61 protein-coding genes and 2 tRNA genes (1 of these 63 cut by a window edge) are annotated in these 56,137 nt (G+C 66.8%); 25 read left to right on the forward strand and 38 right to left on the reverse strand.

The features are described 5' to 3' along the window. Nucleotides 1-277, reverse strand: a 277-nt coding sequence (locus tag VKT83_03530) for a hypothetical protein (protein HLY21519.1), incomplete at its 3' end; no start/stop codon positions are given. Nucleotides 278-312: 35 nt separating this feature from the next. Next, on the reverse strand, nucleotides 313-1,425 hold the full coding sequence (locus VKT83_03535; GenBank protein ID HLY21520.1) for a DUF5009 domain-containing protein: 1,113 nt from the start codon (nucleotides 1,423-1,425) through the stop codon (nucleotides 313-315). An 85-nt stretch (nucleotides 1,426-1,510) separates the two neighbouring features. On the opposite strand from VKT83_03535, the gene VKT83_03540 reads away from it, so the two are divergent. Further along, a complete protein-coding gene (locus tag VKT83_03540; protein HLY21521.1) occupies nucleotides 1,511-2,509 on the forward strand; it encodes an amidohydrolase family protein in 999 nt (332 codons plus the stop codon). 1 nt (nucleotide 2,510) lies between these two features. Here VKT83_03540 and VKT83_03545 read toward each other — a convergent pair whose 3' ends face one another. Continuing rightward, nucleotides 2,511-3,764 carry a geranylgeranyl reductase family protein gene (locus tag VKT83_03545; GenBank protein HLY21522.1) on the reverse strand — a complete coding sequence of 418 codons (1,254 nt, stop codon included), beginning with the start codon at nucleotides 3,762-3,764 and terminating at the stop codon, nucleotides 2,511-2,513. Continuing rightward, entirely contained in the window at nucleotides 3,761-4,594 is an 834-nt protein-coding gene (locus VKT83_03550; GenBank protein ID HLY21523.1) for a class I SAM-dependent methyltransferase, read from the reverse strand. Before VKT83_03550 ends, VKT83_03545 begins: the two co-directional genes overlap by 4 nt. 107 nt (nucleotides 4,595-4,701) lie before the next feature. Between VKT83_03550 and hemA the strand changes: the two genes are divergently transcribed. Genes hemA through cofH form a run of 3 tightly spaced genes read left to right on the forward strand, consistent with a single transcriptional unit; the run spans nucleotide 4,702 to nucleotide 8,529 of the window. Then, nucleotides 4,702-5,940 (forward strand): 5-aminolevulinate synthase, encoded by a 1,239-nt coding sequence (gene hemA, locus VKT83_03555; GenBank protein ID HLY21524.1) that lies wholly within the window; start codon nucleotides 4,702-4,704, stop codon nucleotides 5,938-5,940. A 47-nt stretch (nucleotides 5,941-5,987) separates the two neighbouring features. Then, on the forward strand, nucleotides 5,988-7,235 hold the full coding sequence (gene cofG / locus VKT83_03560) for a 7,8-didemethyl-8-hydroxy-5-deazariboflavin synthase CofG (protein ID HLY21525.1): 1,248 nt from the start codon (nucleotides 5,988-5,990) through the stop codon (nucleotides 7,233-7,235). After that, on the forward strand, nucleotides 7,204-8,529 hold the full coding sequence (gene cofH / locus VKT83_03565) for a 5-amino-6-(D-ribitylamino)uracil--L-tyrosine 4-hydroxyphenyl transferase CofH (protein HLY21526.1): 1,326 nt from the start codon (nucleotides 7,204-7,206) through the stop codon (nucleotides 8,527-8,529). Before cofG ends, cofH begins: the two co-directional genes overlap by 32 nt. On the opposite strand, the gene cofC is transcribed toward cofH, so the two are convergent. From cofC to ubiE, 13 genes are all read right to left on the reverse strand, one after another. Continuing rightward, nucleotides 8,478-9,101 carry a 2-phospho-L-lactate guanylyltransferase gene (gene cofC, locus VKT83_03570; GenBank protein HLY21527.1) on the reverse strand — a complete coding sequence of 208 codons (624 nt, stop codon included), beginning with the start codon at nucleotides 9,099-9,101 and terminating at the stop codon, nucleotides 8,478-8,480. The genes cofH and cofC overlap by 52 nt on opposite strands. Beyond that, complete coding sequence (gene cofD / locus VKT83_03575) at nucleotides 9,098-10,096, reverse strand: 2-phospho-L-lactate transferase (protein ID HLY21528.1); 999 nt, start codon at nucleotides 10,094-10,096, stop codon at nucleotides 9,098-9,100. The genes cofC and cofD overlap by 4 nt, the downstream gene beginning before the upstream one ends. 6 nt (nucleotides 10,097-10,102) lie before the next feature. After that, nucleotides 10,103-10,726 carry a nitroreductase family protein gene (locus VKT83_03580; protein HLY21529.1) on the reverse strand — a complete coding sequence of 208 codons (624 nt, stop codon included), beginning with the start codon at nucleotides 10,724-10,726 and terminating at the stop codon, nucleotides 10,103-10,105. Further along, nucleotides 10,723-12,747, reverse strand: a complete 2,025-nt coding sequence (locus VKT83_03585) for an amylo-alpha-1,6-glucosidase (protein HLY21530.1) — start codon at nucleotides 12,745-12,747, stop codon at nucleotides 10,723-10,725. The genes VKT83_03580 and VKT83_03585 overlap by 4 nt, the downstream gene beginning before the upstream one ends. Further along, nucleotides 12,702-15,446, reverse strand: coding sequence for a glucosidase (locus VKT83_03590; GenBank protein ID HLY21531.1), 2,745 nt, complete (start codon nucleotides 15,444-15,446; stop codon nucleotides 12,702-12,704). Before VKT83_03590 ends, VKT83_03585 begins: the two co-directional genes overlap by 46 nt. Continuing rightward, nucleotides 15,443-16,189: an HAD family phosphatase gene (locus tag VKT83_03595; protein ID HLY21532.1), complete on the reverse strand. Its 747-nt coding sequence runs from the start codon at nucleotides 16,187-16,189 to the stop codon at nucleotides 15,443-15,445. The genes VKT83_03590 and VKT83_03595 overlap by 4 nt, the downstream gene beginning before the upstream one ends. Beyond that, the gene (locus VKT83_03600) at nucleotides 16,186-16,641 is read right to left on the reverse strand and encodes a PaaI family thioesterase (protein HLY21533.1); all 456 of its coding nucleotides are present in this window, start codon (nucleotides 16,639-16,641) and stop codon (nucleotides 16,186-16,188) included. The genes VKT83_03595 and VKT83_03600 overlap by 4 nt, the downstream gene beginning before the upstream one ends. Nucleotides 16,642-16,687: 46 nt before the next feature. Beyond that, entirely contained in the window at nucleotides 16,688-17,383 is a 696-nt protein-coding gene (locus tag VKT83_03605; protein HLY21534.1) for a serine protease, read from the reverse strand. 127 nt (nucleotides 17,384-17,510) lie between these two features. Next, nucleotides 17,511-17,774, reverse strand: coding sequence for a hypothetical protein (locus VKT83_03610; GenBank protein HLY21535.1), 264 nt, complete (start codon nucleotides 17,772-17,774; stop codon nucleotides 17,511-17,513). Nucleotides 17,775-18,067: 293 nt separating this feature from the next. Further along, nucleotides 18,068-18,142 (reverse strand) — tRNA-Val (locus VKT83_03615). Between the two features lie 41 nt (nucleotides 18,143-18,183). Next, entirely contained in the window at nucleotides 18,184-19,473 is a 1,290-nt protein-coding gene (gene murA / locus VKT83_03620) for a UDP-N-acetylglucosamine 1-carboxyvinyltransferase (protein ID HLY21536.1), read from the reverse strand. Then, a complete protein-coding gene (locus VKT83_03625) occupies nucleotides 19,460-19,741 on the reverse strand; it encodes an IreB family regulatory phosphoprotein (GenBank protein ID HLY21537.1) in 282 nt (93 codons plus the stop codon). Before VKT83_03625 ends, murA begins: the two co-directional genes overlap by 14 nt. Beyond that, the gene (gene ubiE / locus VKT83_03630; protein HLY21538.1) at nucleotides 19,728-20,534 is read right to left on the reverse strand and encodes a bifunctional demethylmenaquinone methyltransferase/2-methoxy-6-polyprenyl-1,4-benzoquinol methylase UbiE; all 807 of its coding nucleotides are present in this window, start codon (nucleotides 20,532-20,534) and stop codon (nucleotides 19,728-19,730) included. The genes VKT83_03625 and ubiE overlap by 14 nt, the downstream gene beginning before the upstream one ends. Before the next feature lie 174 nt (nucleotides 20,535-20,708). On the opposite strand from ubiE, the gene VKT83_03635 reads away from it, so the two are divergent. The 10 genes from VKT83_03635 to VKT83_03680 all read left to right on the forward strand — a co-directional run bounded on the left by VKT83_03635 (nucleotide 20,709) and on the right by VKT83_03680 (nucleotide 28,407). After that, nucleotides 20,709-22,016, forward strand: a complete 1,308-nt coding sequence (locus tag VKT83_03635; protein ID HLY21539.1) for an ABC transporter substrate-binding protein — start codon at nucleotides 20,709-20,711, stop codon at nucleotides 22,014-22,016. A gap of 75 nt (nucleotides 22,017-22,091) precedes the next feature. Further along, nucleotides 22,092-23,036: a sugar ABC transporter permease gene (locus VKT83_03640; GenBank protein ID HLY21540.1), complete on the forward strand. Its 945-nt coding sequence runs from the start codon at nucleotides 22,092-22,094 to the stop codon at nucleotides 23,034-23,036. Nucleotide 23,037: 1 nt separating this feature from the next. After that, entirely contained in the window at nucleotides 23,038-23,877 is an 840-nt protein-coding gene (locus VKT83_03645; GenBank protein HLY21541.1) for a carbohydrate ABC transporter permease, read from the forward strand. Nucleotides 23,878-23,909: 32 nt separating this feature from the next. Further along, nucleotides 23,910-23,983 (forward strand) — tRNA-Ile (locus VKT83_03650). A 260-nt stretch (nucleotides 23,984-24,243) separates the two neighbouring features. Continuing rightward, complete coding sequence (locus VKT83_03655; protein HLY21542.1) at nucleotides 24,244-24,708, forward strand: hypothetical protein; 465 nt, start codon at nucleotides 24,244-24,246, stop codon at nucleotides 24,706-24,708. Next, on the forward strand, nucleotides 24,686-25,636 hold the full coding sequence (locus tag VKT83_03660; protein ID HLY21543.1) for a terminase family protein: 951 nt from the start codon (nucleotides 24,686-24,688) through the stop codon (nucleotides 25,634-25,636). Before VKT83_03655 ends, VKT83_03660 begins: the two co-directional genes overlap by 23 nt. A gap of 72 nt (nucleotides 25,637-25,708) precedes the next feature. Continuing rightward, nucleotides 25,709-26,662 (forward strand): IS481 family transposase, encoded by a 954-nt coding sequence (locus tag VKT83_03665; protein HLY21544.1) that lies wholly within the window; start codon nucleotides 25,709-25,711, stop codon nucleotides 26,660-26,662. Next, the gene (locus tag VKT83_03670; protein ID HLY21545.1) at nucleotides 26,644-27,492 is read left to right on the forward strand and encodes a hypothetical protein; all 849 of its coding nucleotides are present in this window, start codon (nucleotides 26,644-26,646) and stop codon (nucleotides 27,490-27,492) included. The genes VKT83_03665 and VKT83_03670 overlap by 19 nt, the downstream gene beginning before the upstream one ends. A 63-nt stretch (nucleotides 27,493-27,555) precedes the next feature. Further along, a complete protein-coding gene (locus tag VKT83_03675) occupies nucleotides 27,556-27,732 on the forward strand; it encodes a hypothetical protein (GenBank protein HLY21546.1) in 177 nt (58 codons plus the stop codon). 216 nt (nucleotides 27,733-27,948) lie between these two features. After that, nucleotides 27,949-28,407: a hypothetical protein gene (locus VKT83_03680; protein ID HLY21547.1), complete on the forward strand. Its 459-nt coding sequence runs from the start codon at nucleotides 27,949-27,951 to the stop codon at nucleotides 28,405-28,407. A 192-nt stretch (nucleotides 28,408-28,599) separates the two neighbouring features. Here the strand turns inward: VKT83_03680 and VKT83_03685 are convergent, their stop codons facing one another. Then, entirely contained in the window at nucleotides 28,600-28,938 is a 339-nt protein-coding gene (locus VKT83_03685; protein ID HLY21548.1) for a hypothetical protein, read from the reverse strand. Between the two features lie 127 nt (nucleotides 28,939-29,065). Here VKT83_03685 and VKT83_03690 point away from each other — a divergent pair, with 127 nt between their 5' ends. Further along, nucleotides 29,066-29,374 carry a hypothetical protein gene (locus tag VKT83_03690; protein ID HLY21549.1) on the forward strand — a complete coding sequence of 103 codons (309 nt, stop codon included), beginning with the start codon at nucleotides 29,066-29,068 and terminating at the stop codon, nucleotides 29,372-29,374. Nucleotides 29,375-29,391: 17 nt separating this feature from the next. Here VKT83_03690 and VKT83_03695 read toward each other — a convergent pair whose 3' ends face one another. Beyond that, entirely contained in the window at nucleotides 29,392-30,588 is a 1,197-nt protein-coding gene (locus VKT83_03695) for an acyltransferase (GenBank protein HLY21550.1), read from the reverse strand. A 1,085-nt stretch (nucleotides 30,589-31,673) separates the two neighbouring features. Here VKT83_03695 and VKT83_03700 point away from each other — a divergent pair. Next, nucleotides 31,674-32,783: a hypothetical protein gene (locus VKT83_03700; GenBank protein HLY21551.1), complete on the forward strand. Its 1,110-nt coding sequence runs from the start codon at nucleotides 31,674-31,676 to the stop codon at nucleotides 32,781-32,783. A 193-nt stretch (nucleotides 32,784-32,976) separates the two neighbouring features. Further along, nucleotides 32,977-33,462, forward strand: a complete 486-nt coding sequence (locus tag VKT83_03705) for a hypothetical protein (protein ID HLY21552.1) — start codon at nucleotides 32,977-32,979, stop codon at nucleotides 33,460-33,462. Nucleotides 33,463-33,756: 294 nt separating this feature from the next. Here the strand turns inward: VKT83_03705 and VKT83_03710 are convergent, their stop codons facing one another. After that, nucleotides 33,757-33,966, reverse strand: coding sequence for a hypothetical protein (locus VKT83_03710; GenBank protein HLY21553.1), 210 nt, complete (start codon nucleotides 33,964-33,966; stop codon nucleotides 33,757-33,759). Nucleotides 33,967-34,093: 127 nt separating this feature from the next. Between VKT83_03710 and VKT83_03715 the strand changes: the two genes are divergently transcribed. Next, nucleotides 34,094-34,327 (forward strand): hypothetical protein, encoded by a 234-nt coding sequence (locus VKT83_03715; GenBank protein ID HLY21554.1) that lies wholly within the window; start codon nucleotides 34,094-34,096, stop codon nucleotides 34,325-34,327. A 473-nt stretch (nucleotides 34,328-34,800) separates the two neighbouring features. On the opposite strand, the gene VKT83_03720 is transcribed toward VKT83_03715, so the two are convergent. The 3 genes from VKT83_03720 to VKT83_03730 form a co-directional block, all read right to left on the reverse strand. Next, nucleotides 34,801-35,463 (reverse strand): hypothetical protein, encoded by a 663-nt coding sequence (locus VKT83_03720; protein HLY21555.1) that lies wholly within the window; start codon nucleotides 35,461-35,463, stop codon nucleotides 34,801-34,803. Next, the gene (locus VKT83_03725; GenBank protein HLY21556.1) at nucleotides 35,460-35,699 is read right to left on the reverse strand and encodes a hypothetical protein; all 240 of its coding nucleotides are present in this window, start codon (nucleotides 35,697-35,699) and stop codon (nucleotides 35,460-35,462) included. The genes VKT83_03720 and VKT83_03725 overlap by 4 nt, the downstream gene beginning before the upstream one ends. Before the next feature lie 312 nt (nucleotides 35,700-36,011). After that, on the reverse strand, nucleotides 36,012-36,659 hold the full coding sequence (locus tag VKT83_03730) for a recombinase family protein (protein HLY21557.1): 648 nt from the start codon (nucleotides 36,657-36,659) through the stop codon (nucleotides 36,012-36,014). A 292-nt stretch (nucleotides 36,660-36,951) separates the two neighbouring features. Between VKT83_03730 and VKT83_03735 the strand changes: the two genes are divergently transcribed. Further along, on the forward strand, nucleotides 36,952-37,860 hold the full coding sequence (locus VKT83_03735; GenBank protein HLY21558.1) for a site-specific integrase: 909 nt from the start codon (nucleotides 36,952-36,954) through the stop codon (nucleotides 37,858-37,860). Nucleotides 37,861-38,003: 143 nt separating this feature from the next. Here VKT83_03735 and VKT83_03740 read toward each other — a convergent pair whose 3' ends face one another. Then, the gene (locus VKT83_03740; GenBank protein ID HLY21559.1) at nucleotides 38,004-38,519 is read right to left on the reverse strand and encodes a YqhA family protein; all 516 of its coding nucleotides are present in this window, start codon (nucleotides 38,517-38,519) and stop codon (nucleotides 38,004-38,006) included. A 274-nt stretch (nucleotides 38,520-38,793) separates the two neighbouring features. On the opposite strand from VKT83_03740, the gene VKT83_03745 reads away from it, so the two are divergent. After that, nucleotides 38,794-39,027: a hypothetical protein gene (locus VKT83_03745; protein HLY21560.1), complete on the forward strand. Its 234-nt coding sequence runs from the start codon at nucleotides 38,794-38,796 to the stop codon at nucleotides 39,025-39,027. Nucleotides 39,028-39,037: 10 nt separating this feature from the next. On the opposite strand, the gene VKT83_03750 is transcribed toward VKT83_03745, so the two are convergent. Genes VKT83_03750 through VKT83_03780 form a run of 7 tightly spaced genes read right to left on the reverse strand, consistent with a single transcriptional unit; the run spans nucleotide 39,038 to nucleotide 45,027 of the window. Then, the gene (locus VKT83_03750) at nucleotides 39,038-39,967 is read right to left on the reverse strand and encodes an ABC transporter permease (protein HLY21561.1); all 930 of its coding nucleotides are present in this window, start codon (nucleotides 39,965-39,967) and stop codon (nucleotides 39,038-39,040) included. A gap of 5 nt (nucleotides 39,968-39,972) precedes the next feature. Next, nucleotides 39,973-40,941 carry an ABC transporter permease gene (locus VKT83_03755; protein ID HLY21562.1) on the reverse strand — a complete coding sequence of 323 codons (969 nt, stop codon included), beginning with the start codon at nucleotides 40,939-40,941 and terminating at the stop codon, nucleotides 39,973-39,975. Between the two features lie 29 nt (nucleotides 40,942-40,970). Beyond that, a complete protein-coding gene (locus VKT83_03760) occupies nucleotides 40,971-41,645 on the reverse strand; it encodes a cysteine hydrolase (protein HLY21563.1) in 675 nt (224 codons plus the stop codon). A gap of 13 nt (nucleotides 41,646-41,658) precedes the next feature. Next, nucleotides 41,659-43,278: an ABC transporter substrate-binding protein gene (locus VKT83_03765; protein HLY21564.1), complete on the reverse strand. Its 1,620-nt coding sequence runs from the start codon at nucleotides 43,276-43,278 to the stop codon at nucleotides 41,659-41,661. A gap of 49 nt (nucleotides 43,279-43,327) precedes the next feature. Next, nucleotides 43,328-43,756 (reverse strand): cupin domain-containing protein, encoded by a 429-nt coding sequence (locus VKT83_03770; protein HLY21565.1) that lies wholly within the window; start codon nucleotides 43,754-43,756, stop codon nucleotides 43,328-43,330. A 31-nt stretch (nucleotides 43,757-43,787) separates the two neighbouring features. Beyond that, complete coding sequence (locus VKT83_03775; GenBank protein ID HLY21566.1) at nucleotides 43,788-43,988, reverse strand: 2-hydroxymuconate tautomerase; 201 nt, start codon at nucleotides 43,986-43,988, stop codon at nucleotides 43,788-43,790. Nucleotides 43,989-44,001: 13 nt separating this feature from the next. After that, the gene (locus VKT83_03780; GenBank protein ID HLY21567.1) at nucleotides 44,002-45,027 is read right to left on the reverse strand and encodes an LLM class flavin-dependent oxidoreductase; all 1,026 of its coding nucleotides are present in this window, start codon (nucleotides 45,025-45,027) and stop codon (nucleotides 44,002-44,004) included. 290 nt (nucleotides 45,028-45,317) lie between these two features. On the opposite strand from VKT83_03780, the gene VKT83_03785 reads away from it, so the two are divergent. Next, on the forward strand, nucleotides 45,318-45,998 hold the full coding sequence (locus VKT83_03785; protein HLY21568.1) for a hypothetical protein: 681 nt from the start codon (nucleotides 45,318-45,320) through the stop codon (nucleotides 45,996-45,998). Between the two features lie 35 nt (nucleotides 45,999-46,033). On the opposite strand, the gene VKT83_03790 is transcribed toward VKT83_03785, so the two are convergent. The 5 genes from VKT83_03790 to VKT83_03810 form a co-directional block, all read right to left on the reverse strand. After that, nucleotides 46,034-46,192: a hypothetical protein gene (locus VKT83_03790; protein ID HLY21569.1), complete on the reverse strand. Its 159-nt coding sequence runs from the start codon at nucleotides 46,190-46,192 to the stop codon at nucleotides 46,034-46,036. Between the two features lie 84 nt (nucleotides 46,193-46,276). Next, nucleotides 46,277-47,089, reverse strand: coding sequence for a GGDEF domain-containing protein (locus VKT83_03795; protein ID HLY21570.1), 813 nt, complete (start codon nucleotides 47,087-47,089; stop codon nucleotides 46,277-46,279). A gap of 979 nt (nucleotides 47,090-48,068) precedes the next feature. Then, nucleotides 48,069-49,391 (reverse strand): DCC1-like thiol-disulfide oxidoreductase family protein, encoded by a 1,323-nt coding sequence (locus VKT83_03800; protein HLY21571.1) that lies wholly within the window; start codon nucleotides 49,389-49,391, stop codon nucleotides 48,069-48,071. Next, nucleotides 49,391-50,098: a DUF5819 family protein gene (locus tag VKT83_03805; protein ID HLY21572.1), complete on the reverse strand. Its 708-nt coding sequence runs from the start codon at nucleotides 50,096-50,098 to the stop codon at nucleotides 49,391-49,393. Before VKT83_03805 ends, VKT83_03800 begins: the two co-directional genes overlap by 1 nt. A 110-nt stretch (nucleotides 50,099-50,208) precedes the next feature. Continuing rightward, complete coding sequence (locus tag VKT83_03810; protein ID HLY21573.1) at nucleotides 50,209-50,802, reverse strand: hypothetical protein; 594 nt, start codon at nucleotides 50,800-50,802, stop codon at nucleotides 50,209-50,211. 334 nt (nucleotides 50,803-51,136) lie between these two features. On the opposite strand from VKT83_03810, the gene VKT83_03815 reads away from it, so the two are divergent. The 3 genes from VKT83_03815 to VKT83_03825 are packed head-to-tail and all read left to right on the forward strand — an operon-like array spanning nucleotide 51,137 to nucleotide 53,832. Beyond that, nucleotides 51,137-53,059 carry a PAS domain S-box protein gene (locus VKT83_03815; GenBank protein ID HLY21574.1) on the forward strand — a complete coding sequence of 641 codons (1,923 nt, stop codon included), beginning with the start codon at nucleotides 51,137-51,139 and terminating at the stop codon, nucleotides 53,057-53,059. Continuing rightward, the gene (locus VKT83_03820) at nucleotides 53,022-53,408 is read left to right on the forward strand and encodes a response regulator (protein HLY21575.1); all 387 of its coding nucleotides are present in this window, start codon (nucleotides 53,022-53,024) and stop codon (nucleotides 53,406-53,408) included. The genes VKT83_03815 and VKT83_03820 overlap by 38 nt, the downstream gene beginning before the upstream one ends. Nucleotide 53,409: 1 nt before the next feature. Beyond that, nucleotides 53,410-53,832, forward strand: coding sequence for a response regulator (locus tag VKT83_03825; GenBank protein ID HLY21576.1), 423 nt, complete (start codon nucleotides 53,410-53,412; stop codon nucleotides 53,830-53,832). Here VKT83_03825 and VKT83_03830 read toward each other — a convergent pair. Beyond that, complete coding sequence (locus VKT83_03830) at nucleotides 53,804-54,475, reverse strand: response regulator transcription factor (GenBank protein HLY21577.1); 672 nt, start codon at nucleotides 54,473-54,475, stop codon at nucleotides 53,804-53,806. The genes VKT83_03825 and VKT83_03830 overlap by 29 nt on opposite strands. Before the next feature lie 392 nt (nucleotides 54,476-54,867). On the opposite strand from VKT83_03830, the gene VKT83_03835 reads away from it, so the two are divergent. Next, nucleotides 54,868-55,695, forward strand: a complete 828-nt coding sequence (locus tag VKT83_03835; protein ID HLY21578.1) for a hypothetical protein — start codon at nucleotides 54,868-54,870, stop codon at nucleotides 55,693-55,695. Here VKT83_03835 and VKT83_03840 read toward each other — a convergent pair. Next, nucleotides 55,673-56,137, reverse strand: partial view of a CAP domain-containing protein gene (locus VKT83_03840; protein HLY21579.1) — the 3' portion only. 69 nt of this gene lie beyond the right edge of the window; only the last 465 of its 534 coding nucleotides appear in the window; its start codon lies beyond the right edge, outside the window — the gene reads right to left on this strand; it ends in the stop codon at nucleotides 55,673-55,675. The two genes, VKT83_03835 and VKT83_03840, sit on opposite strands and share 23 nt — an antisense overlap.

A 56,137-nucleotide genomic window follows, 5' to 3' on the forward strand; every position in this document is an offset into this window, starting at 1 on the left:
CGGCGCCGAAGGCGATGTCCCCCCGGTCGTCGAGCGCGGGATCGGCGAGCACCGTGAACGTCCCGCCGTCCGGGGCGCGGTCGCCGGTGCGGACGAGCAGCCGGAGCGAGGCGACCGGACTCCCCGGACCGGAGGTCCGCGGCGCGGCGGGCGCGGCGGCGCTGCCGGAATCGACCGCCGGGGTCGCACCGCGCAGCGCGGCGACCGGCGCCGCGAGCAGTGCGACGAGCAGCGCCGCCGGCGCGGCCGTGCGCAGCGGAGATCGGCGCGGTCGCATAGTTATTCTATTTTATCCTATCGCCGGAGGCGCCGTCAGACGCGAACGAAAATCCGGGCCCGGTACAGCGGAACCAGGACGAGCCACCACACCGCGACGTACGCGCCGGTATAGAGCCACAGCGCCGGCACCGTGCCGACCCGGGCGACGAGCGAGGCGATAATCGCCGATTCCAGCGAGACGAAGGCGCCGGCGGCAGTGCGCGCCTGCCAGGCGTCCAGCACGAGCAGCTTGAAGAGAATCGGCACCACGTAGGCTACGATCGCGTTCACGCCGAGCACGGCGAGCGGCGCGGCGACGGGACGCCAGCCGGCGACGTCGGCCAGCGCGTAGAACGCCGCCAGCAGCGCGAGCCCAAAGCCGCCGGCGAGCAGCGCGTACGACGGCGTCCAGAGCGGTTTGCTGAGCGGCAGGACGGCGCCCCAGACCCCGCCGCCGGCCGCGAGCGCGAGCCCTCCGAGCCCGACGGCCGCCACCGCCAATGCGGGATGGAGGGCCCGGCGCTCGTCCGGCACGCCCCACAGGACGCCGCGGCGGAGCACCTCGCCGGCCGCTCCGCCGATCAATGCGAGCGCGGAGGCGGGCGCGACGGAGAGCAGGCCCGCGACGTGATAGCGCGTCAGGTACGTGTCGTTGAGATACCGCACGATGTTGTGACTCTCGCTCAGCACGCCGGGCGCGGCGCCCGGAACCGGCACGAACGCGAGGAGCCCGGCGTAGCCGCCCAAGAGGCCCGCCGCGGCGGCGAGGCGCGCGAGGACCGGCAGTCCGCCGAGCGCGGCGGCTGCAAGATACGAAAGACCGAGCAGCTGGAGCACGTCGATGTTGAGCGCGAGCTGGCGCGCTTCGAGGGAATCGATCAGGACGCCGAGCGCGACGAGCAACACGGCCCGCCGCGCGATGCGCCATATCCGGAGCCAGACGGACCCGTGCGCCGCGTGGCTCTGCGGGATGGCGACGCCCATCGCGAGCACGAACCACGGCAGGATCATGTCCGTGAAGGTCACGCCCTGCCCCCACGGCGCGTGCATCAGCTGCCGGGGGGTGGCATTGGTCCACGGCACGTTGTTGACGACGAGCATGCCGGCGATGACGGCGCCGCGGAAGGCATCCAGCGATACAAGCCGGCGGGCTTTCGAAGTATCCATAAGAAGTCGGCCCCCGTTGCCATCTCGCAATGGCGCCCGAGCTAATTATGCCCAGGCCGTGTGAAGGCATCGTGAAGACCGCGTGATGCCTCGGCGCGGGGCCCCACGGATTTCGCGTATATTATGGAAGCGCCGGCGCATCGCCGGACGTTCTACACTGCGAACCACACTCGCCGCCCGGGAGGGACCCGCCACGTCCATCGTCGACGCGCACCTTCATCTCGCGACCGCCTCGATGTTCCAAAAGCTGCGCGCGCGGCCGTGGCCGCTGCGCTCAAAGGCCCGTGAAGTCCTGATGGGCGACACCGGCCGCGTGGCCCGCCGGTTCGCCGGCCTCGAAGGCCTCACGATCGCCGATCACGCGGCCCGCTGGAAGGCGGCGTTCGACCGGGCCGGCATCGCGACGGGCGCGTTCATCGCGATCGGCGAAGGCAACGAGGAGCTCGCCGAGTTCGTCCGGCAGGCGCCGGACCGGTTTCAGGCGTGGGGCAGCGTCATGGATCCGACGGCCGCGGACGCGGCCGCGACGGTCAGGCGCTTCGGCGCGTGGGGCCTGCGCGGCCTCAAGCTGTATCCGCCGGTGCAGCGCTTTCACGCGAACGACCGCGCCATCTACCCGGTGTACGAAGCGGCCGCCGAGCAGGGGCTCCCCGTCCTATACCATTTCGGGATCACGGTCGCCCCGATCTACGACCTGACATATGCGAACCCGCTGCCGCTCTCGAGCGTCGCGCGGGATTTCCCGGAGATCACCTTCGGCATCGCGCACTGCGGCGCCGGGTTCCTGCGCGAAGCGCTCTTCCTCGCGTATCACACGGAGAATATCTGGACCGACACGTCGGGGACCAACAACTGGCGGGAGTTCACGCCGGGCGCGCCCGGGCTCGATCAGGTCTTCCGCGATCTGCTCCGCGCCTACGGAGCGGGACGCATTCTCTTCGGGACGGACTCCACCGCGCCCGACGAGTACCGCGAGAAGATCCTGCGCGAGCAGCAGCAGATCTTCAAGAGCCTCGAGGTCTCCGACGCGGATTTCGCCGCGATCTTCGAAGGCAACGCGCGGCGGGTGCTGCGCCTGGTGTAGCTTACCGCGCGAGCAGCACCCGTCCGAGCGCCGCCCTGATCGACGCCGCCGGGCGCGGCTCCCGGTTGCCCAGCACGATGTCGACGAGGGCCCTCGTGAGGTCGTCGCGGCGCCCGGCGATCCGCACGAGCCGGTTGAGCAGCGCGGGACGCGCGGAGACGTCGCGCAGCAGGCGGGAGACCGAAAACAGACGCTCGAACCGGCGCCGCAGCGCGCGCTCGTAGCCCGAGGCGGCGGCGGCGAAACCTCGAGGCGAGTGATCCGCCCCCGCGAGAAACGCCGCGGCGTGATCGGCGGCGATCCCGCCCGATTCGAGCGCGTAGTCAATCCCCTCACCGGTGAGCGGATTCACGAGGCCGGCCGCCTCCCCGGCGAAGAGCACGCCGTCCACGCTCACGGCGGACGCCGGGAAATCGACGCGCAGCGGGTAACTTCGGATCCCCCCTGCCGCGCGGCCGCCGTCGAGGACGCGGGCGTGCGCGGCCTGTAAGAACCGCTCGCAGGCCGCTCGTGCCGGCGGCAGACCGCGGCCGGCTCGCGCAAAGAAACCCACTCCCGCGTTGGCCGCGGACGCAGAAATCGGAAAGATCCACCCGTACCCCGGGAGGGGCACGCCCGCGAACCGGATCTCGACCCGTGGGCCGGACCCGGCGCGCGCCACGTACGTGCGGGCGGCCAGCATCATCGCCGGCGGGCGCGACAGCGCGCCGAGCCGCCTCGGCAGCGCGATCGAAGCGCCCGTGGCCACGATGGCCAGGCGCGCGCGGTACGTAACGGGACGGCCGGCGCGGGTCGCGCGTACCGCGATGCCGCCCTCTTCGCGAACGATGTCGTGCACCTCCACGCCGCCTTCAAACGACACGCCGGCTTCGACGGCGCGCGCGCGGATCGCATCGTCCAGATGGACCCGCGGCACGATCAGCATCGCCGGCGGCCGCGGGCGCGTCCGGCCGGACGGTTGACCCGGCGGTGCCGGCGGAGCCGGCACAGCCGTCCTCACTGCGCCGCCGTCCGGCGCAACGACCTCCACGTCGCTGATCGGCTGCGCGACGGGACGCAGGCGCTCCAGCACGTCCATGGCATCGAGGACCGCCACGGCGCGGGGGGTGAGCCCGTCGCCGCAGACCTTCTCGCGGGGAAACACGGCCTTGTCGAGCAGCACCACGCCGACGCCGCGCGCGGCGAGCGCGTACGCGGCCGCCGAGCCGCCGGGGCCGGCCCCGACGACGACCACATCGTGCGGTCCGCCGCTCATCCCTTGGGTGCTGCCCGCTTGGAGGCTGTGAGCGAGAACATGAGCGGGAGGCTCAACATCCCCTGCGGCAGTTCCCACATGCCGTCCGGCCGCTCGACCATCCACGGGAACATCGCCCACCCGAGGTACGGATACTCCTCAAAGGAATCGAGCCGAAGGCCGGCGCGGAGCACCGCGCCCACCACGTCGGAGAGCGGATGCACCCATTCGTACATCACGCTGTCGAAGTCTGCCTCAGGCACCGCGTACGACCCGCGCCGCTCGCTGCGCAGGGGCTCGCCCGGATGAAAGTACGGATACCCCACCCACAACTCGCCGTTCCCGCGCTTCTCGTCGAACACGAGCGGGAACGGATGACCCTCGATCAGGCAGAACAGCCCGCCCGGGCGCAGGAAATGCGCCGCGACGCCGGCCCACCGGTCGAGGTCCGGCAGCCAGCAGAGCACACCGTGGGAGGCGAAGACGACGTCGAACTCGCCGGCGAGGTGCCTGGGAAGGTCGTAGACGTCGCTCTGCACGAACGTCGCCGGGAGGCCGACCTCCGCCGCCAGCGCGCGCGCCGCCCCGATCGCCTGTGCCGAGAAGTCCACGCCCGTGACCGCGGCGCCGCGCCGGGCCCACGCGAGGGTGTCGAGTCCGAAGTGGCACTGCAGATGCAGCAGCGACTTGCCGGTGACGTCGCCGACGAGCCGGGTCTCGAGCGCGTCGAGCCCCCGCCGCCGCGCCCGTGTCCCCGCCTTGAAGCCTTCGACGTCATAGAACGGCGACGCGACGTGGTGGCGGGCCCACACGTCCCACATCGCCTGGTTCGAGCGAAGATAGCGCTCCACGCGACCAGTATACCGGATGAACGGCACGGCCCGGTGCGCGGTGGTGTGGAGCGCGCGACCGCCGAGGCGTATGATGCTCTGTGAATGCGTCGAGGGGGAATGGATCGATGGACTACGACAAATTCTTCGCCGATGCGATCGCCGGGCTCAAGGCCGACGGCCGGTACCGGACGTTCGCCGATCTGGAGCGGCGGTGCGGCGGCTTTCCGCGCGCCACCTGGCACGCGCCCGACGGGCCCGCCGACGTCACGGTGTGGTGTTCCAACGACTACCTCGGCATGGGGCAGCACCCTATCGTGCTCGCGGCGATGGAGGAAGCGCTCCGCCGCTGCGGCGCCGGGGCCGGCGGCACGCGCAACATCTCCGGCACCAACCACTACCATGTCCTCCTCGAGCGGGAGCTCGCCGATCTGCACCGGAAGGACGCGACGCTCTTGTTCACGTCGGGCTACACGGCGAACGACGGCGCGATCAGCACGATCGCGCGTCTCCTGCCCGGCTGCGCCGTCTTTTCGGACGCCTCGAATCATGCCTCGATGATCGAGGGGATCCGGCGGAGCGGCGCGGAGAAGCACATCTTCCGGCACAGCGACCCGGCCGACCTCGACCGGCAGATGCGCGCCGTCGACGCCCACCGCCCGAAGCTCGTGTGCTTCGAGTCGGTCTACTCCATGGACGGCGACGTCGCGCCGATTCACGACCTGTGCGACGTCGCGGAGCGCCACGGGGCGCTGACGTACCTCGACGAGGTCCACGCGGTCGGCCTGTACGGCCCGCGCGGCGGCGGCATCGCCGAGCGCGACGGCGCGCTCCACCGCATCACCGTCGTGCAGGGCACGCTGGCGAAAGGCTTCGGGGTGACCGGCGGCTACGTCGCGGGCCCGGCCGCACTCGTGGACTGCGTGCGCAGCTTCGCGCCCGGCTTCATCTTCACGACCGCGATGCCGCCGGTGATCGCGGCCGGCGCGCTGGCGAGCGTCCGCCATCTCAAGACCAGCCCCGTGGAACGCGCGCGTCATCAGGAGCGGGCGGCGCGCCTCAAGCGCCTGCTGGCCGGCGCGGGACTGCCGGTCAAAGACACGCCGAGCCATATCGTGCCGTTCATGGTCGGCGACGCCGTGCTCTGCCGGGCGATCTCCGACGAGCTGCTCCATCGCCACCACATCTATCTCCAGCCGATCAACTATCCGACGGTGCCGAGGGGCACCGAGCGGCTCCGGATCACGCCGACGCCTCTGCACGACGATGCCGAGATGGACCGGCTCGTCGACGCGCTGCGCGACGTATGGGGGCGGCGGCACGAGATCGGTCCGCGTTCGGCGGACGCGCTGGGCCGCGCCGGCTGATCGGTGCGCCGAAGGACTTCCGGCGGCGCGGCCGCGAAGTGACGCGCGTGAGCCCCTCGAACGCCGATGCCTCCCGCCTCGCCCCGACCCGGCCCGTCGCCGCCGTGCTGGATCGCATCCTCGGCGATGATGCGGCGACGCGCGAAGACGCGGTGGCGCTCATGCGGTGCCCGGCCGGCGACGTCGGCGCGCTCTGCGCGGCGGCCCGGACGCTGCGCGCGCGCGGCAGCGGACGGACGGTCAGCTTCTCGCCAAAGGTGTTCATCCCGCTGACCCGCCTCTGCCGCGACACCTGCGGCTACTGCACGTTCCGGACCGACCCGCACACCGACCCGCGCCTCTACATGACGCCGGAAGAAGTGCTCGAGGTCGCCCGCGCGGGCGAACGGCTCGGCTGCTCAGAAGCGCTGTTTACGCTCGGCGAACGGCCGGAGCAGCGCTTCCCCGAAGCGCGCGAGTGGCTGCGGCGGCGCGGCCACCGCAGCACGCTCTCCTACCTGCGCGAGGTGTCGGAGCTCGTGCTGCGGGAGACGGCGCTGTGGCCCCACCTCAACCCCGGCACGATGAGCCGGGACGAGATGGCGCCGCTGCGCGACGTGAGCGTCTCGATGGGCCTCATGCTCGAGAACACGAGCGAACGCCTGTGCGGATCCGGCGGCCCGCACGAGCACGCGCCGAGCAAACGGCCCCGCGTGCGGCTGCGCACGATGGAAGCGGCCGGCGCGCTGCGCATCCCGTTCACGACCGGCCTCTTGATCGGCATCGGCGAGACGCCGGAGGAGCGCGTCGACACGCTGCTGGCCATCCGCGAGTCGCACGCGCGGTGGGGCCACATCCAGGAAGTGATCGTGCAGAACTTCCGCGCCAAGCCGGCGACGCCCATGGCCGGCGCGGACGAGCCGGACACCGTGGACGTTACGCGCACCGCGGCGGTGGCGCGCCTCGTGCTCGGCGCGCAGATGAACATCCAGGTGCCGCCGAACCTGACCGCGCGCGGCTACGAGACCTATCTCGAGGCGGGTATCAACGACTGGGGCGGGATCTCACCGCTGACGATCGACTACGTGAACCCGGAGGCGCCGTGGCCGCAGATCTCGGCCCTGCGCGACAAGACGGAGCGGGCCGGCCTCGTGCTGCGGCCGCGCCTCGCCGTGTACCCGGAGTACGTGCTGCGCCGCCCGGACTACATCGCACCGTCTCTCGTGAGCCGGCTGCGCGCCGCCGCGGATGCCGACGGATATTTCAAGGGAGGGCTGGTTCACGATGAACACCGGCACGGACGCGCCTCGGCCTGAGCCGGGCCGCTCAGTCGACCGTCTGCTCGCGGAGGTCGCGCCGGCCGTCGCGCGTCCCCTCGACCGCGCCCTCTCCGGCGGGGACGTTACGGCCGAGGAAGCGGAGACGCTGCTCGGCGCCTCGGGCCGCGAGCTGACCGCGCTCACGGCCGCCGCGGACGCGCTGCGGCGCGAGGTCGCCGGCGACCTCGTGACCTACGTCGTCAACCGCAATATCAACTTCACCAACGTCTGCATCAAGGGCTGCGGCTTCTGCGCCTTCAGCCGCGACTTCCGGGAGGAAGAAGGCTACTTCCTCCCCGAGGAAGAGATCATCCGCCGCGCGCGCGAGGCGTGGGACCTCGGCGCCACCGAGGTGTGCGTCCAGGCGGGGCTGCCGCCCAAGATGGACGGCGACATGTACATCAACCTGACGCGCGCGATCAAGGCCGCGCTGCCGAAGATCCACATCCACGGGTTCTCGCCCGAAGAGGTGCTCTACGGCTCGGTCCGGTCGGGGCGCACGATCCGCGAGTACCTCGTCGAACTCAAGGCAGCGGGCGTCGGCAGCCTGCCCGGCACCGCCGCGGAGATCCTCGACGACGAGCTGCGCGATCGCATCGCCCCCGGCCGCATTAGGACGGCGCAGTGGATCGACGTCATCACGACGGCCCACGAGCTCGGCATCCCGACGACGTCCACGATCATGTTCGGGCACGCGGAGACGGCCGGCCACCAGGCGCGCCACCTCGTGCTGCTCCGCGACCTGCAGCGCCGGTCCGGCGGCTTCACCGAGTTCGTGCCGCTGAGCTTCATACACACGGAAGCCCCGATGTGGCGCGAGGGCCTCGTCCAGGGGCTGCGGCCGGGACCAACCGGCATGGAAGTCCTGCGCGTCCACGCGGTCTCCCGCGTCGTGCTCGGCCGGGCGATCCCGAACCTGCAGGTCTCATGGGTGAAGGAAGGCCCGCGGATGATGCAGCTTCTGCTGGGCGCCGGCGCCAACGACGTCGGCGGCACGCTGATCAACGAGAGCATCTCGACCGCCGCGGGGGCGGGCTTCGGGCAGCTGCTGCCGCCGGCGGAGCTCCGCCGGCTGATCCGCGACACCGGCCGGATTCCCGCGGAGCGCACCACGACGTACGCGCTCCGGCGGGTCTTCGACGGGAACGAGGCCGAGGTGCCGGAGCCGCTCGACGTAGCCGCCGCCGACCGGGCGCGCTTCGGCAGCTATCACCAGCTGATCAAGATGGATCGGTACCGCTACCGCCACCCGCACCGAACCGCATCCAGCGAGGTCAAAGTCTCACAGTAGCGCACGGCGCGCAGGTCCGCTTCGGTGTCGACGTCAAACGCGAGGCCCGGCCGCCTGACCTCGACCACGTCCAGGCCGAGCGCCTGGGCGCCGCGGCGGTGCGCGGCCAGACTGCCGGTGCCGTAGGCGGGATGGAAGACCGTCCCCGGCGGGACGGCCACCGCGTTCGTGCCGGTGCCCTCCTTGGACGGCGCGAGGACCAGACGCCCGCGCCGGACCGCCCCGAGCAGTGCAACCACGTCGTCCGGCTTGAGCAGCGGCAGGTCCGCCGCGACGACGAGCACGGCGTACGCCCGCGCGCCGTCCCGAACGACCTCTCCGAGCGCCGCGTTGAGACCGGGGCGCGGGTCGACGAGCGCGGACACGCCCCACGCCGCGGCCTGCGCCCGCGTGGCGGGATCGGGCGTCATGACGACGATGCTCTCGACGTCCGGAACGGCCCTCAACGCGGCGCATACGTTGCCAAGCAGCGCGAGACTCAGCGCGGCCCGGCCGGAGGCGGAGAGCACGCCCTCGAGCCGGCTCTTCGCGCCGGACAGCGCCTTCTGCGGAACGACCGCCCGGGCCCTCACGTCCGCGCGATCCCGTCGTCGCAGACCGGAACGGCGGCCACTTCGATCCCGCGGGCTCCGGCGATGCGCAGAATCTCCCTCGCAAGGCGCCGGCGGCCGGCTTTGTCGGTCATCAGCGTATCGGCAACCTCGACTTCGAGCCGCCGGTCCGGAAGCCCGGCGTCCGCGACCATCCCGGCCGCTGCCCGATCGCGCTCGTCCAGCACGAACACGTCGAGGAATTTCGCGTAGAGCGCGGCGATGGCCGCGGGTTCGGCGCGCATGCCCGCGCCGCGCAGCATCTCCACCGTGGGGCCTTTGACCGCGGTCCCGCCGATCAGCGGCGTCACGGCGATCCGCAGCGCCCGACTCTCGCTGAGCGCCGCTTCCATCCCGCGCAGCGCCAGGATCGGGCCGACGCTCACGAGCGGATTGCTGGGCGCCACGACGATGACCGCGGAATCGCGGACCGCTTGGAGCACCTCCGGCGACGGCTCGGCCGTCTCGATGCCCGTCAGCTCGATGCGCCGCACCGGATCCCGCGCGCCGCGGCGCACGAAGTAGTCCTGAAACGGCAGCCGGCCCTCGAGCGTGTGGACGAACGTGGCCACCCGGCCGTCGGTCATCGGCAGGACCCGGCTGACGACGCCGAGCGCCGACGCGAGCGACGCGGTGACCTCGGTCGGACGGCGCCCGGCCCGCAGCCACTGGGTCCGCGCGATGTGCGTCGCGAGGTCGCGGTCGCCGAGCCGGAACCACACCGGCAGGCCGTACCGGCCGAACATCTCGAGCGCCGCCCAGGTCTCGCCCTCGATCCCCCACCCCCGCTCCTCGCTGACGAGGCCGGCCAGCGTGTACAACACGGTGTCCACGTCCGGCGAGATCGCGAGGCCGAGATGCTCCCAGTCGTCCGCCGTGTTGACGATCACGGTGAGGTCCTTGGGGTCGCGCAGCACGGCGGCGAGACCGTCCACGAGCTTGACGCCGCCCACCCCGCCGCAGAGGACCGTGATCACGGAGGCCTACCGGTACGCGACGATGGCGTCGAGAGGCTTGCGTGGGGGGACTGGCGGCGTATGCGCCGGGTACCCGATCGTCAGAAGCGCCTGCGGCACGAAGTCGGGCGCCAGGTCGAGCGCCTGCCGGACGACGCCGGGGCAGAAGAGCGGCGCGCAGCACCAGCACGCCCCGAGGCCGTTCGCGGACGCCGCGAGCAGGAGGTTCTGAACGCCGGCGGCCGCGCTTTGGACGGCCATGATCTGCTCGGCGCCCCGCCGCGCGCGATCGGGATACGCGTCCATCTCCGCCATCGTGTAGCCAACAAGCACGAGCAGCGGCGCTTCGGTGAACCGCCGCGTCGAGAACCGCAGCTCGACCTTGATGGACGCCTCGGGGGTGCCGCTCCGCTCGAGATCGCGGCGCCAGCGTCGCGCCATCTGGTCGGCCAGCCGCTGCTTCGCCTCAGGCGAGCGGATCACGACGTAACGGACCGGCTGCGCGTTGTGGGCCGTCGGCGCGGCGGCCGCGGCCTCGAGCAGCGCGTGCACGAGCTCGTCGGACACGGGATCGGGCTTGTAGAACCGCACCGTGCGGCGCGTGAGAAGCAGTGCCGGAACGGCTGCGACATCGCCGCCGGAGGACCTCATCGGTGGGTCTCCATCATCGCGGACAGTTTCCGCCATATTCTGAGTACCTCCGCCACGCTCCAGGCCTGAGCGATGCAGCCGCGCGGACGGTGCGGCGGATCGCCGTCGAAGATCTCCGATATCGTGCCGAGCCCCGCGTCGCGCAGATGATGTTCGAACGGCCGCAGCAGGCCGAGCGCGCCGGCGGCGTCGCCCGTCACGCGGCAGTAGGCCTCGGCGTACGGCCCGATCAGCCACGCCCATGCCGTGCCTTCATGATACGCGTGATCGCGGCTGAGTAGATCGCCCTCGTATATCCCGTGGTACCCCGGCGCGTCCGGGGCAAGCGACCGGAGGCCGTACGTGGTCAGAAGCGCGCGGCCGACCGCGCGGACGACGCCCGCGGCGGCGTCGCCGTCGAGCAGCGGGAAGGGCAGCGACACCGCGAAAATCTGATTCGCGCGCTCCGTGAGATCGTCGCCGTCGGGGCCGTCCACGACATCCGCCAGCGCGTCGCGGCCCGGACGAACGAACCGCGCCCGGAACGCCGCGCGGACCCGGCCGGCCAGGACATCGTAGCGCGACGCCGCGGCCTCGTCGCGTCCGGCCGAAAGCCTCGCCGCGGTCCGGAGCGCGTTGTACCAGAGCGCGTTGATCTCCACCGGCTTGCCGACGCGTGGGGTGATGATCGTCTCGTCCACCTTGGCGTCCATCCAGGTCAGCTGCACGCCGGGCTCACCCGCGCGCAGAAGCCCGTCCTGCGCGTCCATGCCGATGCCGTAGCGCGTGCCGGCCAGGTGCCGGTCGACGATCTCGCGGACCACGGCGTACAGTTCGTCGACGAGACCGCGCTCCCGCGCCGCCGCGTCGTACGCAGCGACCGCGAGCACAAACCACAGCGACGCGTCGGCGGTATTGTAACTCGGGTCCGCGCCGCGCGGTTCCGGGAAGTTGTTGGGCAGCAGGCCGTCCCGGACGAATGCGGAAAACGTGCGGAGAATTTCCGCCCCGTCGTCGTGGCGCCCCGTGGACAGCGTCAGTCCCGGCAGCGCGATCATCGCGTCGCGCCCCCAGTCGCCGAACCAGTGATAACCGGCCAGAACGGTCATGCCGGCGGAGCCCCCCACGTCACGGCGGACGATCAACTGATCCGCGGCCAGGGTCAGCTGCCGGACGATCGGATCGGCGCGCTCGGTCCCGGCCCGGCGCAGCAGCGCTCCCTGCCGGTCGAGGGCCGCCCGGAGGGCCCGCGCGGCGTCAAGGTCCGGGTCGTCCTCCACCGTCGCCACCAGCGCAACCGGCTCGCCGGGCGACAACGACAACACGAACTCTCCGGGCGCGTAAAGATCTTCGCGATCGTCGAGGCCGCGCGAGCGCTCCTCGCGGTGCAGGAAATTCCACCACCACCGGCCGTCCTGGACGAAGCGTCCGCCCGGCGCGAGCACGCGGTACGGCGGGGCGCCCTCCGCCCGGATCGTCACGCTCGAGGCATCCGCGCGCGTTTCCGGCCGCCAGCCGCCGCCCGGCCGCAACAGGTGAAAGTCGCGGCAGGTGACGAGCGGCGTCAGCCGGAGGATCGCGGGGCCGCGGCCCCGCACGAGCCGGTAGCCCACGTAGGTCGTGCCCCCGCCGTAGGCCATCCACACCCGCCGTTCGAGCAGCGTGTCCTCGAAGGCGTAGGTCCAGACCGGCAGCATCCCGTCGAGTGCAAAACTTTGTACGTATCGGTAGCCGTCGGGATCGACCGTGCCGTCCCCGTACTCGTGCGCGGACAGCGGGTACCGCCGGCCGTCGAGTACCATCCACTCCGACAGTCCGGCGACCAGCACCGTCCGGCCGACCGGAGGTGTGAGGGCCGCCACGAGCAGGCCGTGGTACCGCCGCGTATTGACGCCGGCCAGCGTCCCGGACGCGTATCCGCCGAGTCCGTTGGTGACGAGCCACTCACGCCTCAGCGCGGAGGGCAGATCGCCGCAGATCTCTCGCCCGAACGAGATCAGCGCAACGGCTCCGAGAGCAGCGTGGCGACGAGAGCCGTCCACCCGGTCTGGTGGCTCGCACCGAGGCCGGCGCCGGTGTCGCCGTGGAAGTACTCGTAGAACGGGATGTAATCGCGCCACTGCGGGTCGGTCTGAAACCGGTCGTTGCCTCCAAACACCGCGCGGCGGCCGCCGGCGTCCCGCAGAAAAATGCGCGTGAGGCGATCCGACAGATCGTCCGCGATCGCGCTGAGCGTCCGGAGCGTGCCCGACCCCGTCGGATGCTCGACCAGAAAGTCGTCGCCGTAGTACCGGTGAAAACGCCGCAGCGATTCGATCAGCAGAAAGTTGATGGGAAACCAGACGGGGCCGCGCCAGTTCGAGTTGCCGCCGAAGAGGCCGGTGCGCGACTCCGCGGGCTCGTACGCCACGCGATAGGTCTGGCCGTTGATTTCCAGCATGTACGGATGGTCCGCGTGGTACCGGCTCATCATGCGCACGCCGCAGTCGCTGAGGAACTCCTGCGGATCCAGCGCGCGCCGCAGCACGCGCTTCATTCGGTGGCCGCGCGCGAGAGCGAGGAGGCGCCGCTCCCCCGCGCCCGGCTCCTGCCAGCGCGAGACGAGGCTTGCGAGATCGCTCCGGTTGGCCAGCACCCACTCCAGGCGCGACCGGAATTCCGGCAGCATCGCCAGCAGCGCCGGCTCGATCGTCTCCACCGCGAACAGCGGCAAGAGGCCGACCGCGGACCGGATCGCGAGCGCCTGATACGTGTCGTCCGGAAGGTGGATGACATCGTAGTAGAACTCGTCGCGGTCGTTCCACAGCGGGATCCCGTCCGCGCCGAGGTTGTTGAGCGCGGCCGCGATGTAGAGGAAGTGCTCGAAAAACTTGGTCGCGACGTCCTCATAGGCGCTGTCGTCGCGCGCCAGCTCGAGCGCGATCGCGAGCATGTTCAGGCAAAACATACCCATCCACGCCGTGCCGTCGGCTTGGTCGAGGTGCCCGCCGGTCGGCAGCGGCTGGCTCCGGTCGAAGACGCCGATGTTGTCGAGCCCGAGGAACCCGCCCTGAAAAACGTTCCGGCCCTCCTCGTCTTTGCGGTTGACCCACCACGTGAAGTTGAGCAGCAGCTTATGAAAGACGCGTTCCAGAAACGCGCGGTCGGGCGCGCCGCGCAGACGCCGGTCGATCTCGTACACCCGCCAGGCGGCCCAGGCGTGCACCGGAGGATTGACGTCGCCGAACGCCCATTCGTACGCCGGCAGCTGGCCGTTCGGATGCATGTACCACTCGCGCATGATGAGGATGAGCTGCCGCTTGGCGAACTCCGGATCCACGAGCGCGAGCGGCACGCACTGGAACGCGAGGTCCCAGGCCGCGAACCACGGATACTCCCAGGTGTCCGGCATCGAGATGACGTCGGCGGCATCGACGTGGCGCCAGTCGGCGTTGCGTCCGGTCTTGCGCCGCGCCGGGGGCGGCGGCGCCGCGGGATCCCCGTCGAGCCAGCGCTGCACGTCGTAGTGATAGGACTGTTTGCTCCACAGCAGCCCGGCGAACGCCTGGCGCTGCACCAGCCGGGCGTCCTCGGAGGCCCCCGCCGGCGCAAGCGGCCGGTAGAAGGCGTCGGCCTCGGCCTGCCTGGCCACGAAGACGTCGGCCGCGCCGGCGAACGGCGGTCCCCCGCCCTCCTTGGCTTCGGTAGACAGGCGGAGCAGAACGGTCCGCGTCTCGTGAGGGGCGAGCGTCAGCGCATAGTGCGCCGCCGCCTTGGTGCCGGTAAGTTCGGGATTGACCGCGTCCGCGGCGCCGTCGACGACCGCGGCGTGAATGCCGTCCTTCACGTAACGCGTCCGGTTCGGCCCATGCCACAGCCGTTCCGCGTTCGTCTCGTTCTCGGTGAACAACAACGCCGGATCGCCGGAGCAGGCGAGCCGGTAGTCGCCGAGCGTGGGGTGCGCGGCGCGCACCACCCGCCAGGCCTCCCCGGGGCGCTGCGGCCCGCGCTCGGCGCGGAGCTCCGGGCGGCGGTCGTTCCGCCCCGCGGACGCCCCTGGCTCACGCCGTAGGCCGCCGGGGTCGTCGCGGCTCCAGATCCAGGTGTTGCGGTACCACAGCGTGGGCAGCAGGTGAATCGGCGCGGGCTCCGGACCGCGGTTCGTCGCCGTGATCCGGATCAGGATGTCCTCAGGCGCCGCCTTCGCGTACTCGACCGTGACGTCGAAGTACCGGTCGCCGTCGAACACCCCGGTATCGATCAGCTCATATTCGGGCGCCTCCCGGCCGCGGCGCCGGTTCTCCGCGACGAGGTCGTTGTAGGGAAAGACCCGCTGCGGGTACTTGTACAGCGCACGCATGTACGAATGCGTCGGGGTGTTGTCGAGGAAGAAGTAGTACTCCTTGAGGTCCTCGCCGTGGTTGCCCTCGGCGCTCGTAAGCCCGAACGGTCGCTCCTTCAGAATGGGGTCCGCGCCGTTCCAGAGCGCGAGCGCGAAGCACAAGAGCGACTGTTCGTCGCACATGCCGAGCAGACCGTCCTCGTTCCACCGGTAGACGCGCGAGCGCGCGTGATCGTGCGGGAAATAGTCCCAGGCCGTGCCGTCGGCGGAATAGTCCTCGCGGACGGTGCCCCACTGCCGCTGGGAGAGGTACGGCCCCCACCGATACCACGGGGCGCGGCCCGCGTGCGCGTCCGCGAGCCGGCGCCGTTCCGGATCCAGGGGCGGCGGCGAAGGTGTCTCGCCGCGGCCCGGCGTCACGTGGACGCCTCGAGGCGTTCCCGCACGACGGCCTGCAATCTCTCCGGGTTGTCGACGACCCAACGGCGGTCCAGCAGGTCGTGGTCCCGAAACTGCCGGCGCGTCAGCGGCGTCGTGACGGCGATCACCGCCATCCCCGCCCCGCGCGCCGCCTGCACGCCGGGCGGCGAATCTTCGATCACCAGGCATTCGGCCGGATGAAGCCCAAGCCTGCGGGCGACGAGCAGATCGATCTCGGGGTCCGGCTTGGGACGCGCAACGTCGTCGACGCTCGCGATCACCTCGAAACAATCGGCCAGCCCGAGGGCGTCCAGCACGCGGTCGATCTCGGTACGGTGAGACATGCTGCAGAGCGCCGTTCGAAACTCGTGCCGGCGCGCCCAGTGCAGGAGCTCGATATTGTGCGGATACCGCTGCCCGCGCAGCAGGTCGGGATCGCCCAGCACGCCTTCGTAATGGCGTGTCCGCAGCGCCGAGAGGACCTGCCACGGCTCGCCGGCGCCGAATTCGGCCATTCGCGCGCGCGCCGCCTCCTCGAGGCCCAATCGCGCCGTGAGGTTTCGCGCCATGTCGTCCCGCGTCTGCCCGACGAACTCCGTGAACGCGTCCACGACCTGGTCTTCGGACAGAGCCGGCCGGAGCTCGCGCGCGGCCGCGGCGTAGGACAGCGCCTTCAGACGCTCGGTCTCGACGAGCGTGCCGTCCAGGTCAAAGATGAACGCGCGGATGTCGACCCGGGTCAACGGTCGTTCGCTTGATCCCCGCGCAGGACGAAGCAGGTCGAGTGCGCCCTGGCGACCTTCTTGCCGTCCTGATCGATCACGTCGCACTCGACATAGCCCGTGTTCTTCCCGCGGTTGACGACCCGCCCTTCCGCGCGCAGATTCGCCTGCCAGACCGGGCGGAAGAAATTGATGTCGAGCGCCACCGTGGCAAACGACTCGTCCGGCGCGAGGGTCGTCACGAACGCGAGCCCCATGGCCGCGTCCGCGACGTCGCACAACACGCCGCCGTGCAGCGTCCCCATCGGGTTGGCGTGCTGCGGGCCGGCGTGGAGCGACAGGATGACACGGCCGTCGCCGACCTCCTCGACGTGGAACCCGATGAGCTCCGCGATCGGGACCTTCGAAGTGATCGCTTTCTCAATCAGCGGATGGACCGGCCCGGAAGAACCGGGCCCGCCGGGCCCGACCATGGGTCTCCCTTCGTCGTCGATTCGCAGTCGTTATGGATCTTGGACGTCACAGACACGGCGTTCGAAGCACGCTTTGGGCGATACCCGCGCCGTCGTCTGGCATCGAGGCCGACCCCCACGTCTGCATCGCCACCACATCGCCTGACGCATCGAAAATCGGCGCCCCCGACTGGCCGTGTTCCACCGGTGTTGTATAGCGGACTGTGACTACGGGAGTTCCGTCGGACGCGTTGAACAGACGCAGCACACGGCCTCGCTTCATCGTGAGGGTCGGCGGGGCCGCGCCGAAGACATATCCTCGGGTCTCGACTTGCTGCCCGGCGGCCGGATCGCGACCTGCGAACGCGAGCGCCGCGAACCTCGGCAGGGGTCCCGTGTGTGGCCGCCACCGCTGTCCCAGCACCTCGATGGACCGCTCGACGAACGCAGGGCCCAGGCGGACTTCGGCAACATCCCGCCGCGGATTGACCATCTGCGTGTAGTCCAGAGCCGCAGAGTCAGCGCCCAGCGAAGATGCGCACACCACCGACGCTGAAAACCACTCGGCGCGCCATAGCGCGACCAGCCGGTAGTGATCCGGATCGCGTTGCGCCCCAAGCACGACATGCGCGTTCGTCAATACTACGCCGTCAGAACTGATGACGAAGCCCGAGCCGAAGACGCCCTTGCCGGCGGACTGAGCAGCAAGATCCAGCAGCGCGACGATACTATTCGCACCCGGGCTCGGCTGCGCCTGAGACACGGGAGGCCAGCGGGCGGAGCAAATGCCCAAAGCTACGCCCACGACCCACCCGCACCACACCGCCCGGGTCACCCTCTGGGGAGCCGGGGCGTTCAAAACCACGCCGCAGCCAAGCGCGCCTAGCGTGTCAGTGCCCGCCTGTCGCCTTCATCCTCGGTTTTGCGACGAATGCAATGATGGCCAGACCTAAGATCGGATATAGCCAGACCGTCGTCCAAAAGCTCACGGTCACCGTCTCCGCGATCGCCTGCCCGATAGGCGACGGCAGGCCGTGAAGGACGTTCAACAGACCGGCGATCAGGCTCAGCGCGCAGATCAGCGTCCAGGCGATGATGAGATTCCTCGCACCTGCGTACAGTCTGGCGCTCTGGAGCGACTTCAGCCAGTTCACGAACATTCCCCCTCCCCATGGCGTTCGTACGAATGCGCCGGATCGGCGTAATGGGGCGAGCGCCGTTCACGGCGTCTTGGTGCAGTTGGGGTACGGCATCCCTGATTTGGCGGATGTTTTCGAGGTGGCTGCGGAACGATCCTTGCTGCCAACAGAGCGGGCGGGCCTACCGTTCGGTGAAGCAGCCTTCGGGTCAAAGGCCCGTGTGTTCGCAGGCGCGGAATCCCGGCCTCGGTTTCCACCGAGCCGAAAAGCGGGCCGAAGCGTCGCTAATCGAGTTGCCAATGAAAAACTGGTGGGCGAGGCAGGGGTCGAACCCGCGACCTCCTCGGTGTAAGCGAGGCGCTCTACCGCTGAGCTACTCGCCCCGCACACCAGTATAGCCGGAATCCGCGGAGGAAGGCGGCGGTCAGATCTTGACCCGCTGAATCTCGGCGCCGAGGCTGCGGAGTTTGTCATCCATGCCCTCGTAGCCGCGATCCAGGTGTTCGATGTTCCCAACCTCGGTCGTGCCCTCGGCGGTGAGCCCGGCGATGACGACGGCGGCGCCGGCGCGGATGTCGACGGCTTCGACCGACGCCCCGCTGAGGTGGGGCACGCCGGTGATGATGACCGTGTCGCCGTCCACGCGCAGCTCCGCGCCCATGCGGCGCAGCTCGGCCACGTATTGGAAGCGGTTTTCAAAGACGGTCTCGCGGATCGCGCTCTGCCCGGCGACGGCGACCAGCATCGCCGCGCACTGCGGATGATAGTCCGTCGCAAACCCCGGATAGGGGGCGGTATCGATCTCAATCGGCCGCAGATCGCGTTCCACGCGCACGCGCACCCCGAGCGGGTCCGAATCGATCGTCACGCCGGCGTCCGACAGTTTCGAGAGCAGCGCGGTCACGTGCTCCGAGATGAGGTCCTCGACGAGGATATCGCCGTGCGTCGCCGCGGCGGCGATCAGGTAGGTGCCGGCCTCGATCCGGTCCGGAATGATCGCGTGCGTGGCGCCGCGCAGGTCGGGGGTACCCTCGATCGTCACGGTGCTCGTGCCGGCGCCGCGTACCCGCGCGCCGAGCAGGGACAGAAAGACCGCGGTGTCGACGACCTCCGGCTCGCGGGCGGCGTTCTGCAGAGTTGTGACCCCCCGCGTGCGGGACGCCGCCAGCATGAGATTGATCGTGGTGCCGACGCTGCTGCGGGGGACGTAGAACTTTGCGGGCGCGATCTCGGACGCCTCGGCCTTGAGGTAGCCGTGCTCCGTGGTCACGCGGGCGCCGAGCGCCTCGAAGCCCCGCATATGAAAATCGACCGGCCGGGTCCCGAAATCGTCCCCGCCCGGCAGCGGAACTTCCGCCCGCCCTACCCTCGCCAACAGCACGCCCGCCGCGTAATAGGAGGCGCGCATTTGGCGGCACAGGTCGTAGGGCGCGACGTGCGTATCGATCTGGCGGGCGTCCACTTCGAGGCGGCCGGAGCGCGTGAATTCCGCGCGCATCCCGAGCGCGCGCAGGATGTCGAGCAGGGTGAAGACATCGCGGCAGCGCGGAACGTTTTCAATCGTCGACCGATCGGCGGCAAGGGCGGCGGCGGCGATCACGGCCAGCGAGCTGTTTTTCGCGCCGGCGACGCGCAAACGTCCCCGGAGCGGGCGGCCGCCCTCGATCAGCAGCCGTTCGACCCTGGTGTCTTGCGCGACGTCAATGCTGGCCAGCGGCCTTTCCCCCCATCTTCGCGTCCACGTAACTCTGCACCAGTTCTTCGAGCAGCCGCCCTCGGTCGAGCTGCCGGATCAAAGTCCGGGCGTCCCGGTGGCTCGTGATGTACGTCGGGTCGCCGGACACGAGGTACCCGACGACTTGGTCGGTCGGGTTATACCCGCGCTCCCGCAGCGCGTCAAACACGTATCGCAGGACCTCACCGACGTCCCGCATCTGATGGGCGCCGACCTGGAAGACCCCCGTCTTCTCATGTTCCCCCATACGTCACCCCTGAGACCGCCGCCGAAGCGGATGGCCGAATCGCGAGATGGACCGCCGTGATCCCCGACCCGAAGTTGCGGTACCGGACCTGCTCGAACCCCGCGCCTCGCAGCATGGCGCCGAAGGCGTCCTGGTCCGGCCACCGGCGCACCGAGGCCGGGAGGTAGAGGTACGCGTCGGGATGGCGGGTCGCCATCCGGCCGAGCAACGGCATCAGCGTAAACGAGTAGCCGTCGTACAGCCCCCGGATAAAAGGGTTGCGGGGGCGGCTGAACTCCAAGACGGCGAGCCGGCCCCCCGGACGCAGAATGCGCCACCACTCCCGCAGCGCCTGCTCGGGATGGCCGACGTTGCGGATCCCGAACCCGACGGTCACCGCGTCGAAGGTGCCGTCGGCGAACGGCACGGCCTGCGCGTCGCCCGCGACAAACCGGCAGACCCCGCGGTACCCGGCCGACGCGGCCCGCCGGCCGGCGATCTCGAGCATCTCCGGCGTGAAATCGACGCCCACAACGCGGCCCCGCGGCCCGACGCGCTCGGCCAGCAGCAGCGCGAGATCCCCGGTGCCGCAGCAGATGTCGAGCGCCCGACCACCCGCCGGCACGTCGGTGAGATCGACCGTGATCCGCTTCCACAGCCGGTGGAGGCCGGCGCTGATGAAGAGGTTGGCAAGGTCATACCGCGGGGCGATCGCGCCGAACATCCGGCGCACGTACCGGACCTTCTCCTCCGGGGACGCGCCGCCGCGCCCCACGTGAACGCCCGACGCCTCGACGATACGTTGAGGCCGCACGCCGGTAGTGTTCGGGGGGCTGAAGACCTTTCCTGTGGTCGGCTGATCGCCCAGGGTGCGGCTCCGCGACGAGTCTTAATAGGGTTTTAACCAGTTTGCCACGGTCTCGGCGGAGGGACCACCGCGGAAAGCGAGAACCTTCCTGAGGCTCGTACGGCGGGGAGGGGAGACACGATGAAACGATCCACACGCTACGCGCTGCTTCTGACGGCGTTGCTGCTGGTCGCGGTGAGCGGCACGCAGTGGGCCGGCGCCCAGGGCGCCGTCTCGCTTCGGTACTACTATCCCGTCGGGGCCTCGGGGCCGTTGAACGTGCTCATGACCGCGATGGTCAACGACTTCAACGCATCCCACCCCGGCATCCACGTCGAGCCGGTATTCGCCGGCAACTACGTCGAGACGATGGCGAAGGCCATGACCGCGGTGCTCGGCGGCACCCCGCCCGACGTGGCCGTTCTCGACACGCCGGAGCTCTACTCGCTGCTCGACCGGGAGGCGATCATTCCGCTCGACGACCTGATCGCCAAGACCGGCGGCAAGGCGTGGCTCGACGACTACTACGGCGCACTGCTCCTCAACGCGAAGAGCAACGGCCACGTGTACAGCATCCCGTGGCAGCGCAGCACGCCGATCTTCTACTATAACCGGGACCTCTTCCGGAAGGCCGGGCTCGACCCGAGCCGCGCCCCGAAAGACTGGACCGAGCTCGCGGAGTACGGGCAAAAGCTGACGATCCGCGACTCGAGCGGCCAGGTGACCCAATGGGGCGTCGAGGCGCCGGTTGCCGATACGTCGCCGTGGGTCTTCCAGGGGTTTGCGATCGAGGCCGGCGCGAATTTCTTCGACCCGAATCTGGGCAAGTGGGTCAAGTTCAACTCGCCGGAAGTGGTCGGGGCCCTCCAGTTCATCCTCGATCTGCAGAACAAGTACAAGGTCCATCCGACCGGGCCGACCAGCCTCGCCTTCTGGAACCAGGTGCCGCAGGACTTCATCCAGCAGAAGGCCGCGATGATCTATTCGACCACCGGCAACATGACGTTCATCCGGACCAACGCCAAGTTCGACTGGAGCGCGGGCTTCATGCCGGCGGGCAAACGGTACGGCGCGCCGACCGGCGGCGGCAGCTTCTACGTCTTCAATAAGATCCCGCAGGACCGCGTGCAGGCGGCGTGGACGTTCATTACCTGGATGACGAGCCCGGCGAACGCCGCCCGGTGGAGCATCGGGACCGGGTACGTCCCGATCCGCAAGACCGAGCTGTCCACGCCGGCGTTCTCGGCGTACCTCAAGCAGGTGCCGCAGGCGCTCACCGCCACACTGCAGCTGCGGGTGGCCGGCGAGCAGATGACGATCCACGACGTCGACCAGATCGGCACGATGCTGGTGACGGCGATCCAGGCCGCGCAGTCCGGCCGGCTCTCCGCACAGGCGGCGCTCGACCGGGCGCAGCGCGACGCCACGCAGCTGCTGTCGAAGTATTAAGCGTGACGCCGTAGGCGGTTGATTCCCGATGGCCCGGCGCCTCACGGCGCCGGGCCATCGTCCCCATCATCGGCCGTGGCGCAGACCGACGCCCGCACACTTCCCGCCGCGGTGCGGCCCGCGGCTCGATCCGCGTCCGGCCGGCGCCGCCGCCGCGCCGCGGCGCAAGGGTATCTCTTTCTGCTGCCGTCGCTCGTGTTTCTCGCGGTCTTCACCTACTATCCGATCCTCACGTCCGCGGAGCTGAGCCTCTTTCGGTCGACCGCGACCGTGCGCAGCCGCGCGTTCATCGGCGCCGGCAACTATCTCACGATCGCCGCGGATCCGATCTTCCATCAGGTCCTCCACAACAGCCTCGAGTTCTTGCTGGGCACCGTCCCCGTGACGGTGGCGCTCGCGCTGGTCCTCGCGCTGCTGCTCAACCGAACGCACCTGTTGGTCACGCCGTTCCGCACGGCCTTCTTCTATCCGGCGCTGCTGCCGCTGATCGGGGCCGCGGCGATCTGGCTGTTCGTGTACACGCCCGGCTACGGCCTGATGGACGTGTATTTGAAGCGGATCATCGGCGGAGGCGTCAACTGGCTTCAGGATCCCACTTGGGCCCTGCCCGCGGTCATGCTGGTAACGGTGTGGAAGAACGCGGGCTACTACATGCTCTTCTATCTCGCCGGCCTCCAGACGATCTCGACGGAACTGTACGAAGCGGCCCGCATTGAAGGGGCCTCCGCCTGGCAGGTCTTCCGGAGCATCACGTTCCCGCTGCTTGGCCCGACGACGCTCTTCGTCCTCGTGATCGCGAGCATCAACGCGTTCCAGTCGGTCGATCAGATATGGATCATGACGGCCGGCGGGCCCGACAACACGACCAACGTGCTGCTGTTCTACATCTATCAGACGGCGTTCATGTTCTTCGACTTCGGGAAGGCCGCCGCACTCACGATCTTCCTGCTCGCCATCCTGATGGGCATCGCCGCGGTGAGCTTCGGGCTCCTCGAGCGGCGGATCCACTACGAGGTGTAGCGTGCAGAGGCGCGCCGGACGACGGCTCGGGACGGCCATCTGGGCACTCGCCGTGGGCGCGCTGGCCTTCATCTGGGTGTTCCCGCTGCTGTGGGCCGTGGCCACGTCGTTCCGGCCGCCGGGCTCGCTCGGCAGCCAGATCGCGTCGCTGTGGGTGCATCACCCGTCGCTCGCCAACTTTCGCGAGGCGTGGAGCGAGGCGCCGTTCGTGCGGTTGTACTACAACACCGCGGTGGTCGTCTTCGGGATCCTGGGCGCGCAGCTGGTGACGATTACGCTCGCGGCGTACGCGTTCGCGCGGATGGAGTTCCCCGGCCGCGAATGGCTCTTCCGCCTGTTCCTGCTGCAGTTGATGGTGGCGCCGTCGTCCTTGATCCTGCCGAACTTCGTGACGATCAAAACGCTCGGGCTACTGAACACCCGGCTGGCAATCATGATCCCCTACTTCGCCTCCGCGTTCGGCACGTTCTTGCTCCGCCAGACATTCCGCGGCGTGCCGCGCGACCTCGAGGACGCCGCGGCGATCGACGGCTGCACGACGTTCCAGACGCTGTGGAACGTCTTTCTGCCGCTCGCGCGGCCGACGCTCGTCGCCTTCTCGATCGTGAGCATCGTCTACCACTACAACGAGTTTCTGTGGCCCCTCATCATCACCGACACGGACCGCGCCCGCACCGTGACGGTCGGCCTCGCGTCGTTCACGCAGTCGGCGGAATCGGCTGCGCAGTGGAACCTGATCGCGGCCGGCACGGTGATCGTGATCCTGCCGCTCCTGGTGCTCTTCATCGTCTTCCAGCGGCGGTTCGTCGAAAGCTTCATGTACTCGGGGCTCAAAGGATAGCCGCCGGCCCGGTCGTGTTATAATTTCGTCGCGGGCCCGTAGCTCAACGGCAGAGCATCCGGCTCATAACCGGCGGATCTAGGTTCGATCCCTGGCGGGCCCACCATAGCAAGGGCCGCAGCGCGTCCCCTGTCCTCTGCTACCCTCCTGCTACCCGCTTCGAGAAAACAGGCCCCCCGGCGATAGTCAGCCATGTTCGAACAGTCACCCCATGCACCCGGGGCACCGCGGCCCGTATCCTCGCGCCCGGCGGGGCTTCTACGGGTAGGGTCGGAACGACGGTATGACAGTGCCGACACGGTCACCACAGGTACTCGAGAACGGCGTGAAGATCAGCCGTACCGGCCGGGTCGTGGGAGTCCGCTGATGCCGCGGACCTGGGCGCTCGTTGCGGGCGAGCCGTTGCGAAACATAGCGAAACGAACCGGAACGTCCGTTGCCGCACTCCACCGGCATCGCCCGCACGTCTCAGCCAAGCTGACCAAGGCCCGCGAGGCCAAGGAGGCCGCCAGCGCGGACGGGTTGCTCGCCGGCATCGCGGCGCTGCGCGAACGATTGGAGCGGGCCCTCGAAGATGCCCAAGCGGCCAAGGACGTGGCTAGCCTATCCCGTGAGCTCCGCGAGACCATCCGCCTGATGCTGGAACTTGAAGGCCGCCTGCGGCAGAGCGCCCATGTACAGGTGGCCGTGACGCTTGTCCAGTCGCTGGAGTGGCTCTCGCTTCGCACGCGGATGGTCCAGGCTCTCGAGCCGTTCCCCGAAGCTCTGACGGCTCTCGTCCAGGTTCTCCAGGAGGAGAAAAGTCCCGATGGTCAACCTGCTCGCCGCTGACCTTCTCGCAGCCCTCACCTCACAGGCATCCTGGCAGGCTTACCGTGAGGATCCGGTCGGCTTCTTCTGTGACGTACTGGGGCTGGTGCCGTGGGCGCGGCAGCGCGAGGTGCTCGAGGCGGTCCTCCGTCATCCGCGAGTCGCGGTGCGCTCCGGCCACAAGGTCGGCAAGAGCGCCTCAGCCGCCGGCCTGGCACTGTGGTGGGCCGCCACACGACCGAGGAGCCGAGTCGTGCTCACGTCGGCGTCGTACCGGCAGATCCGGAGCATCCTGTGGCGTGAGCTTAAGACGCTCCACGCGGCGGCCCGCCCCCCACTCGGCGGAGAGCTACACGCCCACCCTGACGCGGGCCTCCAGTTCTCGGACGGCCGCGAGATCGTGGGCTTCAACACCACGGAGCCGGAGCGTATGTCAGGAATCTCGGGCGCCAACTTGCTCTTCATCCTGGACGAGGCATCCGGCATCCCGGACCAGATCTTCCAGGCGATCGAGGGCAATCGCGCCGGCGGCGCGCGCCTCGTCCTGTTCAGCAACCCCACGCGCACGAGCGGCACCTTCTTCGACGCCTTCGGGACGAAGCGCGAGTTCTGGCATGTCATCCACATCAGCAGTGAGGAGACGCGGAACGCGCAGGAGGGCCGTGACGTGATTCCCGGCCTCGCCACGCGGGAGTGGATCGAGGAAAAGCGCCGGGAGTGGGGTGAGACGTCGCCACTCTATCAGGTGCGCGTCCGCGGCGACTTCCCCTCGCAGGCCGAGAACGCGATCATCGGGCTCGCCCTGGTCGAGGACGCCACGGTCCGGTGGGTCGAGACGCCGGCAGAGGGTCGGCTCACACTCGGCGTCGACGTCGCCCGCTTCGGCGATGATGAGACGGTCATCTTCCCCGTACGGGGACATAAGGCGCTAGCTGTAGTTCCCAGATAGGTTGTTGACACATGAAAGCCTTCCAGCGTTCGTGTGGGGCAGAGGGTATCCGCCCCACTCTGGGAGGCGTTCATGGGCCGTGCGCGTGGCAAGCTCACCCCGGCCGGACGACTGCTGCTGGTGCAGCGAGTCACGGTCCTGCACTGGCCTGTGAGCCAGGCGGCTTCCTCGATGGGAGTCTCTCGTGAGACGGCCTACGAGTGGCTGGGGCGCTGGCGCCGTGACGGTGCCGCGGGATTGGAAGATCGATCGAGCCGTCCCCATCGGTCGCCCCGCCAAGTGCCGGCCGCCGTGGAGCGCCGTATCTTGCTGCTGCGTCGTCGACTGAAATGGGGTCCGCATCGCTTGGCTCCGCTCGTGGGGCATCCGCGCTCGACGATCTACACCGTCCTGGCGCGGCACGGCATGACGCGGTTGCGGGATCTGGATCGCTCGACCGGCGTGCCGGTCCGCTACGTCCGGGACCATCCGGGCGAGCTGCTCCACCTCGATATGAAGCCGCTGGCCCGGGTTCCCGAGGGAGGCGGGCACCGGGTCTTGGGGCGCGTGCCGGGCCCGCATCGCCGCGGGGCCGGCTATGAGGTGATCCACGTGGCGATCGACGACGCCTCGCGGCTCGCGTTCGCCCAAATCCGCCCCGATGGTCGGGCGCTGACCGTCGTCCAGTTCCTCACCGACGCGGTGGGCTTCTTTGCGGAGCACGGGATCCGGATTCAACGGATCATGACCGACCGCGGCTGGAGTTACACCCAGTCGCCCCGCTTCCGGGCCGTCGCGCGGCGGTTGCGGATCCGCCACAAGATCACGCGCCCCTATCGGCCGCAGACTAACGGCAAAGCCGAGCGGTTCGTCCAGACTCTGTTGCGCGAGTGGGCGTATGCACGGCTTTATCGCTCGAACGAGGAGCGCCGCATCGCGTTTCCGAAATGGCTGCACTACTACAACCATCATCGCCCCCACACGGCGCTAGAAGGGCGGGTCCCCGCGGTCGTGAGTGTCAACGACATGTGTGGGAACCACAGCTAGCGCCTATCATCGAGCACAAACTCGACACCGTCCAGGTGGCCGGCCGGGTGCTCGAGGTCGCGCGTCAGCTTCGCCTGGCGGACGAGCGGCCGCTCGTCCGGGTGGACGTTATCGGCGTGGGCGCCGGCGTGTACGACCAGCTCTATCACGCCCCGGAGGTGGAGACGGTCGCAGTCAACGTCGCGGAAACCCCGGTCGGGATCGAGAACCAGGAGCGCTTCGCGCAACTGCGTGATCAGATGTGGTTCGGGCTGGCGGATTGGCTCAAGGACGGCGGTGCGATTCCGGACGATCCCAAGCTCGAGGCCGAGCTTGTGGCGCCCACGTATACGTTCGATATGCGGGGACGCATCAAGGTTGACACAAAGGACAAGATGAAAGAGCGCCTCGGACGGTCACCGGACCGGGCAGACGGTCTCGGCTTGGCGGTCGTGTCACCGCAAGGTAGTTATGAAGCGTGGTCCGGTTATTACCACAGCACGCTCAAGGACGCGGAGGCCCAGGAACTGCGGGAGATGCCGGCGGCCGGTGTGCGCAACCCACAAGCGCCGGCGCAGTTGACTCCAACGCTCGGCAACCGCACGATCGTCACCGTCCGCGGCGATGACGAAGCGGCGAACGATGCGATGCTCGTCCGCCTGCTGGCTGGACTCGCTCGTGGCGAGCCGATCCCCTGGGAGACGCTCCAACCCGCCCATGCCGAACGACTCGACAAGATGATCGGGGCCACGATGCAGGGCGCCGCCCCCGCTGACCAGCGTGTCTACCTCATGGAGCGGCGGCGGTACACACAGGTTAAGGGGCACGCCGGCGCCTCCGTCGGAACCTAACGCGAAGTCCCCTCACAGGCACATATCTTCATCGCCCGCGGCGTAGCAATCGCCCGGGCGGCGTTGGCATCGATTTCCGACAAGGTGGCGGCCGGCGTCAGTCTAGAGTCCCCGTTCGACGATCTCGACGGCGGCACCATCATTGCCGACGGCACCGAGGAGCAGTACATCGCGGCCCTTCGCAAGGCGCGCGGCGAGCTTCCGAAGTCGAACGGTGAGACGGGGGACGCGTCCTCATAGTAACGTCGTTTGGCTCGCTTCTTCGCAAGAGGGTTCCACGCGTTTGTTCGCCGAGTATCTAAGAAATGATCGAGTCGATTACAATGTTCGATCTGAACCTATGAGCGTCTGACGATGCCACGGCGCAGACGTCGTTCCTTTATCATCCCGCGACGGCTCATTGAGCTCGGGATCAGTGCCGTCGACACGGCCGAGGCATTAGCGAATCCCATTTCGTTGCTGAAGATGGTCGCCAAGAAAGGCGTCACCGCAACGCTCAAGGCCGGGGACCAAGCAGAAGAGCAAGCGGTGCGACGAGAGGTTATTACCGAGCTGCAAGCGCAGATGAGGTATTTGGACGGACATCTTGTCAGGGTTGTTGGCTTCTTCGAGCGCAATTCGAACTTGCCGAGCGGCAGCACTATCGCTCAGGTTTCACCGAGCGCCGCGAGGGAGTTCGGTGAACTACGCAGGGCGCTCCTGGGCACAGCGCGAGATGTTGAGCGCGCCGTCTTTGATGTAGCACCGTACTTGCGTGACGACGAGCGCGAGATCATGGCTCGCCGTATGCGCGATGTCAGAGGCATACTCCACCATGTGCTCTGCGACAACACGGACCCGCTGGTTGACCAAGCCGGACAGATCCGTAACGCCCACCGGATCGTTGCCGCAGATATCGACGGTCTGAGGCCATGATAGCAACCGAAGGCTCAGGCTAAGCTTCCCCACCATGCTGTGAGCCGCGTCCGCCGCAGCCCGCGGCGTGGTGGGGTGGCTGTGTGGCCAGCGCGGGGGCCGCCCCATGAAGGGATTTTCATCGTGGCTGGCCGGAAGCTGCCGGAGATCAGCTAGCTCTCAGGCTCGAGGACGAATTGCTCGACGCCACGGTTACGGCGGGGACTGTAGTCTTTGGCGTCGTTCTCGCGCATATTGCTGTTGCAAGCTTCTTGCGATCGCTTCATCCGCTTTGTCCCATCCAGCAAATTCCCAAGGGGAGAAACGTCCGCGCGCCATCGTCTTAAGAAGCACCGTACGATGGCGAGAGTCTATCCGAGGATTTCTCAGGAACTCCTGCGCTTCGCCTGAGAGCGTCGTTCTGACGTATTGCCCAAGGTCGCTATCGATGCCGTATTTTTGCAGCAGGTAGTCGGTCCACTTGTCCTCGTACTTGTGTGTCAGTTCCCCTATGATCTGCTGTCCTCTCCTCATCCGCTCAAACAACCTCATTGCTCATTCACCCCCCCCGGATGGCTTATGGTCCGGCGGGTACCGAGTCTAGACGCGCAGACCAGCATAACGTCGCGAAGCTGACATTCAGCCGAATGCGAATACGCGGGTAAGGGCCGGTGTCCGCGTGCTGGGCGCCACGGCTGACACCCTGACGGCCCGCACGGTGCTACCCGAGGGCGTCGGGAAGTACTGGCTTTACTACGCGGATGCCTGGCATCCGTTCTGGCACGCACAGGTCAACGGGCTCGAGGTCCCGATCCTACGTGCCAATTTCGGCTTTAAGGCGATCGAGGTTCCGCACGGTGTGGCGACAGTGAAGTTTGCGTACCGATCCAGCACGCTGTCAGGTGCGCTAGTTGTATCACAGGTGCTACTGATCTCAGCAACGCTGGCGGTGGTTCTGGTATCGGTCCGCCAATTGTTCCACCCTTGAAACACGACGTCGATCTCTTACCGAGCCCATACCGTGATTGAACTTTGCTCGTTCCTCGCAGTCGCTGTTGGCGAAGGGTACCATCGTTTCTTCAGCGCGAGGCCGGGACGTTCAACGACCAAATACGTCAACGCGGCCATGCCGATTGTCATGGCAACATAGAGAACGAACCCCGTCCGGGCGATAAGGTACGCGGTCAGTCGATCACCCCGGGCGATGCCTGCAAGTCCTAACATCAACGCTCCGATAGCTGGGTGCCACAAGTAGATGCCATACGTCAGCACACCCAAGGTCCGCAACGAGCGTGACCGCAGCAGACGACTCAGGATGGAACCGTTGTTCGCCGCAACCCACAGAATGCCGACCGCAAAAAAGCAGGCCGTGACGCCATACAGCACAACACCGTAAGAAGCGTACGGATACTCCAACGTTTTGCGCCATAGGAAGCTCAAAACAACCACGCTCGCACCCAACAACGCGCCTGTCAGCGTTCGATGCACCGCCAAGACGGACGGAACGCTCCGCGCTGCCATCCAGCCGGCGATGCATCCTGCCAAGAATACATCGGCGTAACAGAATGTCGCAAAGTACATCCCGGACGGATGCAGACGGGGGACAAGTAGAGAGATTGCGCGACAGACGACGCCCAACACCGCCGCCATGGCAAGCACGCGCCAAACCCGGCGTGTTGACGTAAGTACCATCGACAGTACGACCGGGAATAGCAGGTAGAACTGTTCCTCTATCGAGAGACTCCAGAAGATGACAAGGACAAGGGAGATCTGGTCCTGATAGCTTGTAACAGGAGTCAGGGCAAGACCCCAGTTGGACAGGAAGCTTGGCCACATCCAGGCATGGTGTCGAATCCACACGAGTTGGGACGGGCTCGCGGTTTCCGCTGCGACCACGAACATACACGGCAGAAGCGAAAAGTAGAGGGGCCAGATTCTGAGACAGCGACGGACATAAAAATGGATGATGTCGATGCGACCGTGCTGATCAAACTCTGTAACACTCAACCGGGTCAGCAAGAACGACGACAGGACGAAGAAGAAGACAACTCCCATCGGACCGATCGGAAAGAACTGCAGAAACCTCGCTAACCCGTAGTCCCATCGTGATATCGGGTTGTAGTGCCACAGCAAGACGGACAAGGCCGCGATCGCCCGGAGCCCGTCGAGTTCCGGCATCCACACTTTTTTGAGCTCCGGCATCAGCGTCGCACGGGTCCCGCCATCTCGCCCGGATTAGCTCCGACATTCGGGCAGCCGCTGATTATGGAACCGCAAGACCCGCGGCTATGCGGAGTTCGAGGACCTTCGAAAATGCATCCGTCGTTGCCGTTCATCGCAAGTCTGCCAAACGGCGGGCCGACAAAACGAAAACCCAGCGCCTTGTAACTCGGGCCGGGTTCGCCATTCGCTCAGCGCAGCCCAGGCGACCAGACTCACAGGCTGCGGATCATTGCGTCCGAAAAAGACGCTTGGATTGTTCGTTGAGATCCTATCGACCCGGCGTCACCCTCCCCCGAGGTGCATTAGATTCGTGGATCGGCGGCATAGGTCTAAATCAGCGTTATAAACAGGTGGGCGAAGAAGAGGATAATAATCTAAAACAGGCCGGTAAATATCAATTGAGACGCTTCCGTTCTGCCAGATAAACTCCTTCCTGCGGGCAGAATGCCGTTTTCGGGGCAGCACCCCGGCCCTGCTGTCCCGAAAGCCCGTTTGTGCCCTCCTTGCACCTCAACATTTCGGCATGGCCGCGTTGGCACCGATTTCTTGGACACCAATCCCAGATGCGTTCGATCATTACGATCTGTGCTGCCAACCTCAAGCGACCGCTGTTTCCTATCGCGCGGGCGGGTTTCGAGTTTCAGCCAACGGGCCGCTGCTCCGGCGGGCTGCCAATCATTATCGAATTTTTGCAATGGCGCGCTTACCATAATGAGGTCGGTGGCTACAGCGGAAAATAGGAGGACGTTACCCATGCACTAGACGTAAATGCTCTCGTCCGCCGAAAAAGGGTCCTCGCAGCAGTCCCCAAAGGGAGCTTAGTTTATCTACAGTTGACAGAGCGTTTGGATTGAATCGTACGCGTCCAAAAGATCCTCAGATCGATAGAGGTTTTCTTGACCATTAGGGGAAGGACGGAGTGAGTTTAGTCGTCGCAGATTTCGTGCTTTGCTTGGTTCTTCATTGATTTTTATTGGCCGACCGTTACTCATCCCTGGCTGTTTTTGCTGGTTCGATTGAGGCACCGATAGGATAGAGGCAGACGGCGAACCCGGGGGGAGTCTATGGGCTTGATACGTGGTTTGATTCAGCACGTCTCTGCCCTTGTTTCCGCAAAATCTAGTCGATGCCGCGAGGATATGGATAGGGCGCGGTGGCTCAAGACCGGTGCTCTTTTGCTCACTTCACTTGGTATCGCATTTGCTCTTATCGTTCCGTCTGCCGCGTCGTTGGGAACCATTACACCTTTTAGTTGCGGCCAGGTCTTCGGCGTCAATGGAACCTCGCCGACGTATTCTATCGTGGGGTTTCAAGATGTAAGCAGGACCTACGTCGGATTTCAGGCGAACGTCGGCACCATTACGAGTTCCTGTGGAAATAATGTCAGCATACCAGGCGCCACCTCAGTGTTTCCGGCGGCCATTAGCCCGGACGGTTTTATGACTGGCATTTATGCGGCCTCAGACACAACGCGGCCTGCCTTTGTGATGGACCCGCATGGGAATGTCCTTTCCTTCAAGGCGAGTGACAGTGGCCTATCCGGCGACGCCAACGCCTATGGCCAGCATCCGGCCGGAATTACCGTCTCAACTGGCGGCATCGCGTGGGTGGTGGGATCCTACCTCACCAACAAAGGAAAGACATCGCACTCCTTCGCCGTCCAAATCAATACCAGCAATAGTCCGCCGACGATCGTCAGTGGGAGTTGGATTTCGTTTGACATTTCAGTGGCCGGGAGTGGCACCGCCAGAGGCGTGGATGGCGCCGCCATTGTAAACATCGTGGGTTCGTATCCGGATGCGAGTGGAAAAGATCAAGGGTTTGTGCTCAACCTCACTGACCTGCTGTCGGTGAGACAGGCTGCGCCGCAGGTGACGGTCGTACCGCTCAGTTCCGTCGCTACCGTGACCTGTTCCGGTGCGATTGGCGGCCGTATTCATGGCATCAGCGACGGTGGTCGGACCGTCGGGGTAGCCTTCACGGGCACTGTGTCAGGGTACGCTTATTTGGTGGATGGCGGCTGGACTAAAGGTCAAGCGACCCACCCGATCTGCAACCAAATCCCCGTCCCGGGCGCGTCGAAGGGCGGCGAGACATGGGCGTCCGGAGTTACCTCGGATGGCGTGTATATCGTCGGACAGGGCGGCAGCGCCGACTGGGTCTATCAGCCATAGAGTCCTAGGCTAGCGAAATACGGAGCGGGAGCGGGTCAGGGATTCTGACTCCGCTCTCGCTGTTTCTATCGGAAAAGTCTCGTCGCTCGACAACCTGGGACGGGGGAGTTGGTCAACCTGGGCGGTGGAACATCGGCCCAGCGGCCAAACCGAGCCGGCGCATTGTGGTGATCGTCTGGGTGGGAGGCGCAAGATGGGACTCTTGCGCGACATGGAAAATGAACGTCTGAGGTTGGCGCAGATAGAGTTGGAAATGAGGGATCGAGGAACGTGGGGCGATTACGATTCGCTCGCGCTCATGGAAGAAGAGTATCCCAAGGGCGCTTGGCTCTCTGACGCGGTTCTCTCGAAGACTATCACCAGATTCAGGACTGGATTGCCGACTGATACGCCGGAGTTCATAAACAACAGACGGTATTTCCAAATGGCGATCAGAGAACTGCACCGGCGCGGCTACGCACGTTGTCCGCGTTCAGACGGATCATTCGATATCGTCAAGGGAAAAGCGTCGGGAGCGGAGTCTCTATTAGATTCGGTTGAGCCCCATTCCGATGCGGAAACGCTGCGTCAACGCCAAATCGCCATCGGTCCTGCCACAGGGGCTCCCATCACAATCGCGATATTTCTTCTCGGGATTCTGGTCCTCGCTATTGCCTATTACTTCGGATCGCAACATTGAGAACCGGAACAAGTGTCCGACGAGTCTGACACCCTCTTACGTAAGACCAGAAATGACGCGAATACGATCACTTCCGAGCCGCCTTCGGTTGAGTAGGGGTGGTTGGACCTGGACGCGCGAGCGCAGTGACCCTCGGCCCGGGAGCGGTCAGCAGGTATATGGGGGGGTGATGGTCTTCCTCTTCGTCCTGTGGGGCTTGAACCCCCGCGGATGGTGCGGCCGGTGCTAGTGGGGGTAGCCGAATCCCCGGCCTCTTCCCCCCACATGGTCCCGCTCGACACGACTTGGGCGGCACTACCGAACCAGTTTCATTTGCTCGAGCCTCACCCGCATCGCTGACGGCGTTACTCCAAACTGCCCCGCGAGCCGTTTCACCCGCTCTTCAGTGCTTAACTCACCTACCGTGGGCCGCTCCGCCAGCAGCGCAAACCACCGCTGCCGGACCTCGCCGAACGGCATGAGCAACTCGGCGGCGAACGCGCGAGCCTCGCGCTCGTATACCACGCGCCAGGCTTCCTGAAGCCCGATGGCCCGTCCCGGAACAGGTGCTGTCCACGAGCTGGTGCTCGAGCAGCACGTGGCCGAGCTCCTCGGCCAGGATCCAACGGCGCTCACCGGGTGACGAGATCGGATGGCGTCGGTTGAGGATGATCGACCGGCGGCCGGCTACGTCGCCGACTGTGGCGCGAACATCCTCGCCGAGCACGCGCTCCACCGTGGGCACGCCCCCGCGCTCAACGATGGCGTCGATGTCGACGGGCGGCCGCTGGCGCGTGAGCACCAGCAGGGCGCGAGCCCGATCGCGGGCGATCGCATACCGTGGATTCTCGTCCTTCGAGGAGATCCCCACCTCAGACAAGCGTAGCAGGCGGATGGCGAGTTGTGTGTTCAAGCGGTTTTCTCCGACCCCACCACGCGACGAATCGTGCGCACAGCGGCTCCAGTCCGTACCCGCGAGCTTCCGCAGCGCCGATGGCGTGCAACTCCACGTCAATCGCAAATGTGCGCAATCCGAGGTGTGCGTCGGACACCGCGGCAGTGCGGATCCCGGAGGCCGTCTCGCGTCTTTCCGAGGTCGCGGTGACGGCCACACGTAGGGCGATGGCTACGTCAACCGGCGGACAGTCGGCCGGAAACTTCGGCACGATCTTGACGCGGCCGGTCTCGCGGATCGAGACGTGGGGTCGGCGAGCAAAAGGTGCTCGGCGATGTACGCTTCGAACTGGACTTCCTGGCGGTCGAGAGCGACAGTGACGTAGTCACGGACGATCCGGCGCACGTGGACGCCTTGAGCACGCGACACACGGACTCCCGCCGAACGAACGAACAGCGGGCGATTCAGGCCTTCCAGGGCACCCGATACACGGCTTGGTAGTCTCCCTGAATCACCGGCTCTATTTGGATCATCGCCGCGCCCCGGTTGAGGAGGAACCAGTACTTGGCCAACAGACGACCGAGTTCGTCAAGAGCCCCGTCAAGATCGGCGAACGTGGCCGGACCCCTGTACCCCCTGCGCGCGCGGTGCGCGACACGCTTGTTGACAAAGTGGCGGAGCCGGGCTTCGGTCCTGCGCAACTGTCGGAGATCCTCTCGCACCTTTCGAGAAGAGATCCATCGGGCACCGGGGCTCGCGTAGGCGTCAAAGTCACGCTCGCCTCGTTGCCGGAAGTCCGCTCGGGCCATTGGCGGCCGACCGCGGGTGTACGGGCGGACGAACCACTCCCGTGTGAAAAGGCGCGGGTTGCGGGCGATCTCGGTGAGCAACGTGCAGAGCGAGGTGACCGGCTTCCTGTCGCTGTAGTCAGACTGCCGGCGTACGGCCAAAGCCGCGGTGATGCTGTAGTTTGTGGCCAGCCAATCCCAGACGGTCACGTCAGCCTCCCTCAGCGCTGGATTCTCCTGAAACATCTGGGAAGCCTCACGGAATAGGCGCCGGTTGTGCGAGATCGCAACGACGTCATTGTAGATGATCTTCGACCAACGTCTCCACCGGCGGATCACGGCGTTGCCTTCTTCCGGTGGCTGACCAGGAACTGCTCGGCCGCTGCCCACGTCTCGGCGAGCGTCTGCCCTTTGCCCGGTCGAGAAAGATGCTCTGCGAAGTACGAGGGCCGGCCGGGATCCAAGTCCACGTGAGTCACGAGCCACTGCCAATGATCGCCGTCGGGCAAGACGATCAACGAATAGAGGTCGGCGCCGTCGATGACGTGCTGGACTCCCTCGCGATCCTCCGCCATATCTGCTCTACCTCCACACTTGCTAACAGGGGCCTGCTCTCATCGTACCGCGCCGCGCGTCGTGTGCTACCTGGGGATGGCTCGCTCACGTCCCGTGGCTCCTGTCCTTGGGGCGTGGCGGCGATCTGGACGCGGCGATTCATGGTCATGCGAGATCCATGCCGAGTCCGGCAACCTGTCAGACGCCGTCGCCGGGGACAAAACGAAAGAGGCCCGGCTGCCCGGGCCCCGGTGTCGAGAAAGGAGATCCTTTCGCGACACTTCCGAAGCGATGGGATCTGCGTACAGCCTCGCCACACGCGCCACGCTGCGCTAGGACAGCCGCGGCGCCGTCGCTGGCCGTGGACGCGAACCCCCCTTTCTCGACAGCGCACGGGAGACGGTCGAAACAGTCACGCCGAGCCGCTTGGCCGCCGCTCGCCGGGATAGGGCTTCCGTCTCGATCGCCGGGCGCAGCGTGTCGAGCTCGCCGTTCAAGGCCAGCGGCCGGCCCACGTGCTTACCTTGCTTCTTGGCGCGAGCCATCCCCGCCCGGACACGCTCTGCGATCAGCGCGCGCTCGAACTGCGCGAACGACGCCAGGATGTTGAGCATCAGGTCTCCCACCGGCGACGTCCCGGACGTGTCGAGCCACGGCTCCGAGTAGGACCGGAGGCCGACGCCCCACCGTCGGAGCTGTTCGACGGTCGTCGCCATGTGCGCCACCGACCGAAAGGCTCGATCCAATTTCCAAACGAGGATGACATCCACGCGCCGCTTTGCCGCTTGGTCGAGCAGGGTGCGCCATGCGGTCCGGCCGCGCAGATCCGTGGCCGAAGCGTGATCGACATATTCGCCGGCGATCGTCCATCGCTGCGCCGCGGCGAAGTCCCGGAGCGGCAGGAGCTGTGTTTCGGGCTCCTGGTCCTTGTCCGAGGTTGAAACGCGAGCATAGATGCCGACGCGCAGCGTCGTATTCATACGGCCTGCTCGCTCAGTCGTGTCTTGAGGCGCCGGAGCGTCAGTTCCGTCACGATGATTTCATCCCGCGCGCGCGGCATGGTCGAACGGCAAGAAGCGGGACAAGTGGATCACGTTCGGCACCCGCACCGAAGCTGAGGCCGCGCAGCGGGAACTGGCTGCGCACACGCTGGCTCATTCGGCCGGCGTGGGGCTCTACAGTTCCCCACGGGAACGGCTCGGTCCGTACCTTGTGGACTGGCTCACCCGACAGACGCGACTCGCGCCGAAAACCCGGCGCTGGTATGACGTGATGGCCGCACAGGTGAAACGGGACCCGCTCGGCGGGATCCCGCTGGCCCGGCTCACGCCGCGGGCGCTCGAGTCGTTCTATGCGCGCCTCCTCGCTTCCGGGTGTTCGTCCACGACGGCGCTGCACTACCACCGCCTACTCCACAAGGCGCTCCGGGATGCGGAGCGGCAAGACCTCATCATGCGGTCCCCGGCCACCGAGGCCGAGGCACCGCGGCGGGCTCGGGTGCGGCTCGACGTGTGGACTGAAGCGCAGACGCTCCTATTCCTTTCCGACGCGAAGGCGTCGAGCCCGCACTATCCGCTGTACCTGTTCCTCGTCGGAACTGGGGTGCGGATCGGAGAAGCCCTTGGGGTGACGTGGCGGGACGTTGACCTCCAGGGCGGGACCGTCACGATCGCGCAGGCGTTGCAGCGGCCGAAGGGCGGCGGGTTTGTCCTGCGTGACCCGAAAACTCGGAATGGGGCGCGGACCATCGCGCTATCGGAGGAAGTGCTGACCTCGCTGCGAGAGATTCGGGCCCGCCAGCGGCAGGACCAGCTCCGGCGTGCCCTCTGCCCGGCGGGGGCCGACTGTCGCCAGCAGCATTGTGAAGCGTGGCACGCGCTCGACTTGGTGTTTACGCAGGTGACCGGCAAACCGCTCCATGACAACAATGTCCGGTTGCGCGACCTCTATCCGATGTGCAAGCGGCTCGGGCTCCCGTGGCGTCGGGCGCTACACGGATTTCGTCACGCTCACGGGTCCTACCTGATTCAGCGCGGTGTGTCGGTCAAGGTGGTGCAGGAACGGCTCGGTCACGCGACCGCGGCGTTCACGCTCGGGACGTATGTTCACGCCTTGCGGGGGATGCAAGGGCAGGCGGTGGCGGCCGTATCGGCGATGCTCAAAGAAGGGATGCCGGCGTGATCGGGCTCTGCTACCCGCCTGCTACCCTCTCAAACAGACGGACCAAGCTGGAAACTCAGCATTTGCAGGCCCTGGCGCACTTGTACTCCCGGCTCATAACCGGCGAATCTAGGTTCGACACCTGGCGGGCCCACTTTTGCGCCTCATGTTCCGCTCCTGAGCGCGCTGAGATACAGGGCCGCACCGATCAGGAGGATGCCGAGAGCCATGTACAGGAGTTCAATCGGCTTTCCATAGTCCAGGCGGAGACTCTGCTGAAAAAATTCAATCACGAGGGCGAGCAGCACGACCCGCCCGAGACGCTCTTTCAGATCGTCGACGCTTTGGATGATAAGCGTCCGTGGCGCGTTTTCGGATGCGCCGGCCGCATCGATCCTGGCGATAAACAATTCGTACAGACCCAGCGCGAAGATAATCAGAATCGCCGCCAGTAGGTAGCCCTCCACCATCTGCAATACGTTGCCAAGCGGGACGATGCGACCAAAGGGACCCGCCGCGCCGGTCCCAAAGGATTTCTGCACCGAGCCGACCAATTGCACGGCTTCCAGGGTCGTCACGATGACGACACCGATGGCGGCAGCCGCGACCGCTATGACCGGAACGATGATGATGTAGCGGACGGCCCAGAGGGTCCGCTCGAAGACTTTGATGTGGCTCACCTCTCCGGCGGTCTGCGGTGGTGGTCGGCGAGGCATCCGATCCAGGCTGGCAGGAGGTTCCCTGACACGCCGGTCGTCCCCTGCGAAGCTACTCTGAGCGGCGGGACCGGCGGATTTCTGCGACGCGTTACGCGGCCAAAGAAGGGGATAAATAGGCTATACGGCGGCACTCTCCGCGGTAGAGCATAAAGGACATCGAAGTTGATTCGTCTAATACCGCGGCGCCGGGCAGTCAACAATCGCCGGGGGGCCTGGGAGGAGGAACTCACAACCGATGTCCCACGGAGACGGACGGCCGGAGCGTCGCGACGCGTCGATCCCGGGGAAATGGCAACGGACGCAGTTTGAATTCTCCTCCAAGCAGATCGCCGCTTTCGGCTTCTCCGAGCAGGTCGTCGAGTATTGCCGTCAGCGCGCCCGCGAGACGAAACGCCTGCCCCATGAAATTCTCATCGACATCGTGGAGATCGCCGTTCGGGCACATCTGCCGACGTCGTCCACTCGCTAAGTTCTAAAACTCAGACGGCCGTGCGCCGGCCGATCTGCGCCGCGTGCGGGTTCAGGGCGACGCTGAGTCCGTCGCCGATGATGTTGAGCAGCAGCACCAGCAGGAAGATCGCGGCGCCCGGGAAGGTCGGCACCCACCACGCCGTCGTGGCGTACTGCAGACCATTGCTCAGCATCCCGCCGAGGCTGATCACGTTCGGGTCGCCCACGCCGAGGAAGCTCAGCGAGGCCTCGCTGAGGATCCCGTAGGACGTCAGAATCGCCATCATCGCCAGCACGGGCGGCAGCGCGTTCGGCAGGATCTCGCGGAACACGATGCGGCGATTGGAAGCGCCGCAGGCCCGAGCACTCTCCACGAACTCCGCCGCCTTGAGCGACAGCACCTCGGCGCGGGCAATCCGCGCGATCTGCGGCCACCCTGTGATGCCCAGCAGCAGGATCACGCTCGCGAAGCGGCCGCCGAACAAGTACGCGACCAGCAGCGCGAGAAAGAACCCCGGGAGGATCAGCAGCGCGTCGGCCGTCCGCATCAGCACCGCCTCGACCCAGCTGCCGTAATAGCCGGCGAGCAGCCCGACGACCAGTCCGATCGAGATCGCGATCAGCGCGACCGACAGCCCCACCAGAAACGACGCGCGAATGCCGTAGGCCATTCTCGTGAGCACGTCGCGGCCGAGGTAGTCGGCGCCAAGAAGATGCGCCGCCGACATCGGCTGCAGCGTGTCCGTGGACATCGTGTTCGGATTCCACGGCAGCACCATGTGCGCCGCGAGCGCGCCGAATCCGAGCGCGGCCAGCGCGCACAGCGCGGCCATCGGCACGGGCTGGCGGCGCAGCGCCAGCCACACGTACTGCGTCCGTCCAAGCCGCCCGCCGGCGGCGGGCCTCCCCCCGGCGCGGGGCCGCGGCAGCGCCGTGTCAGGCGTGGCGGCGGGGCCCACCGGCATCACCCATACCTGACGCGGGGATCGAGCAGGGCGTACACCAGGTCCACGGCGAGGTTCGCCAGCACCACCCCGCTGCCGATGATCATGAAGAAGCCGAGCACGACCGGATAGTCGTGTTCGAGAATCGCGCCGAAGATGATGCGTCCGGTGCCCGGCCACGCAAACACGATCTCGGTCATGACGGCGCCGGCGAACATTGTGCCGAGCTGCAGCCCGAGGACCGTGACCACCGAGCGCATCGCGTTGCGCAGGGCGTGTTTGTAGAAGACCTTGTGCTCGGTCAGCCCCTTCATCCGCGCGGTCATGAGGTAGTACTTGCGCGATTCTTCGATGATCGCCGCGCGGGTGAGACGGGTGAACGACGCCGAGTACCACCAGGCGAGCACGCCGAGGGGCAGCACCATGTGCCAGGCGACGTCGGCGGCTCTCGCCAGCCCTTGGGTGGACGCCCCCAGCGTCGCCATGCCCTGCGTCGGGAACCAGTGCAGCGTGCTCGCGAAGACGACGATGAAAATCACGCTCAGCCAAAACGGCGGCGTGGCGTAGCTCACCAGCGACGCGGCGCCGATCGCATAATCCACGCCTGAACCGGCCCGGCGCGCCGCCGTCATCCCGAGAAACACGCCGCCGATCGCCGCCAGCAGCACGCTCGGGATCATGAGCAGCAGGGTATTGGGCAGGGCGTCCGCGAGGATGGCGGCGACCGACTGAAAGTTGATCTGCGAGTACCCGAGATTTCCGCGGGCGACGTTCCCCACGTAGGCGAGATACTGCGCCCAGAGCGGACGGTCGAGCCCCCAGGCGTGGCGGATGTTGTCGAGCGCCTGCGCGCTGACGGCTTGTCCGCCGTAGAGGTAGGTGACCGGATCCCCCGGCGCCACGTGAATCAGCACGAAGGCCGTGGTGATCACCACGCCCATCAGCACCAGGCTCTGGACCAGCCTCCCCGCCACGTACCGATGGGTCATGCGCGCAGCGTCACATCAGCCGCGTCACATCATCGAGGGACGGCGGCATCCCAAGCCTCGAGGATCTCGCCGGACCTGGTCGGGACGGCGAGCCGGCGGAGGAACCGCATCGCGTCGTCGTGGTACTGCGGCTCCATCGGCCCGACGCAGTCCTCCGGCACGACCGGAAAGAACCCCACGTTCAACGCGTGCCACGCGGTCGGCAGGATGCCGACCTCGGTGGCGATCCCGGTGTGGATGAGCGTCCGGACGCGGTGCAGCCGGAGCACCACCTCGAGCGGCGTCCCGATAAACGCGTCCACCCGGAACTTCCGGATGATGATCTCGCCCGGCTGGGGCTTCAACTCGTCGATCGTCGCCCAGCCGGGCGTGTCCTCCACGAGCGCGTTGAGCTTCCAGCTCTCCGCCGGGTCGGTGAGGCGCTGGTAGTCGGACCGGATCCGCACGTCGGTGACGCTGCCGAAGTTCGGCAGGTTGGTGTACTGCGTGTACATCACCCGGACGCCGCGCCGCCGCGCCTCGTCGAGAAACCGGACCAGCGGCGGCAGAATGCGGCTCACGTCGATGCGCCGGCCGGCCCGGTCGTACACGCCGCCGGCGCCCGTGTTGTCCTTCTGCATGTCGTGCACGATCACGGCGGTCTGCTGCGGATGGACGATCTCGGCCAGCGACTCCGGAATCTCCCGGCCCTGAAACGTCAGCACGGTGTCCCCCCTGCTAGCTCGTGATGCGGGCGTCTTCGACGGACTGCATCGTGCCGACCAGGGAATCGACCGGGTGCACGCCGGCGACGTAGCTGTACCACAGGTCGACCCCGTTCGCGCTGTACAGCGGCATCATCGGCACTTCCTGATGCACGAGCGTCTGGATCTGCGAGTACACCGGCCGCCGCTTCGCCCGATCCGTCGTCGCCCGCGCCTGCTGGATCCACTCGCTCACCTGCGCGTTGCTCCAGGCCGAGAAATTCGTCCCGCCGGGCTGTGCGTTCTTCGCGTTGACGTACTCGCAAATCGCCGCGGGGTCCATCTGTTTGGAGATGAACAGCGTCCACAGGCAACCCGCGGTGTCCTGGCGCCGGATGCGGCCGATGTATTCTCCGTACGTATAGGCCTTGATGTCCGCCGCGATGCCGACCGCGCCCAGCATCTCCTTGAGGGCCTCGGACAGTTTGACGCGAAAGCCCTCGGTCGCGAGGATGGTGACCGGGAAGCGCGTGCCGCCCTTCCGGGGCAGGCCCGCTTCGTCCAGCAGCGCGTTCGCCTTCGCCACGCTGTAGTCGTACGGCGCGATGTGGGGCTCGTGGGCCCACTTCGTGGCCGGCGTATCGAGGATCAGCGACTCCTGCGGCCGGCCGAAGCCGAACAGCAGGGTCTTGACGATGAAGGCCTTGTCGATCGCGTGGGCCAGCGCCTGCCGCACCTTCACGTTGTTGAACGGCGGCTTGGTCGTGTTGACGAACAGATACTGCCCCCAGTTCTGCTCGTACTCCGACGAAACCATCCCCGCGGGCTTCGCCTCGACGATGCGCCGCATCTGGTCGTACGGGGGCCCCCCGGGGATGCCCTGGGAGAGGACCGCGTCGAGTCCGTGGTTGAGGAACGACAGCAGGCCGGTCGACGCGTCGGGCGCGACCTTGAAGAAGACCTGATCGATGGCCGGCTTCGGCGCCCGGAAGTAACTGGGGTTCCGGGTGAACGAGATGTGATCACCGTGCTGCCACTCGGTGAGGATGTACGGACCGGAGCCGACCGGCTGGCGGAGATACTTGTTGGTGCGCGGATCGCTCCCCCCCCACAGATGCGCCGGGATGATCCCCATGGGCGAGATGAACGGCAGCATGAGCACGTTCGGACCGTCGAAGCGAAGCACGGCCGTGTACTTGTCCGGCGTCTCGACCGTCTTGAGGTTCGACAAGAAGGCGCCCAGCGACGAGGCGACGTTCTGATCGACGAGCAGCTCATAGGTGAACTTGACGTCCTCCGACGTCAGTTCTTTGCCGTCGGTGAATTTCACGCCGGGCTCGAGGGCGAAGGTGAACATGTCGGCCCGATCGCTCACCTTCCACGACTTGGCGATGCCGGGCACGAGCTGGCCCGCGGGACTGTAGTCGGTGAGCCCGTTATAGACCAGCCGGTTGGTCTCCGGCCAGTTCGTCGACTCGAGCACGGGATTGAATCCGAAGACCGGCTCGCTCTGCAAGATCCGCAGCGCTTTGGGCGCCGCGCCGGACGCCGGCCCGTGCTCGGCCAGCCACGCGAGCGACGTCGACGCGAGCGCCGCGGCCGCCGCGGAGCGCACAAAACCCCGTCTGGTGATCCGTCCCCCCTTGCTGCTCATTCGCGATCCCCCATCCCTCTCGATTCGCGTTGTCTTGCCTGCCGCTACGCTACTCGCGTGTTGCGCGGGCCGCGGCATCCTTGAGCTGCTGCGCGCGCTCCGGACCGACGATGGGCTCGAGACTGGTGGACGTTCCCCCGATGCCGAACACGTTGACCGCGGGTTCGCCGGTGGCGCGGAGGATGTAGCGATACCCCTTGGGGAGGTAGATCTGCTGCCCTTCGCGGACGACGACGTCGCCGCGGTCCCCTTCGCCGCCCTCCCAGATGAGCCGGATGCTGCCCTTCGCCACGTAAAACGACTCTTCGCTCTTGCCTTCCCACTTCAGGTCGGCCATGTCCGGCTCATGATTGCAGACGCCCATCCGGAGGGCCTCGCTGCCGACGGTTTCCCGGCAGATGGTGTATCGCGTGTGCATGCCCTTCGTAAGATCCATCGCCGGGAGGTCGGCGGCGGTCAGCTTGACGACTTTTGACATCACGTGTGCTCCTCTCTACGAGTGGACCGGATCACCGTTTCTGCGCCTGCCGGTCGGGCTGCAACACCCCGCCGATGGCCCAGTTCTCCCGCTTGATCTCCTCGATGATGACATGCACCGCGTCGGCCGGGTTCCCCGTCACCCGCGCCACGACCGCGGTCAGATCGCGCGCCAGCTCCCGTTTCTGATCCATGGAGCGTCCCTCGTACATCTCGACCCTGACGATCGGCATGCCTTTCCCCCTCTCAGTGAACTGCCGCCGCCACGCGCGGCACGACGTCGGTGACAAACCGCCGCAGGACGTCGCCGACGGACCGGCCGCGCGGCGCGTGCGGACGCACGATCACCCGGGTGATGCCGGGCCGCATCGCGGAGGTGAGCTGTCCCGCGACATGGACCGGATCGCCGGCCAAGACCATCCGGTCCACCGCCTCCGGGGGCAGCAGATGCGCCGCCTCCGCCGCCCGCCGCAGATCCCCCGCGGCGGCGATGTCGACAAACGCCTGAGGCAGCGCGATGCCGAGCCGCTCGAGATAATCCCAGTGCCCGTATCCGGCTGCCACCCGCATCGCGACGCGCCCCCGCATCACGGCCTCCGCCTCGGCCTGATCGTCGCTGACGCAGGCTTCGAAGCGAAGGGCGATGTCCAGCCCGGCGAGGGGCCGTCCGGCCTTCTCCGCGCCGCGTCTGATGCCGTCGAGGAAAAAGTCAACCGCGGACGGGAGCACCGTGTTTGGGATCATGATGCCGTCGGCCACTTCGCCGGCCAGCTCGGTGATGCGCGCGCCCTGCGTGGCGAAATACATCGGCACGTGGCTGCGGACCGGACGGAACTGCAGCCGCCCGGCGTTCAACGAGATGACCTTCCCCTTGACGGTGATTTCTTCGCCGCGGAGGAGGCCGCGGATGAGGGCGACGGACTCCCGCAGCGCCGTCACCGGCTGCACGGCGCGAATGCCCAATTCCCGGAACCCCGTGCTGCCGACGCCCAGGCCCAGCAGCGCGCGCCCGCCGCTCATCTCGTCGAGCGTGGCGATCGTCGAGGCCGTGACGGCGGGGTGCCGCGAATACGGGTCTGTGACGCCGGGGCCGATCTGCGCGCGACGGGTGTTCGCCGCGATCGCGGCGCATCCAAGATAACATTCGCGGAACATCCGGATGTCGGTGTACCAGATCTGGTCGTACCCGAGGTCCTCGCTCAGCCGGGCCAGCTCAACCAGCTCACCGACCGGGTACTCGGCGTTCAGGAGGACGCCCAACGCCAACGCCATCAGATCGGGCCCCTTTCAGTCCGGCGGCCGTCGCATCACTGGGGTGACTGCGGCAACGTGCTCTCATGTGACTTCACATCCACGGCGCGGTTCCCCTCCCGCGCCTCCCGCGATCGCTCCCACGAAGCGGGAGGGCCGCGAAGGTTTCCCCCACGAACTCCCTCACCATGACGACACCCGCCGCATCGAGGACGGATCCGCTGCGCTCCCTGAGAGTCTACACGGCGCCGCGAACCACGCAGACGAGAGGTTTACCCGGACGATACTGGATCGCGTGCCTTGTTGCGGCGGTGGCGAGCGCGGCGGCGGGCGCGGGGATCGGTCTCGCGGAACGGCACGACGCCCCCGGCATGGTGGTGACGAACGTGCGCCCGGATCGAGACAACGTCCGCGAGCTCGGAACCGCCGACGACCGGTTCTCCTACATATGGTCGTACGGGTTCTCCACCGGCCTGCACGGCGTGCAGATGTACGACCGCAAGATCGACCACGCCGGGCCCGGAGGGTTTCTTCAGGAGGAAGTCTGGAACAATCTGCCGGGATACGTGACGGGGTCGACGTATTTCGAGGAGATGTCCGAGGCCTTCTGCGCGGACGACACAACCCGCCGGCAGACGTGGTTCTGCCTCCGCACCGCCCACGATCTCCTCGGCGTCGGCGTCCAGCGCGGGATCGCGATTTTCTCGAGGGGCGGATTCACTCCGACGCACACGTTCGGGCCGGACGGGAGTTTCAACGTCGGGATCCGGCACAACGGATCCGCAAACGCGACGATCTACGCGAACGGCAGCGCCCGTTTCGCCGGGGCGATCACCGTTGCCTCGTGCACCGGGTGCGGCTATGAAGAGAATATCTTTCACCTTGCGATCGCCGGGCTGTTGTGGACGGCGTTCGGATTCGTCGTGTGGCGGATCCTACGCCACGATCGGCGGGCGAAACGCCTGGAGCGCGGCGGCGCCGGTCCTGCATAACCCGCGTGGCATCCGGTTCACGAAATGCGCCGGCGCTATTCGAACACCAGCGTCTTCGTCACCGCGGGCGGGATCCAGCGGTAGGCCAGCATGTAGGCGAAAACGAACGCCCCGGCGGCCAGCAGCAGTGCGCCAGCCTGCGTCGGCAGCGGGATGGCCAGAACGTCGGGTATCGTCGCGCGATAGTGCCACATGAGAAACGGCGTGATCTTGTAGAGCTGATGACCTGATCAAGTCCGGCGCAGAGCCGGCGCGCGCGGGGCGCCGGCCCTCCGCGGTCAAGACAGACGACTAGGCGACGTCGCCTGGCGCGCATCAGCCGCCCCCCGGTTCGTCGCCGCCACCCGGTTTCCGCCGCCGCGCTTGGCCTCGTACAGGGCGGCGTCGGCCCGAACAAGGATCGCGTCGGCGGTGTCCCCGGATTCATAGACGGCGACGCCGAAGCTCGCGGTGATCCATGCCCGGTCGCCCGCCATGGGACGCTCGCGAAGCGACTCACAGATCTCTTCGGCAAGACGCGCCGCTTCCGCAATGCTGTTGCCTGGAGCGAGGATCAGAAACTCCTCTCCGCCCATCCGACCCACGACATCGGTCGCGCGCAGGCGACGCCGCACATGACGGGCCAGAGCAACCAGGACCCGGTCCCCGGTCTGATGACCGTACACATCGTTGACGTCCTTGAAGTGGTCGAGGTCGAACTCGATCACAGCGAGGGGTAATCCAAATCGTGTTGCCACCGCGGTCTCCCGATTGAGTTCCGCCATCAGACTGCGCCGGTTTGGAAGTTCGGTCAGCGCGTCCGTGTGGGCCATCCTCTCGAGAACCTCCTGGGCGGCCAGGGATTCCACGGACTTTTCCCGCTGCCGAGCCAGCTCTGCGAGAACAATGCTCACGGCGGCGCTGGTGAGCAAAAGTGCCCCTGTTGGGCCGAGCGTGGCCAGCGCGGCTGCGGGGCCTCGGACGGTCCATAAGACGGCCGGCGGAACGACCACGGCCAGGTAATATGTGATAATCGCGATCCGGCGACAAACCGCCCCCTCGACGAGAAGCCACGTCGTGATGAGGACGATGGGTGCCCACGCCGCAACCACTTCGACCGTCCGTCCGTTCCCGAACGCCGGTGGGCGGGTGAAGAATAAGATCCCAAGCTGAATCGCAAGATACGTCTGAGTGAGCGCGGTGATGCCAATTCTGAAACCCGGGGCGCTCGGGCGCCTAAGGACGGCGGTCAGTGCGCTCCAAAGACATCCGGCCGCGACCGCGAGTCCGAGTAATTGGACCAGCGGCCGGGGATGCCCGAGCGTGAGTGGCACCAGCGCACACAGAGCTCCTACTACGAGGACAATAGACAGCAGACCGCGTGGCTCCCCTTTAGCCGCCTCGCGCAAGTCGGTCATGACAATTTTTGCAGTCTACCAGAAAATCGCAACGTCTTCGCCCCAGGGACGCCGGTGGATGCGACCGAGATCACCGGCCGGCGTCGAGTCTATAAGCGAGCCTTACGGCGGAGTCAGGTTGGCAACCCAGGCGGTGAGCTGCGCGGTGATGTGCTGCAGCAAACTACCCAACCCGCCCGCCGTCGCGATGAGCGCGAGGACCAACCCGAGGCTCAGCAACACAAGTTCGGACGTTCCATGACCGCCCCCGCCCGGACGATGTTGAGTGTACACCTGTCACCCAGCCCGACTGGCGCGGAGAATGGCTTCCTCAACGATTTCGATCACGATTTCATGGGGCAGGCGATCCGTAGCGCGTGCGCGTTCCCGGCAATAGTCGGAGACGCGCGGAGAGAAGCCGAATCCGTTAATCGACTTCAGCGATAGCTCGAACTGAGCCCGCTTCCAGGCCCCTCGGTGCGAGGAATCACGCCGATCTCGGCGAAAGTCTGCGTCAGACGTAGTCCCGCCCTCCCTATCCCTGAGCCGAGTCATGCCCTCGGGAAGCGGGTTTTAGACCTATCAACCGAGCGTTGATGGTAACCGAAGTTACTTTTTAGGCGCACGGGCCGGACGCGGGGCATTTCTGCCCGCGCCACTCGGACAGTGGCCGCGCGGCCACTCTACTTCAGCGTCACCTGCCGACGGCGCGCGGCGGCGCGCTTGTTGGAACAGCCCCATCGGCGGACCGCGGGCGCCCGTCGCCGTGCACTTCGCACGTGCCGAGATGACACGCCCGGGGGTCCGGGATAATCCTGCGATTCTCCGCGAGGTAACGATAGGCGCGGTCGCCCCAGCCGGACCAGGCGATCACGGCGAGGAGCGGCCGCACGGGCCACAGAAGCGGAAGTTGCCGAGCCAGGACCCGGATGGCCTGGAACCCTCCGACGACCTGCCCCCGGCGAAGATCGACGAGCACCATCTCGGTCTCGAGTCGCGCCGGTGTGAGGTCGGGCGGGACGGGGACGGCCGGATCGCGGAACGAGACAATCTCCACGCGCCCCCGCCAGTCAAGGTTGGCCAGGACGCGGGCCGTCGCGCGGCACGTCGGACAGAAGCCGTCGATATAGAGGCGCGCGGCCGGGGCCGTTCCGCGGACGCGCGCACGGACCCACTGCCTTAGGGTCGCATACTCTCTATCGGTGATCAGGAACAGGTCCATGCCGATCATGAGCGTCCCGAACGCCCACAGCCCCATGAAGATCGCGGTCAAGAAGTGAAATATCATGCCCCACACCAGCCAGGGAACCCTGAACGGCGACAGGATCGCGACGGGAAACATAATCGGGTAGACGACCGAAATATACGTACCCGGCGTCACGATCCAGGGAGATTGCGTGATGTGCTGGAAAAGCGGCGACGAGAATAGCGCGGACTGGCTGCCGTAATACAACGCCGTGCCGTGCTGCCACTCCTCGCCAAACCCCTTGGCGAATCCGGCGAAGAAATACAAAATGGCAACCTGCGCCGCGATCGCGAGGACCCCGATGTTGTGAATCCAGACGCGCAGGGCGCCCGGCGGGACCTGCGCGCGCGGCGGCAGCGTGAGGAGCATGTAGGTGAGCGCAAGCCGCGTGAGGTCGTCGTCCCCCTGACTGAAGGGAAGCCGCCACACGAGCAGCGAGAAACCGGCCAGCGCCAGAAAGACCGACGCATAAAAGCTGCGGCCGGCGAGGAGACCAAGGGCGCCGAGGCCGATCGCCGCCAGCACCGTGTGCGTGCCGGCACTGGTCCGAAAGACAGCATCGAGAACTCCGCCGGCACGCGCGCCAAACAGGCCGACGTACGACTGGCCCGCCGCGACGCCGTTCGGGCCCCATAACGCGTCTGCAAGCGGCCAGTAAATGATCGCCTTGAAGAGCAGCGCGCAGCCGAGCAGGACCTGCATGATCCGGAGACCGGCGCGTTGATGGGGATGATGGGCGAGCCAGCGCCACCCCGCGCGGACGGGGCTCACTAACGCACTTCCACGGCGGGTACCGGCATAGGCGACCGGGTTGGATCTGCGGCATAGACGCCGATCAAGGTGTCGCGAACCTCCCGCCGTCCGGAGCCTCGGTCGGGCCACGGCGTCGCGAACTGGTCGTGGATCTTTAACGCCATCGCGTTGTATTTCGGCGCCGGGAAGCGAGCATTGACAAATTCCGAGCCAAGACGCCACAAGTAGAGAATGGCCTGCTGGCGCGCCTGGACGTGCGCGGCCTTCGCGGCCTCGCAGGCTTTCGCGCCCTCCTCGCGGCACGGGTAGAGGTACCGGAAACTCGCGGGATCTCCGTCCAGATAATCAACCATCTCCACGATGTGGAAATGGCCCAACGCTTCGTCGTATGAAAACGGCATACGCTGTCTGTGCTCCCACAGCGCTCTGGTGAGGTCATACCACCCCGTCTTCGGTACACCGAGCCGGCCCACGGCAGCCGACTCAGCCGGGGTCAGCGGCCGAATCATCAGTGAAAGGTTGTCCGACATCGGGTCGGGGGCGAAGAGGCCCCAACCCTGAGCGAAATACTTGTCGATGTAAGCATTCAGGATCGGCGCGAGAGCGCGGCGGACAGGATTATTATAGAGAACGTACACGCCCGTCAGCGCAAAGTGGAACACCAGCCACGCCAGCAGCGTGACGCGGAGTCCATTGGCCGCCCAAACGCGGATTCGAGAGATCATTCTAGCGCGCCCGCCCGAATTCTCTTAGTCGGCGACACAACAAGACCGGCGGCGGCCACGCGCGGCCGCCGCCGGTCATCTTCCCGATCTGGGGTTGGAGTGCCTGCCGCCTAGTGAGTATTCCCGTGTTCTTGCGTGTTGCCCTGACCGTGCCCGTTGTTATCGCCCTTGCCGGAATCGCCCGCCTCACCTTTGCCGTGGCTCGTCGTGCTGGTGCCGCCGGTCGTCCCACCCGTGGTCCCGCCGGTCGTCCCACCCGTGGTCCCGCCGGTCGTTCCACCCGTGGTCCCGATACCGTGATGAGTGTCATCGTCAATAACCGGCGAATCCGCCGAGACGTCGCCGCGGACCGGGAACACGAGGAGGGTGATCCGCCCGGCGATCTGCTGTGAACCCACCGGCGTCGAGAGGATAACCGCCGGTGTGCCGACAAAGCGGTCGAGAACAGTCGGCGATATCTTCTCGGTTCCCGCCCACACGCCCGTGCTGTCACGCAGCACGACGTACGACTGCGTCCCGCTCGGCGTCGTCATCGTCACCGTAAGCGTCACACAGCTCGGATCGTTGCAGGCTACCGTCGCCAGGATACCCTGTGTTGTATTGATTGGAGTTGGAGCCGGCTGCGCGCTGGCGATGCGGTTTAGCCCAAACCACGCGACCGCGAGAATGATAGCTACCGCACCCACACGCCTCAGGTCAAACATAACAGTTCCTCCCCCGTCAAATGACCACATCCGCTACCTAGTACGCTTGAACCTAGGGTACCTGCTGCGAGGCAGTCTTCAAAGGGTGGGAACACCGATAAGACTTTGCGTCTCTCGGCAGGGATGAAGCAGTATGATCAGCGGGTTTTCCCTGGTATATGGGTGCTGGTGCCCCCGATACCAACCGGTTATGCGGGCGTTCCCAACATCGACCGCCATCCATTGGGTTTGTCGGGGGGGTGACATGCTCATTACGAAGGGAGGTTCCACAGGGCCGCGTTGCACGGGCGTCGAAAAAAGCTCTCAAAATGCGCCCTTCGCGATATTTCCGCCGATGACGCGACGAGCAGTCCGGAAGGGGCAGAAGGCCGGCTCACCGGACGGCACGTCCCCTGCCCTTGTCGACGAGTCGTCGTACGCGGTCGTGCTGATCGGGGGCGACAGCCGGATAGGGTACGTTTCCCCGCAGGCGGTACAGATCACCGGCTATCGCGCCGACGAACTGATCGGCATTGACACGTTCACGCTCATTCATCCGGACGATCAGGAACGGATGCGCGGGCTTTTCGCCGCGTTGCTGTCGCGACCCGGCGCCACCGTAGCGGCGGAATGCCGCGGCGTTCGAAAGGACGGCTCCGTCTGGCGGGCGGCGGCGCGAGGGACCAATCTGATCGACGATCCCGGGGTCCGGGCGATCGCGGTCACCTACCGCGACATCACCGAGAAGCAACACGCCGGGGACGCGCGGCGGACCCCGGAGGAAGCATTCCGCGACAGCGAGGAGCGCAGCCGCCTGATTCTCGCCTCCGCGCGCCAGGCCTATATCGCCATCGATGCCGGCGGCGTGATCACGGAATGGAACACCGCGGCTCAGTTCACATTCGGGTGGACCCGCGCGGAAGCGGTGGGACGCGAACTGGCGGCGCTCATCATTCCGCCGCGCTACCGCGAGGCCCACATCAACGGGTTGAAGCGGTTCGGCGAAACCGGCGAAGCCCGCATCGTTGGCAGGCGGAACGAGTTTCCGGCGCTGCACCGTGACGGGCACGAGTTTCCGGTGGAGTTCTCGATTTCGGTGCTGCGTCAGGGCGGCGCGTATTCGTTTCACGCATTCGTCGCCGACTTGACCGTGCGCGCGCGGATGGAAGCTGCGCTGCGCGAAGGCGAGGCGCGCATCCGGTCAATCGTGGAGTCTACCTCGGAGGGCATCATGTTCGTCTCGTCGGACGGACGGGTGGCTTCCGTGAACCGCCGCGCGCAGGAGATGCTGGCGGTGGATCACGCGACCACCGAAGGAATCAGTTTTGCCGCTGTGCTCGCCCGGATCGGATTTCGCGAGCAAGATCAGCGCGCGCTCAGCGCCGCGGCGCAGGCAGTGCTCGGCGGCCTCGAAGAAGACTACCAGGGCGATGTGGAACTCCCGGCCCGGCGCTTGGTCGTCCACTGGGTCGCGCGGGCCGCTCGCGACAGCACCGGCTTCTTGACCGGATTGACCTTCACGCTCAGGGACGTGACCCAGGAGCGCGAGGTCGGCCGGATGAAATCCGAGTTCGTTTCGTTCGTCACCCATCAACTCCGGACGCCGCTTGCCGGGACCAAGTGGCTGCTGGAGCTGGCCGCGGATGCCGAGGATGCCCGCGATGTGCGCGGGTACATTCAGGACGCCCGCGAGGTCAACGAACGGATGGTCCGCCTGGTCAACGACCTGCTGGACCTGTCGCGCCTCGAGACCGGTGCCCTGCACGTCGATGTGGAGATGACCGACCTGGGTGCGCTCACGCGCAGCGTGGCCAGCGAACTTCAGTCGGTGATCCGGCAGAAAGAGCACACACTGTCGATCGTCGGCGCGTGCGATGTTCCGCCGGTCCCGACCGATCCGAAACTGCTCCGCCAGGTCTTCAGCAACCTGCTCGCCAACGCGGTCAAGTACACGCCGCCGGGAGGGACGATCCGCGTCACGATCCGCCGGGACAGCGAGCAGGTCACTTGGTCCGTGAAGGACACCGGCATCGGCATCCCGGCGCGCGATATTCCGCTGTTGTTCCAGAAGTTCTACCGTGCCGAAAATGCGCTCGCGATCAACGCTGAAGGCACCGGTCTCGGGCTCGCGCTCGTCCGCCTCATCACGGAACGCCTCGGCGGCCGTGTGTGGTGCGAATCTGAGGAAGGACAGGGGACGACCTTTTTCTGTGTCCTGCCGCTCGCGAGGGGGCCGGCCGATGGTGACGCCGCGGCGCACGCAAGTCCTAATCGTTGAGGACGACGAGTTTCTCGGGAAGGCCTGTCACGACACGCTGCGGCGAGACGGGTACCAAGTGGTCGTGGCACATGACGGCGAGGAGGCGCTACGGAAAGTAAAGGCAGACCTCCCGGACGTCGTCCTGCTCGACTGGCTGCTGCCCAAAGTGCCCGGCCTGGAAGTACTCCGGGCGCTCAAGACCGATGCCCGCTCTCGCGACGTGCCGGTTCTTGTACTCTCCAACTCGTCCCGCGAGGAAGACCGGGAGCGGGCTTTGGCACTCGGAGCGGCCGGGTATCTGATCAAGGCAGACCTATCCCTCCGCGATCTGCGCTGCCGCGTCAAGAATGTCCTGAAGGTCTCTTGAGGTGCCGGCGCCCGGCGCGGCCAAAGACGACGGGAGCCGGACGATCCTGCTCGTCGAGGACGACCGGCTGCTGCGCAAGGCGGCTGAGAGCGCCCTGCGGCAGCGAGGATTTCGGGTGTTGACGGCGACAAACGGCGACGAAGCACTGCGGACGGCGGCGGCGGAGATCCCGAATCTGGTACTGCTCGACCTCGTCATGCCGGGTCTGCCGGGCTACCAGGTCCTGAGAGCGCTGAAGGACAACGACGCGACCGCGGCCATTCCGGTCGTGGTCCTCACAAACCTCGGCCAGGACTCGGACGTGCAGCGGGCTCTCGACGCGGGGGCGGTCGCCTATGCGATCAAGAGCAACCTTGCCCTCAAGGAGCTTGTTGCCCTCATCCGACGGGTCCTGCTTACTCCCGGACCGCCTCCAGGTACTTGAGAACCGCCCGCACGCGCGGCTGGACCGAGGAATTCTGCCGGTCGATCTCCAGGCGCTGGTAGATCTGGTTGATCTGGTTCTCTACCGATTTCTCGGTGATGTACAGGCCCTGCGCGATGCCCGCGTTGGTAAAGCCCTGGGCCATGTGCGCGAGGATCTCGCGCTGCCGGGGGGTCAGATTGGCGAGATCGCCGGCGATTTTCTTCGGGACGCCCCGGACGATCTCGGGATCCAGCACGACGAGACCGCGGGCTGCCCCTTCGATGGCGCGCACGAGCGAGCCGATGTCCGACACTGACTTCTTGAGCAGATATGCCCAGCCGGCGGTAACCTCGCGCGCAACGGTGACCGCGAAATAGGGCTCGGCATGGTTGGACAGCCAGACAATGCCGATGTCCGGCTGCCGGCTTTTGACCGACAGCCCGACCTGCAGGCCGCTCACTCCGCCTCGCAACTCGATGTCCAGCGTCGCAACGTTGGGGTGCGTGTCGAGGATGCACTGCTGGGCCTCGTTCGCATCGGCCAGGGCGGCGACGACGTGGAACGTCGGCACGGAGGACAAGGCATTGACAAGAAGATCACGGTACAGATCTTCGTCTTCGGCGATAACAATGGTAATCTTGTCTCGGCGTTCTTCGGGCATAAGTCTCCCGGACCAAGAGTTCCGTCCATAAGCACGCAACAGCGCGCAGGTGTTCGGTAAGTCACCGTGAAAACCCTGCCCCCATGGGTAGCAGCACACCGCGCCACGCTGAATTGTACCAAGAACTGGCGAACGCGGCATGGGAGATCACCGCGGCGCGTGCCGTGGTCCTGGGTCGCCTCGACCGCGCCACCATGCTGGTCAGTACTCTCGCCCTGGCCCCCACCGGTGCGGCAGTCCCTCGCGAAGCCGCCGGCGCTCTTAAAACAGCGGTGAGGGCCGATGCCAACCCGCGCCTCCGGCACGTGTACGTCGAGGGCCGGGAGGTGTCCGCATCCCCTCGTGCCCTGCTGGATACGCGGTCCCGTCGGGAACCCGGCGGGGACGGATGGGTGACGATCTTGCCCATCGAAACCCGTCGAGGGATTGCGGGCTCTCTCACGCTGTTCGCGCGGCGGCGGCCCGCGCCGCTGCAGAGGCGCCGTTACCGCGCGGCCGCGCGGCTCGCGTCGCTGATCTTCGACCTGAGCGACGATGTGCGCGAGTATATCCGCGACGACGAACGCGTACGGAAGGAGGCGGCTTCCCTGCTCCACGGCACCCATGCGGCGCTCATCGCGATCCGGCATCGCCTGGGAGAGAGCCGTAAACTGCTTGCCGCCGATCCCACGCACGCGGACGCGGTCCTCGAGAACGCCCGCGGCGAGCTCGAGCGGATCGGAGAGCGAGATATCGGCCGGACGAGCCGCCGGTTGTTTCCGCTGGTTATCCGCATGAGCCTTGCGCCCGCCCTGGAAGGCCTCGCCGACCTTTGTGGACCCAATGTGAAGATCGTCCTGTGGATCGAGAGAGCGATCGCCCGGATGGACGATCCGCTCGACAACCGGTTGCCCGAGGCTGTGCGTCTTGCGGTCTACCGCGTGGCGGAGGCGGCAGTTATCCGCGCGGCGGCCGGTTCCCCTGCGCCGCGGCTCGAAATCAGCCTCAGCCGATCAGGCGGTCCGGCGCTGATCCTGAAGGTGCGGGACGTTTCGAACCGTCCGGCGAACTCGGCGCAGCGACAGCCGTACCCCGGCGATCTTCTGCTCCGCGTGCACGACGCAGGCGGAACGTTGAGGGTCTCAAGCCGACGCGGCGGGGGGATGTCCTGGTCGGCGTCTTTCCCGCTGCCCGGCGAAGATGAAGCGGCGCGATCCGCTACTCCGCGAAGTCCTGTGTAACGGCCATGCCGAACTGCCCCGCCGAGAAGACCCCGATTCCCACGCGGCGAAATCGCGGTTCTAGGATGTTTTCAAGGTGCCCGCTGCTTGCCACCAGCGCCCGGTGCGCGGCACTGCAGCTCACCGCGAACGTCACGTTTTCGCCCACCAGGCCTCGGGTCACAACGTGCGACAGCCGGTCTAGAGCGGACGGGCCCGCGGGGGAACCATGCCCCACGTACCCGCCGGTGACCATATCGTGCGAGTGGGCACGCGCCACTGCCTGCAGACTGCGGTCCATGCGCAATGGAGGGAGCCCGTGCTGCGCCCGCGCCGAATTCAAAAGCGCGAGGAGCTGCTGCTCGGCGTCGGGTTGGTCGACCGACTGAGACGTCCGCACATCCAGCGCGACCATAACAGAGGCGTCGCTGGAGGATTGTGCAGAAGCGATCAGGAGGCCGGG

The organism is bacterium, from assembly GCA_035308905.1.
Classification (GTDB): Bacteria; Sysuimicrobiota; Sysuimicrobiia; order Sysuimicrobiales; family Segetimicrobiaceae; genus DASSJF01.

Excerpts from the sequence above, each read along its gene's own strand:
- VKT83_03535 (HLY21520.1), bottom strand. The coding sequence starts at position 1,425 with ATGGATACTTCGAAAGCCCGCCGGCTTGTATCGCTGGATGCCTTCCGC.
- VKT83_03540 (HLY21521.1), top strand. The coding sequence starts at position 1,511 with ATGCCTCGGCGCGGGGCCCCACGGATTTCGCGTATATTATGGAAGCGC.
- VKT83_03545 (HLY21522.1), bottom strand. The coding sequence starts at position 3,764 with ATGAGCGGCGGACCGCACGATGTGGTCGTCGTCGGGGCCGGCCCCGGC.
- hemA (HLY21524.1), top strand. The coding sequence starts at position 4,702 with ATGGACTACGACAAATTCTTCGCCGATGCGATCGCCGGGCTCAAGGCC.
- cofH (HLY21526.1), top strand. The coding sequence starts at position 7,204 with ATGAACACCGGCACGGACGCGCCTCGGCCTGAGCCGGGCCGCTCAGTC.
- VKT83_03580 (HLY21529.1), bottom strand. The coding sequence starts at position 10,726 with ATGAGGTCCTCCGGCGGCGATGTCGCAGCCGTTCCGGCACTGCTTCTC.
- VKT83_03600 (HLY21533.1), bottom strand. The coding sequence starts at position 16,641 with ATGGTCGGGCCCGGCGGGCCCGGTTCTTCCGGGCCGGTCCATCCGCTG.
- VKT83_03625 (HLY21537.1), bottom strand. The coding sequence starts at position 19,741 with ATGGGGGAACATGAGAAGACGGGGGTCTTCCAGGTCGGCGCCCATCAG.
- VKT83_03635 (HLY21539.1), top strand. The coding sequence starts at position 20,709 with ATGAAACGATCCACACGCTACGCGCTGCTTCTGACGGCGTTGCTGCTG.
- VKT83_03655 (HLY21542.1), top strand. The coding sequence starts at position 24,244 with ATGCCGCGGACCTGGGCGCTCGTTGCGGGCGAGCCGTTGCGAAACATA.
- VKT83_03660 (HLY21543.1), top strand. The coding sequence starts at position 24,686 with ATGGTCAACCTGCTCGCCGCTGACCTTCTCGCAGCCCTCACCTCACAG.
- VKT83_03665 (HLY21544.1), top strand. The coding sequence starts at position 25,709 with ATGGGCCGTGCGCGTGGCAAGCTCACCCCGGCCGGACGACTGCTGCTG.
- VKT83_03685 (HLY21548.1), bottom strand. The coding sequence starts at position 28,938 with ATGAGGTTGTTTGAGCGGATGAGGAGAGGACAGCAGATCATAGGGGAA.
- VKT83_03695 (HLY21550.1), bottom strand. The coding sequence starts at position 30,588 with ATGCCGGAGCTCAAAAAAGTGTGGATGCCGGAACTCGACGGGCTCCGG.
- VKT83_03700 (HLY21551.1), top strand. The coding sequence starts at position 31,674 with ATGGGCTTGATACGTGGTTTGATTCAGCACGTCTCTGCCCTTGTTTCC.
- VKT83_03705 (HLY21552.1), top strand. The coding sequence starts at position 32,977 with ATGGGACTCTTGCGCGACATGGAAAATGAACGTCTGAGGTTGGCGCAG.
- VKT83_03715 (HLY21554.1), top strand. The coding sequence starts at position 34,094 with ATGGCGTCGGTTGAGGATGATCGACCGGCGGCCGGCTACGTCGCCGAC.
- VKT83_03725 (HLY21556.1), bottom strand. The coding sequence starts at position 35,699 with ATGGCGGAGGATCGCGAGGGAGTCCAGCACGTCATCGACGGCGCCGAC.
- VKT83_03730 (HLY21557.1), bottom strand. The coding sequence starts at position 36,659 with ATGAATACGACGCTGCGCGTCGGCATCTATGCTCGCGTTTCAACCTCG.
- VKT83_03735 (HLY21558.1), top strand. The coding sequence starts at position 36,952 with ATGGCCGCACAGGTGAAACGGGACCCGCTCGGCGGGATCCCGCTGGCC.
- VKT83_03745 (HLY21560.1), top strand. The coding sequence starts at position 38,794 with ATGTCCCACGGAGACGGACGGCCGGAGCGTCGCGACGCGTCGATCCCG.
- VKT83_03755 (HLY21562.1), bottom strand. The coding sequence starts at position 40,941 with ATGACCCATCGGTACGTGGCGGGGAGGCTGGTCCAGAGCCTGGTGCTG.
- VKT83_03765 (HLY21564.1), bottom strand. The coding sequence starts at position 43,278 with ATGAGCAGCAAGGGGGGACGGATCACCAGACGGGGTTTTGTGCGCTCC.
- VKT83_03770 (HLY21565.1), bottom strand. The coding sequence starts at position 43,756 with ATGTCAAAAGTCGTCAAGCTGACCGCCGCCGACCTCCCGGCGATGGAT.
- VKT83_03775 (HLY21566.1), bottom strand. The coding sequence starts at position 43,988 with ATGCCGATCGTCAGGGTCGAGATGTACGAGGGACGCTCCATGGATCAG.
- VKT83_03780 (HLY21567.1), bottom strand. The coding sequence starts at position 45,027 with ATGGCGTTGGCGTTGGGCGTCCTCCTGAACGCCGAGTACCCGGTCGGT.
- VKT83_03790 (HLY21569.1), bottom strand. The coding sequence starts at position 46,192 with ATGTGGCACTATCGCGCGACGATACCCGACGTTCTGGCCATCCCGCTG.
- VKT83_03805 (HLY21572.1), bottom strand. The coding sequence starts at position 50,098 with ATGATCTCTCGAATCCGCGTTTGGGCGGCCAATGGACTCCGCGTCACG.
- VKT83_03810 (HLY21573.1), bottom strand. The coding sequence starts at position 50,802 with ATGTTTGACCTGAGGCGTGTGGGTGCGGTAGCTATCATTCTCGCGGTC.
- VKT83_03815 (HLY21574.1), top strand. The coding sequence starts at position 51,137 with ATGACGCGACGAGCAGTCCGGAAGGGGCAGAAGGCCGGCTCACCGGAC.
- VKT83_03820 (HLY21575.1), top strand. The coding sequence starts at position 53,022 with ATGGTGACGCCGCGGCGCACGCAAGTCCTAATCGTTGAGGACGACGAG.
- VKT83_03830 (HLY21577.1), bottom strand. The coding sequence starts at position 54,475 with ATGCCCGAAGAACGCCGAGACAAGATTACCATTGTTATCGCCGAAGAC.